Source organism: Bradyrhizobium sp. 61, from assembly GCF_023073075.1.
Classification (GTDB): Bacteria; Pseudomonadota; Alphaproteobacteria; order Rhizobiales; family Xanthobacteraceae; genus Bradyrhizobium; species Bradyrhizobium barranii.
On sequence record NZ_JADPIU010000011.1, the window covers coordinates 55,502 to 112,617 of the forward strand.

Consider the following 57,116-nt stretch of genomic DNA (forward strand, 5'->3'; position numbering starts at 1 on the left):
CCTCGGCAGGATCTGTTCTGCCAGCCAGCCCCGATCAGTACCGATGATCCAGATCGGGAGGGCCACCGCCGGCAACACCAGCAGCCAGCCATAAGCCGCCAGACGCCGCAACACCGCCTGCCCCGCAGGACTGGCGAAGATGCGGCGAATAGCAACCTGCCATGAGGCGCGTGGTCCAGCTGAGGTTCGCATTGCCGCGTCGGTCATGCGTCTGCTCCGCTCGGGAGCTCTTGCGCGACCGAACCGCCATCGCCATCGCCGAGCGTCCTCAAGATTTCGTTGCGGGTACGGACAAGGTCGTCACTGCTCCGGGATCTTGGCCGCGGGACCGTCACGTCGAAGATGCGTGCAACCCGGCCCGGGCGTGGCGCGAGCACGATGATGCGATCGCCGAGCAGCACGGCCTCGTCGACGTCATGGGTCACGAGGATCATGCTGATCTTCTCATGCGCCCAGATGCGCTGAAGCTCGATCTGGAGCCGCGCGCGCGTCAATGCGTCGAGCGCGCCGAAGGGCTCGTCGAGCAGCAGCAGCCGGGGACGGTTGACGAGACCACGGGCGATGGCCGCCCGTTGCGCCATGCCGCCGGAAAGCTGGTGTGGATAGGCCTCGGCGAAACCGTCGAGGCCGACCAGCGAGATGTGCGCCGCGATGGAGTCCTTCTTGGCACGCTCGCTAAGCGGCGCATTCTTGAGGCCGAGCGCGATATTCTGCGCAACCGTTGCCCAGGGAAAGAGCCGCGGCTCCTGGAAGACGATGCCGCGATCGAGGCTCGTCCCGGAAATCGCTTCGCCATCCTGACTGATGCTGCCCCGAAAATCGCGATCGAGACCGGCGACCAGCCGCAGCAGGGTCGATTTTCCGCATCCGCTCGGACCGAGCAGCACCACGAACTCGCCGGCTGCGACGTCGAGCGACACGTCCTTCAGCGCCTCGACCGTCACGCCGTTGACGACAAACGATTTCGAGACATTGCGAATGTCGAGACGCGCGCCGCTCCGATCGGTGCTCACCGATGGCGTCGTTTCCGCCTGCAATAACGCGGTCATTGCCCCGCCGTCAGCGGCTTGCCGCTCGCATCATATTCCTGCCAGTAGCCGACGAGCCCCTGCTCCTTGAGCGCCGCATTGAGAAACGACCGATCGAACCAGCCGTCGATGTCGACGTCCCGACGCAGGAGGCCGAATTCCTTGGCCTGCTTCGCCTGAACGCGATAGCTCTCGATAATCGAGGCATCGACGATCGGCGTATTGCGGTACTTCAGCTCCTGATTTGAGAAGTCGAAGCGATAGCCCGAGGCCGGAAAGCCAGTCCGCGCGGAGAACTCGAAGAAGGCTTCCCGATTGGCTTCGTCCGACGACCATCGCGCAGCCTTCACGATCGCAGAGACGATCTTCTGCGTGACGTCGGGATGCGCCTTGATGAAGGCGTCCTGCCCGATCAGCGTGGAATGGCGCTCATAGGCGGGGTTGTCGCCCTTGGTCGTGTAGATGATCTCGGCGATGTTCTTCTCGACGAGGCCTGCCAGCGGGAAATTGCCGAAGGCGGCATCGATGTCCTTGGAGGTCAGCGCCGCGTTGGTCGTGGCGGTATCCATGTTGATCACCTGCACGTCCTTCTCCTGAAGGCCGTTGCCGGCGAGCACCTTCACCGCGGCAAGGTGATTGTTGGTGCCTCGGAAGATCGAGACCTTTTTGCCACGCAAATCGGCGACCTTGCGGACCGGCGAACCCACGGGCACCGCGAGATAGATGGGCGCATGCGCACCCGAAGCCAGCAAGATTTTCGTCTTCAGGCCATTCGCACGGCCGATGATCTCCGGCAGATCGCCCTGGATCGCGAAATCGAGCTGATTATTGGCGAACGCCTCGTTGACCGCGGGTCCTGCTCCCTTGAAGAAATACCATTCGATCCTCACGTCCGGCCGGTCGCTGAGCTCCCGATCGAGATAGTGCTCGGAGTGCGCGACCCCGGCCGACGAACCGCCCGAGAATTGACGATTATCCGAGCCAACCGACGCAAAACCGATCCTGACCGTGATCGTGTCGGCTGCCCAACCTGGCGACGCCGCCGCGATCAGGAGTCCCGCTCCCGCCAGCAGGTGGCGGAGAAGCGCGCGTTTTCCGATCATGTCATTTCCTCGTGCATTTCGAATTATTCGGCGGCGACGGCCGCGGGGCGCCGCGCCGGCTGCGGGCGGCGCAAGCCGAGATGGTCGCGCAAGGTCGTTCCCTCGTACTCATCGCGGAACAGGCCGCGGCGGCGCAGCTCAGGGACGACCAGCCGGATAAAGTCGGTCAGACCGCCCGGCAGGGTCGGCGCCATGATGTTGAAGCCATCAGCGCCATAATTCTGGAAACGCTCCTCGAGCTGGTCCGCGATCTGAGTAGGCGTGCCGACGAGTTGCCAGTGTCCACGCGCCCCGGCGATCCGGAGATAGAGGTCGCGGACGGTCAATCCTTCCCGGCGTGCCAGCTCGAGCAGGAGCGCCTGCCTGCTCTTGCCGCCCTCGGTCTCCTTCAGCGCTGGAATGGGTCCGTTCGGATCGGCGTCGACGATCTCAGGCGCGCCGAGAAAGCCGGCGAGCAGATCGAGCCCCACCTGGGGCAGGATCAGCGACTGCAACTCGTCAAACTTCTCCTTCGCCTCGCTCTCGCTTTCCGCAACCACAGGAAAGATGCCGGGCAGGATTTTCAGCTCATCCGCATCGCGTCCGTATTTGGACAGCCTGCCCTTCACGTCAGAATAGAACGAGACGGCGTCTTCGAGCGTCTGCTGCGCGGTGAAGATGGCTTCCGCCGTTCGTGCCGCGAGCTCCTTGCCGGGGCCGCTTGAGCCTGCCTGCACCAGCACCGGCCGTCCCTGCGGCGACGGCGGGATGTTGAGGGGACCGCGCACCTTGAAATGACGGCCCAGATGGTTGAGGAGGTGCAGCTTCTCGGGATTAAAATAACGGCCGCTTGCGCGGTCGCGTTCAAAGGCATCGTGATCCCAGCTGTCCCACAGGCCGAGAACCACGTCGGCAAATTCTTCCGCCCGCGCGTAGCGCTCGGCGTGGGCGACGAGGCCGTCATGATTGAAGTTCAACGCGGCCGACGCTTCCGTCGACGTGACGAGATTCCAGCCGGATCGACCGCCGCTCAAACGATCGAGAGAGCCGAACTGCCGCGCCACGTTGAACGGCTCGCTGTAGCTTGTCGAGACCGTGGCAACCAGGCCAATCCGGGACGTGACAGCCGCGAGCGCCGACAGCAGCGTCAGCGGCTCGAACGGATAGACCCCGCTGTGGGCCTTGTGGCTGGACGCTTCGATGCGATCGACGCGCACGCCAACCATGTCCGCAAGGAAAATGGCATCGAACTTGGCCTCCTCCGCGATTCGGGCGAACTGCACGAAATCCGCCAGAGATTGGCTGTCGGACGCCTGCGGCGAACGCCACGCGGCGACGTGGTGACCGGTGAAAAGCAGAAAGGCGCCGAGAGACAGCTTCTCCTTGCGACGCGACATGCAGTGGTCCTCTGACTATCGATATTGCCAAGCGATCGTGGGCAGATATGACGATTGCTTTTCGCTTTGCGCAATCTCACAGATTTTCAATCTTGCAGCGTCCGACGCTACGTCTCTTCTTCAAGAGCCGCCGAACACGGAAGAATATGATTTTCGGGTCACGCCGACGGGTCGATCCAGAGATCGGCGAAGCTGCCGTTCAGTCCTTCCCCGCCAGGCGCGAAATTGCGGACCTTCTTGTTGGCGATGATCACGCCTCCGGCGGCGACAAGGTCGACAGAGGCAACCTCCTCATGGATCACCGACTGGAACCTCCACCAGATTTCGCGGCGCTTCCCGACGTCAGGCTCGATCGCCGCAGCCTCCAGCAGGCCATCGACCTCCGTGTTGTCGTAATGCGCGGCATTCGAGAACGGCAACCCGATCCGGAAGTTCTTCGACCAGTAGGCGCGCTGGATGCCGAGGCTCGGGTCAAAAGTGTTCGACAGGCTCTCAGCCGTCAGGTCGAATGCACGGTCGCGGTAGACGACGTTCAGATAGGTCGCGAGATCGTATCGTTGAATCTCGATGTCGAGACCGATCTGGCGCAGCGAATTGCGCAGAAAGTCCGAGAGAGTTGCGGGCAGGAACGGATTCTGCGTCAATCTCAGCTTGGCCCTGATGCCACCTGCGCCACGCTTGATGCCGGCCTCGTCCAGCAATTGCTCTGCCGTTTTCGGATCGAACGGCCACGCCTGGATCCTGGGATCGTAGAATTTTGGCAGCGCCGTGCTGACCGGCGACGGGGAAACGAGCGCGTAGCCAAAGAAGACGACGTTCACCAACGTCTTCAGATCAATTGCGTGAGCGATCGCCTTGCGCACGCGGCGATCCCGCAAGAGCTGCGTGTCATAATTGAAGAACAGCTGCTGCTGCGGGCCGGAATAGCCATAGGTGGCGGTGTCGACGACAAAACGCTTGTCAAGCTTGAACCGCTCGATGTCGCCATAAGGCACCGGCGTGGCTCCAATATCGACCTCTCCCGCCTCGAGAGCGGCCGCCCGCGCGGCTGGATCCAGGATGACCTTCAGCACCAAACGGTCAACATAGGGCTTGGGTGCATCCCAATAGTCGCGATTGCGAACGAACAAAAGATGGCTTCCGGGAACCCACTCGCGGAGGATGAACGGCCCGGTCCCGATCGTCTGTTCCAGGCGTGGCTGTTCGTCCGGCTTCAGCGCCGTATAGATGTGCTTCGGCACGATCGGAGATTCGGCACCGGCCAACGCTGTAACGAGAAATGGCGCCGGCTTTGACAGCACAATGACGGCGGTCAGCGGGTCGGGCGTTTCGACCGTCTCGACATTTGCGAACGTAATCCGGCCGCGGGGATGGGCGATCTTCAGGCGCTCGATCGAGAATGCGACGTCTGCCGAGGTGAACTCCTTGCCGTCGGACCATTTCACGCCGGGCCTGAGCTGGAACGTGTAGCGCTTACCGTCCTCACTGATGGTCCACGATGTCGCGAGCACCGGCCGCGGATTCAGGTCGTAGTCGTAGGCCAGCAGGCCCTCGTTGATCTTGGTGCCGATCGTCTGCCCGGTTCCAGACGATGTGTTGATCGCAATGATCGCCGACGGATCGGGATAATAGACCCAATTCAACGTGCCGCCTGAGACAGGGCGCGCCTCTCCGGCAACGGTCTTCGCAGACGGGAGCAGCACGATGGCGCTTGAGGCAAGCATGCCGCGATTGAACGTTCGACGATCGATCCCCATCACGTCACCCAGCCTCGTCAAATTCATCACAACTCGGCATTTGCCCGATGACTCGGCGCAATTCCCGACCGCTGCAATGTTAGGCATGGTTCGCAGAGAATTTGCTTTTGTAGTTTGAAGCGACAACGCGCGTTCGCTTGCACGGGCAGCCATGCGTACAGCAGCAAAATTTTCATTATCCAATCTGGCGCGTCGCGGGATTGATTGTCCGATCCTTCAGTGAACTATTGGCGCGAGGACATTCTCCAGTGACATGCAATCCGCAATGAACGAACCGACGCGTCGACAGATTACCAAGGCCCTCCTGCTTACATCCGGCGCCATCGCCGGTGGCCTTGCGCCGCGACCTATCCGTGCGGCCGAGGAGATCAAGCGCGGCGGCACATTGAATATCGTCATTCAGCCCGAGCCCCCGATTCTGGTCAGCCTCACGCACACAGCCGGGCCGACCACACGCGTCAGTCCGAAAGTCACGGAAGGACTGCTGACTTTCGATCTCGACTTCAATCCGCGGCCTCAGTTGGCGACCGCCTGGCAGATCAGGGAAGACGGACTACGCTATCGGTTCGAGTTGCGGCGTGGCGTGAAGTGGCATGACGGACGAGACTTCACCTCGGCCGACGTCGCCTATTCCATCGAGCTTCTCAAGCAGCATCATCCGCGCGGACGCGGCACTCTTTCTTCGGTGCGGGAGGTTCTCACACCAGATCCGCATATTGCGGAAATCGTGCTGGACAAGCCGGCCCCATACCTGCTCGCAGCGCTTACGGCCTCAGAGTCACCCATCGTTCCGCGGCATATCTACGAAGGCTCGGATCCGCTCGCCAATCCGAATGGTCGCGCCCCCATCGGCACCGGTCCCTTCGTCTTCAAGGAATGGAAGCAGGGCAGCCACATCCTGCTGGAGCGCAATCCGAACTATTGGGACCCCGGCAAGCCGTATCTCGATCGCGTGGTCATCCGCTTCATCGCCGACGCCAACGCCCGCGCCGTCGCGCTCGAAACCGGAGAAGTTCACTTTGCGCCCGACACCCCCGTGCCGCTCGGACAAATCGAGACGCTCAAGGCCAATCCCAACCTCGTGATCGAGACGCGCGGCTACGACTACCAGCCAATCGTCTACCGGCTCGAGTTCAACCTGGCCAATCCCTATTTCGCGAGGCCCGAGGTCCGTCGTGCCGTCGCGCACGCCATCGATCGCGAGGCGATCAACCGCGTGGTCTTCTACGGCTGGAGCCAGAATGCGCCTGCCGCGATCAGTCCCGCGCTGAAGCAGTTCTACAATCCGGACATTCCCCGGCACGATTTCGATCCGAAGAAGGCCGAAGCGATCCTCGACGCGGCCGGGCTGCCGCGCGGCCCGGACGGCACGCGCTTCAAAGTGTTCCACGACTACATGCCCTATAGCGAGACTTATCAGCAGCTTGGGGCTTACGCGCGCCAGGCGCTCGCCAACATCGGTATCGGCGTCACCCTGCGCGCGCAGGACGTGCCGACCTGGTTCAAGCGCACCTACACCAATCGCGACTTCGACTTCATGAGCAACGGCATGAGCCATTCCTTCGATCCAACCGTCGGAGTTCAGCGGCTCTATTGGTCGAAGAACTTCAAGCCCGGCGTTCCCTTCTCAAACGGCTCGGGTTACAGCAATCCGGAGGTCGATCGGCTGCTTGAGGCCGCGGCCGTCGAGAGCGATCCCGCCAAGCGGCGCGAGCTGTTCCGTGCCTTCCAGGTCATCATCGCCACCGACCTGCCCGACATCAACCTGGTGACGGGCGCCAACCTGACCATCGCCAGCCGCAAGCTGCGGAACCACACCGCGACCATCGACGGCCCCTCGGCCAACTTCGCCGACGTCTGGCTGGAAGCCTGATCAACATGCAAGGCATCGCCGAATGAGCTTCGATCTCGATACATCCAATCCGCATTTCGCCAAGGCCGTCGACCTGCGCGAGATCTTTACCAGGGACGCCGCGGAGCGCGACCGTGCCGGCGGAAAGCCGCTTGAGCAGCTGACTCAGCTCAAGGCCAGCGGGCTGCTCAATCTCCTGATTTCGCAAGAGTTCGGCGGCTCCGGCGAGCGCTGGTCCACGGCCCTCAAGATCGTCCGCGAATTCGCCAAGGTGGATGGCGCGCTCGGTCATCTCTATGGCTACCATTTCGGCTCGCAGCATGCGGCCCATCTGCGCGGTACCACGGAACAGGCCGCGGATATCTTCCGGCGGTCGGCGGCAGGCAACTGGTTCTGGGGCAACACCGCCAATAGTTTCTCGAAGAGCCTGTTCGGCCGCAAGGACAGCGAAGGATTTGTCCTCGACGGCTATCGTCCCTTCACCTCTGGCTCGCATATCGCGGACTATCTCCAGGTTGCCTGGGAAGACCACGAAACCAACGCGCGCAGCTTTGCCGTCATTCCGGCCAGCCGCGATGGCGTCCGGGCCGAAAACGACTGGGATGGGTTTGGGCAGCGGCAGACCGGCAGCGGCCGCGTGACATACACGAACGTGCGCGTCCATCGCAACGAGGTGCTGGAGCACAAGCCCGACGGCGGCCGTCCCTATCAGACCATCACGCCGTTCCTGCAACAATCCACGCTGCTCAATGTCTTCATCGGGAGTGCGCAGGGCGCGCTGATCACTGCCCGCGACTATACGCGGGACAAGTCCCGGCCGTGGATTCATTCGGGCGTCGAACTGCATACCGACGACCCCTGGATCAAACGCGTCTATGGGGAACTCTATACGCGCGTGAAGGCGGCCACGCTGCTCGCCGACGACGCGGCGGCGACACTCGACCGGGTATGGTCGCGCGGCCGAGACCTGACGGCACGGGAACGCGGCGAGGCGTCCGTGGTGATCGCCGGTGCCAACGCGCACGCCGGCGAGGTCGCGCTGGACGTCACTAGCCGCATTTTCGAGGTGATGGGAGCGCGCTCGGCGACGATCGCCAACGGCTATGACCGCTTCTGGCGCAACGTGCGTATCCACACGCTGCACAACCCGGCGGAATACAAGACGCGCAACGTCGGAAGCTGGTTTCTCACCGGCGCCCATCCCGATCCCTCCGCCTTCCAGTAACGACCATCCTTGCGAGACCCCGCCGTGCCCAAGCTCATCCAGGTCAATGGCTTTGCCATCTTCAGCCCAGTCCATCTCTCACCTGGGCTGTGGCGCCATCCGGACGACCGTTCGCTCGATTTCTCCACGCTCGACTACTGGACCGACGTGGCAAAAATCTTCGAGGCCGGCAAATTCGACTCCATCTTCATCGCGGACGGGATCGGGATCCACGACGTTTATGCCGGCACAGCAGACGCGGCGCTGAGCACCGGGGCGCAGATCCCGAAGCTCGATCCCATGCTGCTGGTCTCGGCGATGGCCCATGTCACCACGCATCTCGGATTGGGCGTCACGGCCCCCGTTTCATACGAGCCCCCCTTTACTCTGGCGCGCCGCTTCTCGACGCTGGATCATCTGACCAAGGGGCGCGTCGCCTGGAATATCGTCACAGGTTATTCCAACGCGGCATCACGCGCCGTCGGCCGCGACAGCATCATGGCCCATGACCCGCGATATGATCTTGCCGACGAATTCCTCGATGCCGTCTATGCACTCTGGGAAGGCAGCTGGGACGATGAAGCCGTTATCGTCGATCCGATCCGGGGCGTCATCGCGGACCCCTCGCATATCCGAAAAGTCCATCACCACGGCACCCATTTCAAGATCGATGCGATCCATCTGGTCCATCCCTCGCCCCAGCGGACGCCCTTCCTGTTCCAGGCTGGCGCCTCCAACCGCGGCAAGGATTTTGCGGCCCGACACGCAGAAGCAGTGTTTCTGGGCGAGCATTCGAAAGGCCCGACCGCAACGAATGTCGCGGAAACACGGGCCCGCGCACGCGCGTTTGGCCGCGATGGCCGCGACATCCGCTTCTACGCACTCATGACGGTCATCGTCGGCGAGACCCGTGCCGAGGCCGAGGCCAAGTACCGCGACTACCAGCGCTATATCGACCCCAAGGGCTCGCTCGCCCTGCTGTCCGGCTGGACCGGGATCGACCTGTCCGGCTACAGCCTGGACGATCCGTTCCCGACGGTGAAGAAGGACAATTCGGTCACATCGATGATCGACTCGTTCTCGCGGACGGAGCGCCCCTGGACGATCCGCGAGATCATAGAACACAACGGCATCGGTGGCCGCGGACCCGTGATTGTCGGATCGCCCACCGAGGTCGCCGATCAGCTTCAGGCTTGGGTCGCCGAAACCGACATCGATGGCTTCAATCTCAGCTACGCCGTGACACCCGGTGGTTACCAGGATTTCGCCGAGCTCGTCGTGCCGGAACTGCAACGGCGTGGCGTCTACAAGACCGAATATGCGACGGGCACCCTGCGCGAGAAGATTTTTGGCCCCGGTCAGGCGCGTCTGCCGTCGTCGCATCCGGCAGCGCGTTTTCGTCATCACGCTGCCGCCGAAGCGCAGCGCGAAACCACGTCCGCTTGAGCGTCATGCGCCCGCTTTCAACCGCCCTGCAACTTCGGCACGGTATGGCGCAGTCCGGCCTGCTCCATCAGGGGCAGCACGCGACGGCCGAAGAAGTCCAGGTCGGGCTTGAAGTCGAAGAAGCTCAACTGAAGTCCGTCGACACCCGCCTTCTTGAGCTGCACGAATTGCTCCACGACCTGCTCCGGCGTGCCGATCACCTCGATGTTGCCGCCGACGGCGCGCCGCTTCTGCGCATCGACGCCAACCCGCCCCTTCCAGGCGTGTGCATCGCTGGCAAAATTCTGCATGCTGGCTTTGGGATCGATATGGGCGGCGATGGCGTCGTGATACTGCCAGGTCTCCCGCTCGGTCTCCCGGCAAATGACCATGGGGTTCAGCAGGGTCCGAACCTCACGGCCGACGTCGATGGCCGACTGTTTGACGCGCTGCGTATGCGCCGGGAGCGCCTCGATCGCGCTTTCGAAGGACGAACCCGCCGGGCTGGTGATGAAAACGATATCGGAATAGCGACCCGCGAAAGCAATTCCAGCATCGGATCCGGTTGCGTTGACCAGGATCGGCCGACCGAACCGGGGCTTGGGCGTCACGAACGCGTTGCTCAGCTTCCAGGACGACTGGCCGGAGAACGAGAAATTCTCCTCATCGCCCCACAGCCGTTGGAGCACTTCCAGGAATTCGGAGGCGAGTTCATAGCGCCGGTCGTGCTCGATCTGGTTCCAGCCGAACGCTTCGTGCTCGACGGCGCGATGACCGGTCACGACGTTGATGCCCCAACGGCCGCCCGAAATGTGGTCCAGCGTCGCGCCGTACTTGGCGAGGTGCAGCGGATGGATCGGGCCATAGAGCACGTGGATCGTCGAGATCAGCATGATCCGGGATGTCACGGCAGCAAGCGACGCCGTAGTGACGAAAGAATCGAGCGCCTGGCCCGTGAAGACGCCGCCATACCCGCCCTTCGGCAGCCATTGCGACAGGGCAAAGACGAGATCGAAGCCCAGAGCTTCAGCGACGAGCGTCAGATCGCGATTGTAGTCGAACGTCCAGGTGGTCGTACGCGGCAGCGTCGAGGCGCTCCAGCCACCCGCCTGTATGGGAAGAAACAGGCCAAGCAGCAGCGGCTGCTTCAGCGATTTCGCCAGAGGGCTCTCGGGATACTGCGCGGGGCTCGGGAAGACCGGCCAGCCAACGATTTCGCCCGGCTTGTGCACTATCGTCATGATCATGTCCGTCGTGATGATGCGCGCAATCTGCTGGCAGTTCACAGTGCTCATGCTGTTGCACGCGAATGCATCGACGTTGCTGATGCATTTTGCCATTGTCAACCGAGCGACGTCGACCACACAGACTCGTCCGCGCACCCGCGCAACACCAAATTCAAAAGCATTTTGTCGACGAACCGCGGAAGTTAGAAGAATCATGTCGAGCATTGCGCGCATCGCAAAGACTTTTCGTCGTACGCTGTGGCAGGCGGTCCCAACCGTGATCGGGATCATCATCATCAATTTTTTTCTGCTTCAGCTCGCTCCCGGTGACGCCGCAGACGTTCTGGCCGGAGAGTCGGGGTCCGCGACGATGGAAACGGTGGCTGCCTTGCGGGCACGCTTCGGCCTCGATCAGCCCGTGCTGATACAACTCGTGGCCTATCTGGATAATCTCGCTCACTTCAGCCTTGGCTATTCGCCACGCTACAACCTGCCTGTCGCCGACATCATCGGCCAGCGCCTGCCCGGCACGGTCGTCCTGATGGCAACCGCGCTCGTCATCGCGCTCGCCGGCGGCATCGCGCTCGGCATCGTGATGGCGACCTTCGCCGGACGATGGCCGGACCGGGTGATTTCGATCGTCGTCACGCTGTTCTATTCGATTCCCGGCTTCTGGATCGGTCTGATGCTGATCCTGCTGTTCTCGGTCAAGCTTGGATGGTTGCCGAGCGGAGGCTCCACGACGATCGGCACAAGCATCAGCGGGTTTGGTTTCGTCATCGACCGGGCGCGCTACATGGTTTTGCCCGCATTGTCGCTCTCGCTGTTCTACATCGCGATCTATTCGAGGCTGGCGCGCGCCGCCATGCTCGAGGCCCAGGCGCAGGACTATGTGCGTACGGCTGCGGCCAAGGGCCTGTCGCCGCTCGCAATCACGGTGCGTCACGTGCTGCGCAACGCGCTGCTGCCCGTCACCACAGTGGCCGGCATGCATTTTGGCGGCCTGCTCGGCGGCGCCGTGGTGGTCGAGACAGTCTATAGCTGGCCGGGACTTGGCCGCCTCGCCTTCGAGGCCGTCATGAGCCGCGATTTCAGCGTCCTGCTCGGAATTCTCCTCCTGTCATCCCTGCTCGTGATCGTCGCCAACATGACGGTCGATCTCGTCCAGGCCTGGCTCGACCCTCGCATCGAGACCCGCTGATCATGACTGACACCATTCTTCAATCGACCGCATCGACCCAGCGACCCGTCGCCGGAGCGCCAGTTCCCGTGCCTGATGATACCGACTGGCCCAATATCCATGCACCTGACACGCATGTCGTTGCCGCCGATCTGGAACGTGCGCGACCTCACTTGGTCCGCCGTCTCAGGCAAAACCCGTCCGCCGTCGCCGGCGGCCTGCTCCTGCTGTCCATCGTTGTCGCAGCGGCCCTGGCGCCCGTACTCTATCCAGAGGATCCTCTCGGAATGGTGGCGCGGCCACTGCTCTGGCCGGGACAGGATCTGGCATACCCGCTTGGAACGGACTCGCTCGGTCGCGACGTAGCTGCCGGCCTGATGCATGGTGCGCGTGTTTCGCTGCTGATCGGATTTGTCGCCACCACGATCGGGCTCACTGCCGGTATCCTCATCGGCGCGACTGCGGGATATCGTGGCGGACGCGTCGACGACATTCTCGTCCGAATCATCGAGCTGTTCCAGACGGTACCGAGCTTCATCCTACTCGTCGTCCTCGTAGCGATCGCCCAGCCGTCCATCGTCACGGTGACCTGGGCCATCGGGCTGGTCACATGGCCTACGATCGCCCGCCTCGTCCGCGCCGAGTTCAGGGTGCTTCGCGAGAAAGAATTCGTCATGGCGGCACGAAGCCTCGGTTTCGGCCACGCGCGTATCGTTATCCGTGAGATACTGCCCAACGCCCTGCCCGCGATCATCGTCACGGCGTCGGTCATGGTGGCGTCCGCGATCCTGATGGAGGCGGCGCTGTCGTTCCTGGGCCTGGGCGATCCCAACGTCGTGAGCTGGGGCAGCATGATCGGCTCCGGGCGCGAACTGATCAGGACTGCGTGGTATCTCACCGCACTTCCCGGTGTCGTTATTGTCCTCACGGTGCTGTCGCTGAACCTGATCGGCGACGGCCTGACCGACGTGCTTAACCCTCGATTCAGCCGGGAGCGCTGACGTGACGGCTCTGCTCGAAGTCCAAGACCTCACCATCGGCTTTCCGAATGCCACCCCGGTGCGGCACCTGAGTTTCAGTGTTGCGCCCGCGGAGACCCTCGCCGTCGTCGGAGAATCCGGCTCCGGCAAGTCGCTGACCGCGCTGGCGTTGTTGCGGTTGCTGCCCAAGGCGGCTCGCGTCACGACTGGCAGCATTCGGCTTGGCGGCGAGGAGCTGCTCGCCCTTTCCGAGGTCGAGATGCGGCGAAGGCGCGGGCGCGACATCGCGATGATCTTTCAGGAACCGATGACGTCGCTCAATCCCGTGCTCACGATCGGGCGACAGATCACTGAAGTGCTTCATCTGCACCGCGGCCTGAGCAAGGCGCAGGCGCGTCGAGAAGCTGCCGCACTGCTCGACCTCGTCCGCATCCCCAATCCGGAAGCCTGCCTCGAAGACTATCCGCACCGGCTCTCGGGTGGGATGCGTCAACGCGTCATGATTGCCATCGCGGTGGCCTGCCGTCCGAAGATCCTGATCGCCGACGAGCCGACGACCGCACTGGATGTGACCATTCAGGCGCAGGTGCTCGAATTGCTCGATCGGCTGCGGCGGGAGCTCTCGCTGTCGCTCTTGCTCATCACCCACGACCTTGGCCTGGTGGGCCAATGGGCCGATCGCGTCGTCGTCATGTATGCCGGCCGGAAGGTCGAGGAAGCAGCGCCGGGCGCGCTGTTCGACCAGCCGCTGCATCCCTATACGCGCGGGCTGCTGGCTGCTTCGCCGCGCCTGCACGACAGGCTGCACTATCGAAACGCCAGACTGTCCGAGATTCCCGGTAGTATCACCTCTGCCGCCGCCGAGGCGGGCTGTCCGTTCGCTCCGCGTTGCCCGGAACGGTTCGCGCCCTGCCGAGCCGAGTTCCCGCCCGAACGGGAGACCCAGTCGGGGCGACGTGTCGCTTGTCACGCAGAACTCACCCAATCCTCACACGGTGCGATCCATGACGCTGCTGTCGGTCTCTGAACTCAGGACGACCTACCGATCGGGATCGGTGCCGGTCCACGCTGTCGACGGAGTGTCGCTCGATATCGCGCCAGGCGAGACCGTAGGTCTGGTCGGCGAATCCGGCTGCGGCAAATCTACCCTGGGCAAGACCATTTTGCGGCTGGTCGAACCATCCGCAGGTCGTATCACGTTCGACGGAACCGATCTCACCACACTGCCGGAGCAGGAGCTGCGGGCCTACCGCCGCAGGCTCCAGATGGTGTTTCAGGATCCGTTCGCATCGCTCAATCCGCGACAGACGATCGGAGATATCCTCGGCGCACCGCTGGACGTCCATCGTGTCGGCTCGCGGAGCGAGCGGCGGCAGCGGGTTGGCGAGATCCTTTCGCAGGTGGGCCTGCCGGAGGACGCGGTATCGCGGTATCCTCACGAATTCTCGGGTGGTCAACGCCAGCGGATCGGCATTGCGCGAGCGCTTATCCTGGGACCGGATCTCATCATCTGCGACGAACCGGTGTCCGCGCTCGATCTATCCGTGCAGGCTCAGGTCCTGAATCTGCTGGCCGACATCAAGCGCAGGCTGAATCTGTCGTTGCTGTTCATATCGCACGACCTTTCGGTGGTGCGATATCTGTCGGATCGGATTCTGGTGATGTATCTCGGCCGGATCGTGGAAAGCGGCAGCCACGAGCAGATCTGGAACAATCCGCTGCACCCCTATACCCGCGCCCTGATCGACGCTGTACCGGACCCGGCACGCAGACGGTATGCGGCGCCCTTGCCGGGCGACCTGCCGGATCCCCGCAGCGCGGGCAGGGGCTGCCGGTTTCAGCCGCGTTGTCCGCTGGCGACGGAGCTGTGCGCGCAGCAGGATCCCGAATTGCGCAACAGCCTGTCAGGCCAGAGCGTGGCTTGTCATCACGCCGACCTGCTGGCGAGCTAAGGCCGGATCAGGTCCGCAGCCATACGCCGGCGAAGTTGCCCTGCGGCCCGGCGCTATCGACGGTGTGACCGACGACGCGCTTGTTGTAGACGGTTACCGGCTTGCTCAGCATCAACGGAAGGATCGGAAGTTCATCGGCCACGATCTCCTGGAAGCGGTCGATCGACGCCTTACGCGTCACCGTATCGGCCTCGACTGCGATCTCGGCAAACAGCCTGTCGATTTCCGGATTGGCATAGTGGCTTGCATTGGTGAAGGCGACGCCCTTCCGATAATTGTCGCTGGTATAGAAGCGTTGCAGACCGACGGTTGGATCGAACATGTTCGTGAAAGGATGGAACGTGAAGTCGTAGTCGCGGTCGCTATAGACGCGCTTGAGATAGCTCGGAAAGTCCTGCCCGCGGACGGTCACGTCGATGCCGACCGCAGCCAATGCGCTCTTGAGGACCTCGCCGCTGCGCTTGAAATTCTCGCCGAAGGGCTGGAAGTCGTGCGTCAGAGCAAAGCGCCATCGTCCCTTCAGCGGGAATCCGGCCTCGTCGAGCAGTCGCGCCGCCGCCTTGGGATCATAGGCATAGGTGGGGACTTTGGAATTGTAGAACCGCTTCAAGGTTGGGCTGACAATACTGACCGTTCGCTCCCCGAGGCCGTACCAAGCCACGTTCAGGATGACCGCCGGATCGACCGCATGGGCGATCGCCTTGCGCACCTTGGTGTTGCTGAGAATCGGATGATCGAGATTGAACTCGAGGCCGTAGAGCGTCGGTGAGTATTCGTAGCCGCGCGTTTCGAGGCCGAGATACGGAATCTTCTGGAAGCGTTCGAGATCCAGCGGCGAAACCGGGGTCGATCCGCCGAGATCGAGCTCACTGGTCTCGAAGGCCACAGCGCGAGCCGCGCCATCCGGGATGACGCGGACAAACAACGCTTCGAGATAGGGTTTTGGGCTGTCCCAGTAGTTCGGGTTGCGGACATAGCTGACGTAATTGCCAAGCACCCATTCCTTGAACAGGAACGGACCCGTGCCGATCGGCGCGCGGTTGTTTGGATTTTGCAGCGGATCGCCCTTGCCCTCATAGACGTGCCGCGGAACGACCGGGGACTCCCCCGCCGCGAGGGCATAAAGTAGATAAGGCGCCGGTTTGGAGAGTTTCAGGACGACGGTGTGCTCGTCCACGGCCGTCGCCTCGAGAAGATTTGCGAACGTCGTGCGCCCACGCGGATGCGCCGACTTCAACAGACGGACCGAATAAACCACGTCCGCTGCGGTGAACGGCTGCCCGTCGTGCCATTTCACATTCCGACGCAACTCAAATCAATATTGCAGGCCATCCTCGCTGACGCTCCAGGCCGTTGCGAGCTGAGGCTTCGGATTGAGATCGAAGTCGTAGGTCAAAAGACCTTCGACGACCTTGGTGCTCGCCTGGATTGCCGGCCCTTCTGTCGTGTTGAAACAAACAAGGGTGGTCGGCTCCGGGTGAATGACGAAGGAGAGCCGCCCTCCAGGACGCGGAGCCTCCTCCTGGGCTCGCGTGGCCGTCGAGACCGCAAGCGCAGCTGCAGTTGTCGCAACGAAGCTTCGCCGGGACATCAGTGTCATGAGCTACTCCTAAAACCCGCGACTGACGAAGGATCCATGGCTTCCCGCAGCCTGGCATGGACCGCTTTTGTGCCGCGTTGACTCCGCCAAATTGGCTGTCGCGTGAGACGCACGGCCCAGACCGCCACCCGGGTGCGCTCACGCGACAGCCGTTCCGATCGACAGACCGCCCCGCAATGGGTCCGTCGGCTCAGAACTCTCCCCCCGCCCCGGGAGCACCGAGACCCTGCTTGTCCTTTGGCAATTCGGCAACCAACGCTTCCGTCGTCACGATGAGCGAGGCGATGGAAGCTGCGTCCTGCAAGGCCGTCCTGACGACTTTCGCGGGGTCGACGATACCCGCATTGATCAGGTCGACATATTGTTCGGTCTGCGCATCGAAGCCGTATGTCGGCGACTTGTTCTCGAGGATCTTGCCGACCACGATGGACCCTTCGACACCGGCATTTTCAGCGATCTGCCGGATCGGGGCCTCCAGAGCCTTGAGCACGATGTTGATACCCGCCTGTACGTCCGGGTTCGCGTGAGTTAACCGACCGATCGCGGTCTTTGCGCGCAGCAACGCGACACCGCCGCCGGGAACAATGCCTTCTGCGATGGCGGCACGGGTCGCATTCAACGCATCGTCGACGCGGTCTTTCCGTTCCTTGACCTCGACCTCGGTAGCACCGCCGACCCGTATGACCGCGACCCCTCCAGAGAGCTTCGCCAGCCGCTCCTGGAGCTTCTCGCGATCATAGTCCGACGTCGTGTCCTCGACCTGGGCCCTGATCTGCGCGATCCGGGCATCGATCTCCTTGCGCTTGCCCGCACCGCCCACGACCGTCGTGTTCTCCTTGTCGATCCGGACCCTCTTGGCCCGCCCCAGCTGGGACAGGGTGACATTTTCAAGCTTGATGCCGAGATCTTCCGAGATCGTCTGGCCGCCCGTCAAAATCGCGATGTCTTCGAGTTGAGCCTTACGCCGATCACCGAAGCCCGGCGCCTTGACCGCCGCGATCTTCAGGCCGCCGCGAAGCCTGTTAACGACCAGCGTGGCGAGCGCCTCGCCCTCCACGTCTTCCGCGATAATCAGCAGTGCTTTGCCGGACTGCGCAACCGCCTCCAAGACCGGCAACAAAGGATGAAGCGAGTTGAGCTTCGCTTCGTGGATCAGAATATATGGGTCCTCGAACTCGACGAGCAGCTTCTCGGAGTTCGTGACGAAATAGGGCGACAGATAGCCACGGTCGAACTGAAGCCCCTCGACGACGTCGAGCTCGGTATCCAGGCTCTTCGCCTCCTCGACCGTGATGACACCATCGTTGCCGACCTTCTTCACCGCGTTCGCAATGATCTTCCCAATTTCAACGTCACCGTTGGCCGAAATCGTACCGACCTGGGCGACCTCTTCAGAGGACTGAACCTTCCGCGCGCGTTTCTCGATATCCTTGATGGCCTCTGCGACGGCGAGGTCGATACCACGCTTCAGATCGAGCGGATTGAGGCTGGCCGCGACCGCCTTGGCACCTTCCCGGACGATGGCTTGGGCCAGCACAGTCGCAGTCGTCGTCCCATCTCCCGCAAGGTCGTTGGTCTTCGACGCCACCTCCCGGAGGAGCTGCGCGCCGAGGTTCTCATACTTGTCTTCGAGCTCGATCTCCTTGGCAACCGTGACGCCATCCTTCGTGATCCGTGGCGCGCCAAACGACTTCTCGATGACGACGTTGCGGCCCTTCGGTCCCAGCGTCACCTTGACGGCGTTCGCAAGCACGTCCACGCCGCGCAGCAAGCGTTCACGGGCGTCGGCGGAGAACTTCACTTCTTTTGCAGCCATAGCGATGATCCTTCAGACAAAAGTGCTCCGCCTCGCGCTTCCGCGCGAGCTCCAGCACGTTGAACAATATGATTTGGTCGACAAGCTAGGCGATCACGCCCAGGATGTCGGATTCCTTGGCGATCAACAGATCCTCGCCATTGATCTTCACTTCGGTTCCGGACCACTTCCCGAAAAGGACGCGATCGCCCTTCTTGACGTCGAGCGGGAGGAGTTTTCCGGTCTCGTCGCGGGCGCCGCTGCCGACGGCCACGACCTCGCCCTCCTGCGGCTTCTCCTTGGCCGTGTCGGGAATGATGATCCCGCCCTTCGTCTTGCTGCTCTCTTCGATACGGCGGATCACCACGCGATCATGCAATGGACGAAAACTCATCGGGACTTACCTCGAAAGCTTCTTGCGTTGACTCTTGCGCACCGACGGCTTCGCTTCTCTACGCGGCCGAAGGTAACTGCAAAAAACTATGGCCGCGACTACATCGTGTCCATGGCAAATTGAGCTGCGAAAATAGACGATTCCTGCAAACCAAAAGCGGCCTAAAAAACGTTTCGATCGGCCGTGCGGCTTCAATGATGGACATAGGGAAAGGTGTAGCGATCGGCCAGATAGCGAAGTATTCGCTCCGACGAATCGATGAAGCGCCAGCCGTTGGCCACGTCCGCGTCCTCGGGCACGGGATGGCTCTGATCGAACACCAGAACCGGCAGCGACTGATGCTGCTCGCCGAGAACCTCGACGATCGCGTCCCTGGGCCGCGGGAACGGAAGACGGTGCACCTCGACCTGCGTGGCCAGTCCGGGGAATGACGCCAGCAGGCCTTCGATCGCATTGCAGTGCGGGCACACGAAGAACCGGCCCGGCTGTGCCGGGTCCTCAAATCCCGGCTTCAAGAGGAAGATGCGATCGCCACTCATCAGCGTTCTCCAACTTAGTCAGGGCGCTCCGTGCTCACCCGATCCATATGAACGAGGCGCAGATCTTGCCGTATCGAGCTAAGGGGCTCCGACGCGGTATTGACCCGGCGGCGGTGTTCCATTGACGGCAAAGTCGCCGACAATGCGGTCGCGATAGACGCGGGGATTATGCGTCACGATGGTCCTGGCATTCCGCCAGTACCGGTCGAGCCCCAGATTTTTTGCGGTCGAAGAGGCCCCGAGCGCGTCGAAGATAATCGTCGTTGCCTCCAGAACGAGATCCGAGACGACGGTCACGGTCTGATCGAGCTCGATCTCGGCGATCGCGATCGCGGCGGCTGTACGATCGGGGTCACCAGCCAGTTGCGCCTCATGGGCCCGTTGCAGCGCCTCGGCAACCTTGAGAACGATTGCACCCGCAGCATAGGCGTTTCCGCGCACCCGCCCGATCACCTGGAGAATTTGTGGGTCGGCCGCGGCGCTACTTGCGTTTCCATGGCTGAAGACCCGCGTTCGCTTCCTCACCAAGGTCGCCACGTCGTTGGCGGCCGCTCGGGCGATGCCGGCGAGCGTGGCAAGATGCACAAGTTGATAGAATGGATTGGAATATTTGAAGCGTTCGGCAACCTGGACGACCCGATTGCCTTCAATCGGAACATCGGTAAACAGAGCCGTTCCGCTTGCGGTCAAAGCCTGCCCGAAGCCGTCCCAGTCATCGAGAACCTCGACACCCGGCGAATGGCGCGAGACGACCACACTGACCGGATCCCCATTTTCATGCTGGGCCGCTACATTGATCCAGTCGGCAAAGAGCGTACCGGTCGTGTAGTACTTCTTGCCATTCAGAACCAATAGACCGCCCTTGCTCGACACTGTGGTCGAGAAGGCCTGCAGCTTGGCGTCCCCGATCTCGCTGTGCCCGTTCCCGAAGAACGTCTTCTCGCCGATCCGCCGCAACCAAAGCTCGCGTCGCTTGGGATCTGGCGAATTGACGATGTCCTCCGTAAAGCCGAAATGCGCCCGGACGGAGTTCGTAACGTTTGAATCGGCCTCCGACAATTCGATCAACAGATTGAATAACTCGGGAAGGCTCGCTCCGGCACCGCCGAAATCCCGGGGCACGCGAACGGCCGTGAAGCCCACCTCGCGTAACGCTTTGATCTCGTCGTAAGGCAGACGGCGTTCCGTGTCACGCTTGACCGCTCCCTCCCTGATCGACCTGAACAGCGGCCGGAACGGTGCAGCGAGTGTTTCGTAGCGCCCTGAAGGTCCGCCACCCCAGGCAAGATCAATCTGCGACATGATCACCCTTTCCGATTGTTCACCGCCGCGCTCGATAGTTTCTCGGCACGGCCTTCGTTTAATTCGCGATACAATGAAGAAGATCGCGCGAGACGATGCCTCTGGCAATTTCGGATATCTGTGTCGGGAGAGATGAAGCTTCCTGCCGGATCATCCGGTGACGGAAAGTTTCTACCGGGCGCCAGCGTGAAGATCTAGACGTCCCGCAACGCGGTTCAAACGCACGAGACGATTCGCGAGTCGATGCTGGCTGCCTCACCTAATCCTGCAATGGAAGACAGGGGGTCCGAAGCGAGCCCGGCCAGCAGAAGCCCTGCTCCCACCGCGCTATCGCAGACTGATCTCGTCGGCGAGCCTCAAATTCTACCTTCCATCCTCCATGAACATACATGGAGGGGACATTTTTCTCTCATTATGAGTACCGGAAATCGTTTCATTCTCAGCCGCGACAAACTACGCAATGGACCAAATGTGGCCAAAACCCGAAAAGAGAGGCCAATTTCCCCTCACGCTTCGGAAGGATGACGATGCGCGTCGTATCTACCCTATTGGCTGCCGTGACCGCGGCTTGTGTTGCGTTCGGGCCGTCCACCTCCGCCCAGGCGCAGCAGCCGCTGCGGGTCGGCTTCATCCCGGTGATGGGCGCGGCTCAGATCTTCGTCGCCGAGGGCGAAGGATGGATCAAGCAGGCCGGATTGACGCTCAACACCAGCACCTTTGAGTCCGGACCGAACATGATCCAGGCCTTGCAGTCCGGCACGCTCGACGTCTACGTCGCCGGCCTTGCACCGCTGCTGGTGGCCCGCTCGAAGGGAATCGACGTGCGCATCGTTGCCGCGACCGTCGTCGAGGAGATGGGATTTGCCACAAGCGCAGCCTTCTCCCCCCAGATCGAAGGCAAGGACGCCGCCGCGGCGTTCAAGGCCTTCCGCGAAAAGAACGGCCGTCCCGTCAAGCTGGCGACCCAGCCGATCGGTTCGGGCCCCAATACAGCCTTGCAGCATTGGCTGTGGGAAGTCGTGAAGGCAGACAAGGCCGACGTGCAGATCGTCGAGATGGGCATCGACGCGACCCAGCGCGCCATCGTCACCAACGCGGTCGAAGGCGGTTCGGTGCGCGAGCCCGCGCTCGCCATCATCCGCAAGCAGAACGCGGCCATCAAGCTGGTCGCAACGGGCAATGACATGTTCCCGAATTTCCCCGGCGTCGTCGTCGCGGTGATGGGCCCCTTCGCGGACAAGAATCCGCAGGCGGTGGACGGCCTCGTGCGTTCGGTCATCCGCGCCACCGCGCTGCTGAAGGAGCATCCCGAGAAAGCCGTGAAGCATGTCGGGGCGGCATTCGGCAACGGCCTCGTCCCCGATGACATTCTGCTGGAGGCGCTGAAGTCACCGCAGACGCAGTTCACTTCGGACCCGCGCCGCATCGAGGACTCGACCAAAAAGCTGCAGTACTACCAGGTCAAGATCGGCGCGCTGCAAAAGGCGGAATCGCTCGAGGGCCTGTTCGCCTTCGACGTCTACAACCGCGCTGCCGCCAACTAGCCGCGGCTTGCATTAGAGCACGAATACGCAGGTGACACGAACGCGATCACTGATCCTGGGAGCGCTGGGTTTCTTCGCTTTCCTCGCCTTGTGGGAAGCGCTGCCCGCGCTCCAGATCGTGCCGGCCTCGGTGCTGCCGCCGCCGAGCGCGTTGCCGCGCGCGTTCTGGCGCGAGTTCACCAGCGGCATCTGGTTCTCGAGCCTGCTCACCAGCCTTCGCAATTACCTGTCAGGGCTCCTGATCGGAAGCCTGCTGGGGATCGCACTCGGCGTTGCCACCGGCATGTCGGTCACGCTCGAATCCCTGCTCTCCTGGGTCGTGCGCATCCTGAGGCCAATCCCCGGTCTCGCCTGGGTGCCGTTCGCAATCCTCTGGTTCGGCATCGATCCGTCGGCCGCCATCTTCATCATCTCGACCGGCGTGTTCTGGATCTGCTATTTCGCAGCACTCGGCTCGGTACATGCCGTCGACCGTGACCTGATTGAAGTCGCAGACGCGTTCGGATTCCGCAGCGCGCGCCAGAAGCTGACCAAGGTCATCCTGCCGGCGGCGGCGCCTGGCATCCTGATCGGCGTGCGCACGGCGCTCGGCCAGGCCTGGATGGCGGTGGTGGCGTCCGAGATATTCGGCGTGCCCGGTCTCGGCCAACGCATGATGCAGGCGTCCAACCTGCTGGCGAGCGACATCGTTGTCGTTTACATGGCGACCATGGCTGCCCTCTATGGCCTGATCGACACATCCTTCGTGGCGCTTCAAGCCTGGGTGCTCCGATGGAAGCGATAATCTCGCTGCGCAGCATCGGGCTGACATTCGCGCGCGACGGCGAGCGAGCCGAAGTGCTTCGCGATCTCAGCCTCGACATCGCACCCGGCCGCTTCGTCGCCGTACTCGGTCCCTCCGGCGTCGGCAAATCCACCCTGCTGCGCGTGATCCCGGGTTTGCTTTCGCCGAATACCGGCGAAGTCATGGTGAACGCGCGCCCGGAGGATTTCAGGCTCCCGGTCGCGCTGGTGTTCCAGGATGCACGCCTGCTGCCGTGGCGCACGATCATTTCAAACGTTGGTTTCGGTCTCGAGCACGGCAAGGTCAGCGCCAAGGAACGCCACGAAATGGCGAGGACCGCGCTCGCGCTTGTCGGTCTGCCCGGTTTCGAGAAGAGGTACCCGCACGAAATGTCCGGTGGACAGCGTCAACGCGTGGCATTGGCCCGCGCGCTCGCGGTCGATCCCAACATCCTGCTGATGGACGAACCGTTCGCCGCTGTGGACGCCCTCACCCGCGAAGCATTGCAGGATGAGCTCGCACGCATTCACGCCGCGACCCACAAGACCATCATCTTCGTGACCCATTCGATCACCGAGGCGGTCTATCTCGCCGACGAAGTCGTTGCGATCACCGGCAAGCCCGGACGCCTTGCCGCTTCGATTTCGATCGACACGCCCCGGCCACGGCGCCGCGACGATCCAGCGAACCGCGAACTCATCACGCGCCTGCGTGGGATTCTCGGCGACGACGAGAGATAGCCGACCCCGGGTTTCGCACCCACCGGCGGCGCCTGTCGCGCGCGACCTCAATGCTCTGGCTGGGCAAGGAGCCCCGCGTCGGACGGCATACTCTGGATCAAGGTCCCCACCATTGAAATCGTCCTCGGCAAGATAACGAGATGGAATTTTCCACTGGCACGTGCCGCGGCATCAGTGCGATCCAACTAAACTGAACATGCACGCCGGGCTTCGATGTTCAATCCCGGGTCGAGCGTGATAGCCTTGGAATGTTCTCGCCTCCCGCTCCACCTGGAGTGAACATCCGTTACGCCGTCTCGCTACGACATTCCGATCAGGTGTCGGCGTTATCCTCCACGAAACAAGGGTTCTGTACATGACCGACGCTGTGCTGCAGTTCCCTGACACCAGCCGCCGCCTCGATACCGTCGATCGCAATATTCTGACGATACTCCAACAGGACGCTTCGTTGTCTGTTGCTGAGATCGGCGACCGGGTCGGCCTGTCGTCGACGCCCTCCTGGAAGCGCATCCAGCGGCTTGAAGCCGATGGCGTCATTACAAAGCGCGTCGCGCTGGTTGATCAGAACAAGATTGGCCTGGGCCTCTCGGTATTCGTATCGGTGGAGAGCTCCGATCACTCGGATGACTGGCTCAAACGTTTTGCCGATGCGGTCAGCGCGATGCCAGAAGTGATGGAATTCTATCGGATGGCCGGCGATGTCGACTATATGCTACGCGTCGTCATCCCCGACATGCAGAGCTACGACGTGTTCTACAAGAAGCTGGTCCACGCCGTACCGCTCAAGAACGTCACTTCGCGATTTGCGATGGAAAAGATCAAGTCGATCACAGCTCTGCCCATCCCGAATGCGACAGTCGAATGAGAATCCCACGCTTCGAGCGAGTTCGCCAGATGTCGAACCACCTCTGATCAATCCCCGAGCGGAAAAGGCTTTCTCGCGATTTCCGATGACGTGGAATGCAGGTCTTGCTGTTCTTTCCGATGATCCGACCACATTCCAGTGACGGAGATCAAAGACCTGCGCTGCGGCCTCACCATCGTCGGTGGGCGCACCTTCCACGACGACATGCCGACGCCTGGAGCCTAACGCCAGCCCTGACAATTACGGCCATGGGCCAGGATCATGTGCGCTATGCTCAAACGTCAATCTTGAAGCCGAGATCGATCTGCGACGCGGGATGGCCACCTCTCAATCCCCAATTCTCCGCCGGCACTTCGAATAGGATGATCTTGATCTCCGTCGCGGGCACGCCGAGCGCGGTCAGGTTCGCGACGATGGTCTCGTACAGCAGGCGTTTCGCTTCAATCGACCGCCCAGAGAACAACGCCACCTCGACGCGCACATAGTAGTCCGAACGGCCGGTCGGAATGATCCGGGCGCCGACGTCACAAATATCCAGAACGATATCGCGATCGTAATCGGGTATCCTGAGCGCCGAGAGAAGCGCCGATTGAACGCTCTCGATCACCTCTTGCTCCCGGTTTCGTGCCCAGAGGCCCGTCGTGATTCGTGTGCTTGGCATTGGGATACTCTCTAGACATTGAGGCCAACTGAACATATCGAGCGCAATGATTGCCCACGCACGCTCCCCTGTCACGTCTTTCGCCGCAACCTCGGCACTTAAGCAAGCCAGGGTTCACTTCCTCAGACCGTGATCTTAGAGCCGTCGAACCGGGTGAAGCTGAATCCGTCGAACGGCTCGGCAAACGTGGCCCTTTGCTCGCGCAGCAGGCTGATTGCGAGATTCTCTCCTTGTGGAAAGGATGCCGCGGCGTCGGAGCGCCAGTGGATGCCGCCCCAGGTCCGGCCACCGGAGTAGTTCAGCGCGAGCTTGTTCAATTCGCCCCCAACCGTGAGCGGCGGCCCCCTGTATGGAACCAGTCGCGCCGGATCCCTCGGATCGGGCTGAAGCGGGTTCGGAAACTCCCGGCTCTCGTCATAGAACGCCTTCAGCAAGGTCACGGTGACCGCCGCAATGATCGCGGCGCCTCCCGGATAGGACGAGTGAAGCGGCGCTCCCTCGGGGAAAATGTGACCAAGCAGGAACGTGCCATTCTTGTTGCGGCTTCGCTCCAGCGCTTGCGAGCCGAGCAAGCTTTCGTGAATCGGATAGTCGGTGACCTTGCTCGCGAGGCGGTGGTGCACCAGTCCGGAGAAGGCCTCGGGACGCACGATCCGCTGCTCGTACCATTTCTGGTAATAGTTGATCCGTATCGCGAGCGAAGAAGCCAGCGCAATGATCGATTGATAATAGGCCGCGCCAAATGTCCCTGACGCGCCGCCCTGGGTCTTCGAGCGCAGATACGGATCTGCTGAAGCTGTCGCTGGCTTGTTCGCCGGATAGATCCCGCCATAGGCCGGGTCGGCGGCAAACTCCGGCGCGCTCAAAAGTTGATTGGCGATGAAATTGAACGCCTGCGCCGTGTGCGCGTAAGCACCGAGATCGCGCCCGTTTGAGATGTAGCGCGCTGTCGGTTCGTAGGCAATGCGATCTCGCGGCGCATTGCCGTTCTGGACGTTCAGCCATTCGTCGTACTTCGTCAGGAAATTCGACGTCGGCGCATAGGCGCGGATTTTCGCGGAGAGGCTCTGATTGCCGAGCGGAACGTCCCGATACAGAAATTGCGAAACCAGCGGACCATCGATCACGCCTGGAGGCGTCACCCATCGCGGGGTCGCACCGCTCGGGTCGGCCGGATCGACATAGGTAACACTGCCGCGAAACAGCGTCTGGGGCGTGACGCGGCCGTTAGCTTTCGGTCCCTGGAAGGCCGCGACGCGGTTGAGCTCGTCAACCGCAGCATGGATATCGGGGTTGGAGGTCTCATCGTTGTACTCCGTGAACGGCACGTCCCTCAGCAGGGATTGCCAGTAGATCTCGACCGCATCAGCCGCCCGCGCGGGACTGGCGAGGGCCGGCGCCGCCGGCAATTGGAACTGCGACGCGTTGAGACCGTCAAGACTGACGGCCAGGGTGCCGACGGGATTGACGAGCTTGCGCGTTCCACCGAGCGGGATCTTCTCGAAGTCAGCAGGGCTACGCGTGGAAAACGCCACGTTCGCCAGACGCCATGCGTCGGCATTGACCTCACCGCGCTCGTCATGCGGCAGACCGCGGGTATCCGAGCCAATCGCATTGGTATAGCGCTGTTGATCGCCGTTGTGAGGATGCGGCGGAATCGGCGTGCTGGCGACATCGCGCGCGAGCTTTTGCCGCAACTCCACCGCGCGGCGGCGGAAGCCTTCGTCGTAACTGGTGGCAGACGCTTGCGACCGGTCGGAAGTACCAGCCGGCTTTTCCTTGGCAAGCGCAGGCCCCGCTACAGCAAGGGCTGCCGCAGCGGCGCTGGCGCCAATAAATTCGCGGCGCGTACCGTGTTGTGCACCGTCGCCGCTCTGCTTCCGTCGCGCGGCGCTGGTTGTGGGGACGTCGTCTCGTGAAACCCTGTCAGACATTTCCGGCTCCGCTTTCGCTTATGTGCTCCGCAAATGCGGCTCCACATGCACGCTAAGCGTAAAGGTGCGACGCAAAATCTGTCCATAATTTTTCCTCACTATAATTCGAGGTGAGGCGATGGCTCTATTTTGCAAATGCGATGTTGCGCGAAGAGTTTCACTCAACCGCCTCGAAACGAGCGTGTCAGGGATTGACGCAGATCAGCTGCTCGCCGCACCTGATACTTTTTCGCGTTCGAGATGAGCTGCATAACGCGACATCGCATAGCAGGCAGTGAAGTAGATCGCGCCCAGAGCCAGATAGGCTTCGGTGGAGAACAATCTCCATTCAGGATCGGCAAGGGCCGCCTTGGTCGCGGCGAACACATCGAGCAACCCGATCACCAGAACCAGCGACGTGTCCTTGAAGCCGCCGATGAAAGTATTGACCAGTGGTGCCGAACAGAGCCGAAAGACTTGTGGCCAGATCACCAATTGCTGCGTCCGCCAATAGCCGAGGCCGAGAGCGCGGGCGGCATCCAGTTCGCCTGTGGGGATCGCCTGAATGCCACCGCGAAAGACCTCTGCCAGATAGGCCGCCATCAACAGCGTGAGAGCCAGCAAGCACCGCGCGAGCTTTCCGCCCGGCGCTTCCCCGGGCACAAGCAGCGGCAGAATGACGGCAACCGCGAACAACAAGCTCACCAGCGGCAGGCTGCGCAGCATCTCGATCACCGCAACCGCAACATTTCGCACACCCGGTCGGTCCGATGTTCGCGCCAGGGCGAGCAGCATGCCGAGCGGCAAAGCAAGGGTGAACGACAGCACGGACAAGCCAATGGTTAGCGGCACCCCACCCCAATCCAGCGGACTGACAACCCGAAGACCGAAGACGCCGCCGCCCATGATCGCGATGGCGGCGAGCGTGCCGATGCCCCAGCCTGCCGCAATCAGCCGCCAATGCCGCCCCGTATCGAGCAAGCTCCACAGCGTCAATCCCAGGAAGATCATCGTCGCCACCACGGGTCGGGTGATCTCATTCGCCGGATAGGCGCCGAACATCATCAGCCGCCCTTTCTCCGCCAGCAGCGACCAGCACGCTCCATGCGCCGCGCGGCAGTCAGCAGGCGTCCCTGTCCACACCGCCTCGACGATGCCCCAACGCAGCAAAGGCCAGCTCGCGGCCAGCACAACTGCCAGCAGCATCGCGTCAAGCCAGGTGACATGCTGCACCTTGGTTGTCGCGCGGCCACTCTCCGCGCTCGCCGCCATGCCGCGTCCGGCCCAAAATACATTGTAGCGTTCGACGACAGCGCCGAGCGACAGATTGAGCACAAGGAACACGCTCAGGATGATCGCTGTCCCCTCGATCGCGCGACCGGTCTGATTGATCACCGTGTTGGCCACCGACACCAAATCGGGATAGCCGATGGCGACGGCCAGCGTGCTGTTCTTCGCAAGGATCAGCAATTGGGAGGCGGCAGCGGGCACTGCCAACCTCCGGGCCTGAGGCAGCACGACCAGAAAGACGCTCTTCAGACGGCCGAGCCCCAGTGCGCGCGCCGCTTCTCCCTGCCCGATCGGCACGGCCTGGATGCCGGCGCGCACGACTTCCGCGAGCGATGCGCCATGGAACAGCGCCAACCCGCCGATCAGCGCCAACAGCTCAGGTGAGAGCGTCCATCCGCCGATGAAGTTGAAACCTCGCAAGACCGGCCACTCGAGGAAGGGTGCGTGAGGCAAAACGGCCGGGATGGCCAGACCGCGGCTGCTGAGAAAGACCCCGGGCAGCAATTCCATTGCCTGGCGCGGTGCCGGCAGGTAGCGGATCAGCAGCCCGTACCACAGGAACAACTGGAGGATGACCGGGGTATTGCGCAACGGCTGGACATAGATCCCGGCCAGTCGCACGACCCGCGCGCTGGGACTCGCCCGCAGCAGGCCCACGACAACGCCGATGAACAACGCCAGGGGACTTGCGACCAGCACCACCAGCAGGGTGTTCGCCAATCCAGCCGCCAAGGTGACGAAGATCGGGTCGGAAGGCGCGACCGCAAACAGGGCCTCCGAGATCTGGAAGCCCGCCGGCCGCCACAGGAAGTCGAAGCCGGTCGCGATCCCCCGCACCGCCAGCGCCGCCGACAGGACGAACCAGCCTGCCGCCACGCCTAGACCGATCGCGATGACGACAATTGCACGGCCGGGGATGCTCGTCGTGGACCGGCCGCGTGCCATCGACGTCGTCGACATGTTTCCTATTGGAACGGCGGCGAATAAAGCAGGCCACCATCGCGCCATAGCGCGTTTTGGCCGCGGGCAAGACGCAGGGCGGTCTTGGGCCCAAGATTGCGCTCAAAAATCTCGCCGTAATTGCCGACGGCGGCGATCACCCGCGCCCCCCAGACATCCTCCAGCCCGAAGTTCTTGCCGATCCCGGGCGTCACCCCCAGCAGGCGCTGGATCGCGGGACTCTCGCTCTTCTTCTGCACCTCGACATTGGCGCTGGTGACGCCGAGTTCCTCCGCTTCGATCAGCAGATTGAGGGTCCAGCGCGCAATGGCAAACCAATTGGCGTCGTCGGCGCGCACCGCCGGCGACAGCGGGGACTTGGTGATGCGTTCGGGCAGGATCACGAAATCGTCGGGCGAAGACGCGCGCGCTGCCCGGCTGGCCGACAGGGTCGAGGCATCCGACAGATAGACGTCGCAGCGTCCCGCATAGAAGGCGCCTTCGAGCTCCGGCAGGCTTTCGATCACCACCGATTTGAAGGTCAGCTTGTTGGCGTGGAAATAGTCGACCAGATTTTGCTCATTCACCGTCCCCGGCTGAACGCAGACGGTCGCGCCATTGAGTTCGGTCGATTTGGTGACGCCGAGCTTCTTCGGCACCATGAAGGCCTGGCCGTCATAAAAGATCGTGCCGACAAACAGAATCCCGAGCGACGCATCGCGGCTGGAAGTCCAGGTGGTGTTGCGCGACAGCACGTCGACCTCACCCGCTTGCAAGACGGCAAAGCGTTGCTGCGAGCTCAAGGGAACGAACCGCACCTTTGACGCGTCACCCAGGACGGCGGCGGCCAATGCGCGGCAGTAATCCACATCGAGCCCACTCCACCGCCCCTGTCCATCCGGCAATGACAGGCCGGCCGATCCCTGTGAAACACCACAAGCCAGCTCGCCGCGGGTCTTGATACGATCGACGGTCGGACCAGCCGCAGCTTCGGTCACGATCGTAGCGGAAATCAGGATCGTCGCAGCTGCGACGATGCTCTTCAGTATCATCTTGGAATCCGAAAGTTGGAGAGAGACGTCGTGGAACTTGATTGATCTCTACGATGGGGAAGCAAGAGAGTGCTTTCAAAAAATGACGCAAACCCAGGAGGAAATTCTGCGCCAATGGCGGACGCAAAGCTTCATCCGCCACGGGCGTATACCAGATTTCCGAGGGACACCGCGTGGCCGATCAACAGCATCTCTCGTTCCACAAAATCAATGTTCTCCAATTTACCCCATCGAGGAGAAGACTCTTCGCTCACCACGCGGACAATGAAAACAGCATTCGTTTGACTAACAAAACGATTTCTCACCAGTATTGGTTGGCTGTGCCCTTTTCCGAGAGACCAGAGCGGCCATCGCCGGAACGAGGAGCGAGCATGTCGATCGTGCCATCATCTGCAAGACGATCCATGCTGATGCATCGGGCGCTCTCGACGTGGTTTCTCCTGCTGTCCGTCACGGTGTTGGCCTCAGGCACAGCTATGGGACAGACGACGCAGAAGGTGTCCTCAGGCACAAAGCTCGTCGTCGCCGACCAGAACGAGGGACTTCAAACGCTGATGCGTGCCTCCGGCGCGGCGGAGAAGCTTTCGGGCACAATCACCTATGCCAATTTCCTCGGCGGGCCGGCTATTCTCGAAGCATTCCGGGCCGGTGCGCTCGACCTTGCCACCGTCGGCAACACGCCTCCTATCCAGGCCCACGCCGCCGGCGAGCAGATTCCGATCGTCGCAGCCCGAACTTCTTCGGAAACGGACTACTTCTTTGCGGTGCGCCCGGGCTTGAAGATCGACACACTCGAGCAATTGCGCGGCAAGAGCATTGCGTATGGCGAAGGCACTGGACGCCAACCCTTCGTGCTCAATGCGTTGAAGCTTGCCGGCCTCACAAGGAAGGATGTCCACCTCGTGCCGCTGCGAGCATCCGACTTCCCCGATGCGATTCGGTCGGGCCAGGTCGACGTCGCCTCGCTGAACGAGCCGCACTTTTCGCGCTATCTCGCTGATTTTGCCGACCGTGGCGCCAGCTCGATTCCGAAGGCGCAGAACGACCGGCTGCCAAAGAGCCTGACTTACCTCTATGCCAGCAAGAAGGCGCTTGACGATCCCGCCAAGGCGGCGGCGATCCGCGAGTTCGTGGCCGCCTGGATCGAAGCGAACCGCTGGTCGAACAAGAATGTCGATGCTTGGGTCGACGCCTATTACGTCAAGAAGCAAAACCTGAAGCAGGCCGACGGGCGCAAGATCGTCGAGGCTGAAGGCATCCATGATTTTCCTTCACTCACAAGCCTGATCTCCAGGCAGCAGGCCCTGATCGACGTGATTTTCGAGGCTGGCGACCTGCCGAAGCGGCTCGACGCACGGGACGAGTTCGACCTGCGTTTCGACGACGTTGTCAGCAAGACGAATTGAATCATGACGGATCGAGCCGATGATCTGCGGCTGCCCGTCTACGTTTCAGGAGAGCCGCGAAGGGTGCGATCATCCGGCGCCAAAGGCGGCCGACTGCCCAGGCTTGCGCCAGCTCGGTTGCCGAATGCAGGCATTCTGTTCGGACCTGTGGTGCTGATCGTCCTGTGGGAACTCGCGTCAACAGGCGGCTGGATCTCACCAAAGTTCCTGGCGGCGCCGTCAACCGCCCTGCTCACCGGCTTCAAGCTATTGGTCTCCGGCACGCTCGTCGATCACTTTCTCGCCTCGGCCAGACGAGCCTATCTCGGGCTTGGCATCGGTGTGGCGGTCGGCCTCGCGCTGGCGCTTGCCGCCGGTCTCAGCCGTATCGGCGAGGCGTCGATCGACGGCCTCGTCCAGGTCAAGCGTGCCATTCCGACCCTGGCGCTGATCCCGTTGACGATCCTATGGCTCGGCATCGGCGAAACCATGAAGATCGCACTGATCGCATCGAGTGTGCTGATACCGGTCTACATCAACACGCATGCAGCGCTCAGGGGAATAGACGCACGCTACATCGAGTTGGCCCGCAGCGTGAGGCTGTCGCGTGCAGCGTTCCTGCGCGAAGTCGCGCTTCCAGGTGCGCTACCGGGATTCTTCACCGGGCTCAGGCTCGCCGTGACCACATGTTGGACTTCTCTCGTGGTGCTCGAACAGATCAACACCACGGAGGGCATCGGCTACCTGATGAATCGCGCCCGGGATTACGGCCAGACCGACATCATCGTCGTCGGCCTCGTGATCTATGCCGCGCTGGGCCTGGGCTCCGATTTCGCTGTTCGGCTCTGGGAGCGCAAGGCCCTGTCCTACCGCAAGGCGCTCGCATCATGAGCGCCTCGATCCATTCCCTCAAGCCCCCGCAAACAGATCCTCGTCCGGCCGTCAGCCTCAGTGGTGTGACCCGCCGTTTCGCCAACCGTACCGTCCTCGATGCCGTATCGCTCGATCTCGCGCCGGGTGAATTCGTGGCACTCATCGGCAAGAGCGGCTCGGGCAAGAGCACGTTGCTGCGCGCCATTGCCGGCCTTGACGACGACGTTGATGGTGAAGGCTCGATCTCGGTTCCTGACGATCGATCGGTCCTGTTTCAGGACTCGCGCCTGCTGCCATGGAAAACCGTACTCCAAAACGTCGTCTTTGGCTTCCGCGCGGCGGATGCCGACGAACGCGGGCGCAAGGCGCTGGCTGACGTCGGACTCGCCGGGCGCGAAGATTCCTGGCCGAACGCGCTCTCGGGCGGCGAGCAGCAGCGCGTGGCGCTGGCGCGCTCCCTGGTGCGCAGCCCGCATCTGTTGCTCGCCGATGAGCCCTTCGGCGCGCTCGACGCGCTGACACGCCTCAAGATGCACGAATTGCTGTTCCAGCTGATCCGGCAACAGCGGCCGACCGTGCTGCTCGTCACGCATGACGTCGACGAGGCGATCAAGCTCGCCGACCGTATCCTCGTCATGGAGAACGGTCGCATCGTCGTTGACGGACCTATCGCTCTTCCCCATCCGCGCACCAGGGATCATCGTTTCGACGATCTGCGCAACGGATTGCTCGCCGCACTCGGCGTTTTCGACACCGTCTGATCGTCATCGACAGGACAAACCTCATGGCTCGCGAACTGCATCTCAATCTCTTCATTCATGGCCGCGGACATCATGAGGCGGCCTGGCGCCACACGGACTCGGCGCGGCGGGCCCCCACCGATCTGGCCCACTACCGCAATCTCGCGCTGGCGGCGGAGGCGGCGAAGCTGGATTCGGTCTTTTTCGCCGATCATGTGGCGCTTGGAGCGGATATCGAACATGCCGTACGCGGCGAACTCGAGCCGCTGACGCTTCTTGGCGCCCTTGCCGCGCTCACGCAGCGGATCGGGCTGATCGCGACTGCATCGACGACCTACAGCGAGCCCTACAACCTCGCGCGGCAGTTCGCCTCGCTCGATCATCTCAGTGGCGGGCGTATCGGCTGGAACATTGTGACCTCCTGGGCGCCGGCCGCGGCAGCGAATTTCGGACAGGAACAGCAAGCCGGCATCGATCAGCGCTACGAGCGCGCCCATGAATTCGTCGAGGTGGTCTCAAAGCTGTGGGACAGTTGGGCGAAAGACGCCATCCGCGACGATCGCGAGGCCGGCGTCTATGCCCGCACCGACCGGATCCAGCGCGCCGAACATCGCGGCAAGAATTTCTCGGTTGCGGGGGCCCTCAACGTGCCGCGCTCGCCGCAGGGACGGCCGGTGTTCGTCCAGGCCGGCGCCTCCACGGATGGCCGCGCCTTCGCCGCGCGCTATGCAGAAGCCATCTTCACCGCGCACCTCCAGAAGGAGAGCGCCCTCGCGTTCTATTCCGATATCAAGACGCAGGCCCGCGCGCTGGGACGGCGACCGGACCAAATCGTCATCCTGCCTGGGATCAGCGCCGCGATCGGATCGACCGAGGCCGAGGCGCAGCGGGTATGGGAGGAGCTGAACGAGCTGGCGCATCCCAGCGTCGGGCTGTCTCGCTTGTCGAACCGGTTCGGCGGTCATGATTTTTCGCACCTGAAGCTCGATCAGGTGCTCTCTGCCGACGATTTCCCGGATCCGTCGCAGGTTGAGGCCTCGCGCAGCCGCGCGCAGCTGATCACGGCCTACGTTGCCCGCGAGCGGCCGACGCTGCGTCGCCTGCTGCATAGCCTTGCCGGCGCACGCGGTCATTTCACCGCGACGGGAACGCCCGAACAGATCGCCGACATCATCGAGGATTGGTTCGTGTCGGGCGCAGCTGACGGATTCAACGTCATGCCGCCGATCCTGCCGACACAGTTCGCCGTCTTCACCGAGCAAGTCGTGCCGCTGCTGCGCAAGCGCGGCCTGTTCCGAAGCGAGTATCGCGACGGCACGCTGCGCGACAGGCTTGGCCTTGATCCGGTGCCGAGTCGTTTCGATAGCCCAAAGCAGCAGCAGCGCTCGGCGTAAAAACTGGCGTCCGAACAAAATTGGCGAAAACAACCCCATGCACAGTAGCCGACGCTTGTCGGATCAATGACTTGCGCGAGCGGGAATTCGCGCGTGACATCGCACCGGGCAAAGCCGTTTGACACGTCGGGCAAAACACCGGCATGATGCCATTATCGGGACACAGCGGGCCACAACCAGCCGCTCCGCAAAATCGGTCGAAAGCGGCGCTATCTCGTGGTGGTGGGACACCCCCGCGAACTTCCCAAGAGACCATTCGCGTTCCATCGGTTCCGCTGAAGCATAAAGGCTGGCAGCGGGCGGCCAACTCTCCGGAGTAGTCTGGATGCCAATGACGCCTCACGACGACCTCCTGCTCTGGCATGCTCTTCATCGCCTCGAAGTGAAATACTGGTACGACGTCGACTTCAACGATGGGCGCACGGCCCATGACTTCTTCACGCCGGACGGCGTGAAGATCGTGGGCCACAACCGATTTGAAGGACGTGAGGAGATCCGGGCATTTTATGAGTGGCGCGCCAGCCAAATCGGCGAGAAGGCGGTGGATCGACTGGCGATCAGCGGTGTGAAGGCGGTGCGTCACCTGATCACCAATCTGCACGTCGCGTCGAGCAGCGAACGCTCCGCGACCGTGCTTGGCATCGTCGTCTTCTACGGCGGCCTGACTTATCCATCCACGCGCCAGTCAAATCCTCCCATGATGGTGGCAGACCTGATCAATGAGTGCGTGCTCGACGAAGACAATGCGTGGCGGTTCAAATCACACACGCTCCAGCCCGTATTCATGAGTGCCGCGGCCCCTCCATCGATGGAGATCGATCCCCTTTTCCTGAAGGACACGTGAGATCTCCCTGGGGTACGCCACCGCTCCTGAGCGATCGCGTAGAACGGGTCCCACACCACCCAAGCATCAATCGTACCGCCGTTGAAGGCGGCGGTCGCGTCCGCTGGCGCCAGATAGGTCGGCACGATGTCCAAGGCCGTCCAGCATCTCGATCGCGTCGATGGCCAGCATAGCCGCGTTGCCGGTGCGCGGCGTATCGGGCGACAGGAAGCGTGTCCTGCCGAAGCCGCGCGTGGTGAGCGCGATTGCGCGCAATCCCGCATCGTTCAAGCTCGGGATGATCGCATCCCAAGTGGATGAATCGTCGGGCCAGCCGTGAAGAAGCAAAACCACCGGGGCGTCCCGGAGGCCGTCGTCCCGGTAGGCGATCTCGAGCAAACTGGTTTGAATCGTCGGCATCGTTGCCGTCCCTTTGCTCACTTGCCGCCGGTGACGTCGAGAAACGTGCCGGTGACGAAGGAAGCCTCGGCGCTTGCGAGCCACAGGATTGCCCGCGCAACCTCTTCGGGTTGACCGCCTCTGCCCATGGGGATCGAGTCCTTGACGCGATCCACCCGTCCCGGCTCTCCACCGCTGGCGTGCATGTCCGTGTAGATGTGCCCGGGGCGAACGCAGTTGACGCGTATTCCGTCCCGGGCGACTTCTTTTGCGAAACCGGTCGTGAAGGTCTCGAGCGCGCCCTTCGATGCGGCGTAGTCGACATATTCGCCTGGGCTGCCGAGCCGCGCTGATGCCGAGGAGATGTTAATCACGACGCCGCCCCGCCCGTTGTGACGATGAGACATCCGTTTCAAAGCGTGCTGCGAACAGAGGATAGGCCCGATCGAGTTGACAGCGAAGATACGCTGCATTCGCTCGAAATCGAGATCCTCCAGCCGAGATTGCCGCGCCAGCATCGCCGCGTTGTTCACCAATACGTCGATCCGGCCGAACTCCTGGTCGATCGCTGCAAACAATTGAGCGACTTGCTCAGGATCTGCACTATCGGCGCGCACGGTCAAAGCCCTGCGCCCTGCCGCTTCGACATCAGCTGCCACCGCAAGGGCGGCAGGTTCGTTCGCGACGTAACTGATCGCGACGTTGTAGCCCTGTGCGGCTGCAAGCCGCGCAGTCGCCGCGCCGACGCCACGACTTCCGCCCGTGATCAGGATGAGTGGCGCCTGCGAGATGGTATTCATGTAACGAACCTGCTGTTTGACGAAGGAAACTCATCTACCGACATTGGCTTTTGGCAAAACCCGCAAGCAACGGCGAGCCATCCATGACGCGGGCGAAGGCGAGCAGCGTCATTCCTCTTATCCGGACGGATGCGACTTGGTAGCGACTTCGACCTCGCTCAGGTGCCTCGAGAGTGCGATCATGAACGGGCAGATCGCCATCGCCGTCATCGCGGTCGCGATTGTTGCTGCCGCGGGTCCGAACCCGTCGCCGAGGAAGCCATAGAGAACAGGGGCCCCGGCGCCCGCGCCGATGGTGCCGGTATAGAACAAGGCAAATGCACGCTCGGTGCGATGCGGCGAGGTCAATTCGGGAACGGTGCCATACAGCACCGACGATGTGCCGTTGAGCATCACTCCCAACGCCGGCAGAAGCACAATGGCCGGGACAAGCGGCAGAAACAGGACGCCGAAAATCAGAAGAGCAGTAGCAATCTCGGTGAAGAGGACGGTCTGTCGTGTGCCGACCCTTTCGCCGAGCCAGCCGCAAGCGTACTTACCAGCAGCCCCACCGATGAAGACAAGCGCCAGAGCAAGACCTCTGGTAGGAAGCGTTGCTCCTTTCCCAATCAGAAGAAACGGCAAGAAAGTGAGGAATCCCATTCTGACCGCGCTATCGAGCATCCCGATCGCCAGCAGCCAATAAAAGCCACCCCGACCTCGACCCGCTTGGCGGGACCGTTCCTTCGAATCTGCTTCATGCCGCTTGCCGACGGCCGGCATCCACACAGCCATTGCGATGGATACTGCGATGCCGACGGCGGCAAGAGCGAATACGGCGTGTCGCCAGGCGGTGCTGACGAGCAGCACGGACAACAGCGCCGGGATTGCCGCTTTTCCGAGATCGCCCGTGAAATTGTAAACACCAAGTGGCCCGCGCGCAGCGCGTCCATAGGTGCGTGAGATTGCTGCGGAGGCCAGCGGGTGTTGGGTGCTCGAACCTGCGCCTGCCAACGCCAGCGCAGAGCTCAACCCAATGATGCCGCCGGAGCCACCTGCAAGAGCGTAGCCCAATGCCGAGAGTGCCGTGCCACAACAGAGAATGAATTTGGCGTCGATCCGCTCCGCCAGATACCCTGACGGGATCTGTAGAAAAGCCATGACGCCGGAATACAGGCCCCGAAAGATCGCGAGTACGCTGTAGCTGAGCGCGAATTCAGTCTGCCAGATCGGCAGTAGCACGTAGATCGCGTCGGTGAAGCCGTCGTGCAGGGCGTGATTGAGGCCGGTCAGTGCAAGCGTTCGCGCGGCACGTGTCCGCTTCTCGAGAGCCGCCGAGGGGGGAGCAAGGTGGATCATCCGAAGCGCTCTGGACGATTGTAGAAAATCTAAAGCTTGGCATGCCAGAAGCAGGGGTGGCGTGCGTCGCATCATCAAAATCATTGTGAACCAGGCTTGCGGCTGACACAAATCAGTAATATTTGGACTATGGGTTAGAATTTCTATTCATGGCCAATTTTGTCCCGCGACGTAGTCTGCCGCCGCTGAATTCGGTCCGCGCCTTCGAAGCTGCCGCCCGTCTCGGCAGTCTGAAGGAAGCGGCTGCCGAGCTCAGCGTGACCCATGGTGCCGTCAGTCAACAGATCCGTCTCCTGGAAGACTGGTTGGGTGCACCGGCGCTTTTTCGGCGCTCGGTCCGTCGGGTCGTGCTGACGCCTGCCGGTGCGGCGCTGCTGGCTGAGTTCGGACCGGCGCTCGATCGTATTTCGGCTGCCGTGCAGCAGCATCGAACCAGACGACATGACACGCCATCCATTGCGCTGCATGTGAACGCACTCGCGACCTTCAGTTTGCGCTGGCTGTTGCCACGGATGGGCGCTTTTCGTAAGGAGCATCCCGACATCGAGGTGCGTTTGAGTACATCGAACGAGACGATCGACGAACTGGCGGAGTCATTCGACGTCGTGATCAGAGGTGGACCAGATACCTTTCCTGGCCACACCTCTCGTTTCCTCTTCGGTGAGAGGCGGCTGCCGGTATGCAGTCCGACTATCCTGGATCAGGCTCCTCTGACCGGCGTCCGTGATTTGTCTCGCCATACGCTCCTTCACACCACTTCGATGCCCCGATTGTGGCGCGATTGGTTGGCCGAAGCCGGAGAGCCTGCCCTTCGCCCCGAAGCGTCTTTAAGCTTCGATCATTTCTACCTGACTATACAGGCGGCGATCGACGGGCTCGGAGTGGCGATGGGCCCAACCGCGTTGGTCGCTAACGACCTCGCAGCCGGGCGATTGACAACGCCATTTCCGGACATCAGCCTGCCGGCGCGAAGTTACTTCGCCTATCTGCCGGAAGCGCGGCGGACCGATCCACATATCGCAGTGTTCTGCGATTGGCTCGAGCAGCAGGGGCGCGATCTCATCAGCAACTAGGCTCCGAAACCCTTCACAGTTGCGGAAGTGGGCCGCTTCGCTGTAGGTTCAAGCATCCAGATGGAACCGAGAAAGCAATTACTTTTCGAATTGGCAAATCGCCTTATCGCGACGTCGCCAGATCGGACGGTCCGCGTCGCTATCGACGGCGTCGACGGGGCCGGAAAGACCACATTCGCCGATGAACTCGGAAGCTTCGTCTTGGCTAAAGGGCGCCCTGTCATTCGAGCATCAGTAGACGGGTTTCACAATCCCAAGGCCGATAGATACCAGCGAGGGCGGCATTCACCGGAAGGTTTTTTTGAGGACTCCTATAACTACTCAGCGCTGAAGCGATACCTGCTGGACCCACTAAGCCCCGGGGGTTCCCGTCGCTACCGCCGGGCATTCTTCGATCATGTGAGCGATGACATTGTGCCTGCCAATGATCTGGAGGCACCTCCGTCTTCCATCTTGCTGTTAGACGGCATCTTTCTGCATCGGCCCGAACTTCTCGCCCATTGGGACGCTTCAATCTTCCTCCGAACAGACTTTGCTGTGTCCGTTGCGCGGTGTGCTGTGCGAGATGGCTCATCCCCCGACCCTGCCGCTCCGTCGAACCGACGCTATGTTGAGGGGCAGCAACTTTACTTTCGTAGCTGCCAGCCGGAAACGAAGGCCACGATCTTAATCGATTACAACGACCTTTCAGCTCCCTCGATCATCAACTAAGCGGTTCGGGCGCGCGAGCCCTTTTCACGTCCACAGCACTGCACGTTAGGAGCGGCGTACTTCAAAGTAGGTTTTCCCTCCACGATGAAAGCCGGCGCCCTCGTAGAATCGCAGCGTCGTCTCCCGCTTCGAACCTGTCGCCAAATGGACCTTGTAGCAATCGGCTCGCACTGCAATATCGAGCGCGTGAGCAAGAACCCGTCGGCCAAGTCCCAACTTACGATACTGAGCGTGAGTGACCACATTTTCAATCACCCCATATGATCTACCGCCCCGAGAAAGGTTAGGCACGATTGCGAGAGTGCATGAAGATACGAGCAATTCTGCTGTTTGGGCCACGATCACCGTCACGAAGTTAGATCCAAGCAAAGTCGTCCAAACGTGTTCAGCTTTGGCGGCCTTTAGCGGAGGCTCATTCGGATGGAGGTGTTGGTAAAGGTTCAACACCTTGGGAAGATCGTGTTGCGTGGCAGATCGAATGATGGCTTCGTTCATTCAGTAAATCCTGGGATCGATAAGGCCAGGGACTTTAAGGGGGTAGTGATCAGCCGGCCAGTGTTTGCTGTAAAAGTCGATATCGAATTTGAGGTGATGAATTGAACATTCAAATTGATAGCCTGATAGCAGGTGCCGACCGCGCCGTTGGCGTGGCTGTCATCATTGATGTTTTCCGCGCCTTCACGACGGCCGCAGTTGCGCTTGCAAATGGGGCAACGAAGATCGTCATGGTTCGTGATGTCGAGGAGGCTCTCCGGTTGCGTGCCGCAGGCGTCGGAGAACTCTGCATGGGCGAGGTCGGGGGGCGAGCACCACCCGGCTTTGATCTCGGCAACTCCCCATTCGAGGTATCAGAGGCAGACCTCGAAGGCCGAACCATTATTCAGCGTACCAGTGCCGGCACGCAGGGCATCGTGGCCGCCAAGCGGGCGACCCGCCTCTATGCCGGATCGTTACTCACCGCTGGAGCGACCACACGCGCCATTCTTAGACAAGCACCCCCAGATGTAACGCTGGTGGCGATGGGTCTCGATGGCGCTCGGCGCTCAGACGAGGATGAACTCTGCGCCATTCATCTGCGCAACCTGTTACAGGGCCGACTTGGCAGTCCGTCTGGAACGCGCGACGTCATCCTGGCAGGGCCGCAGATCCCCGCCTTCCACGATCCGGCCAAGCCCCATTTGCATCCCGCCGACCTCGATATCGCTCTCGAAATCGACCGCTATGATTTTGCGGTGCTCATTTCCCGTGAGGGCGGCCGATTGATCGCGCGGAAAGAGCTGGTCTGATGGTCGCGTTTTAACGACGTCACCTATGGGTCGAAAGCGCTAGTCGAAAAGGGCGCGGCGTCGAAGTCCTCTGACGCCTCTACAGCAGATCCTATGCTGCTTCGGACCGCCTCACTCCGCCGCCAGACGCGGCGTGAAGGCCCCGCGCCAGCGCGCGGCCGGATGGCGCTCGTCGAGCCGGTCGTGCCCGAACAGCTTCTTGCGCAAGCTGCCCTTTGCATATTCGCGCTTGGCGAGGCCCCTCCGCTGCAGCTCGGGAAGCAGATGCGCATTGAATTCCTGATAGGAGCCCGGGATGGTCCAGTTGATCAAATTGACGCCGTCTATACCGGCCTGCTGCCATTCGGTGAGCGCATCCGCGATCTGCTCCGGCGTTCCGACCAGCCGCGGGTGGCGCTGGGCGACGAGGCGGCCGAGATCACCGACGGTCGGCTCGCGGCCGGGCTCGCGCTTGCGCAGCCATTCGATGTGGCTGCGACCACCATTGGTCTCGATATCCCTCAGCAGCGTCTCCGGCGGATACGGCCGGCCGTCATCCTGGGACACGCCGAGATTGGAATGGGCGAGGAAGCCGTCGATGCTGACATAGCTGTCGAGCTCGGCCTCCTTGCGCTTCGCTTCCTCCTCGGTGCTACCGATCACGAAGGCAAAACCCTGGAAGAATTTGATGTCGTCGCGCCGCCGCCCGGCGCGTTCGGCAAGGTCGCGCGTCTCCGTGATCAGCTCGGCGGCGGTGCGCGGGTTCGGCGTCGAAATGAACTGCGCCTCGGCGTTGCGCGCTGCGAAGGCCCGGCCGGCCGTTGACGATCCCGCCTGGAACAGCAGCGGCGTGCGCTGGGGCGATGGCGACGGCAGATGCGGCCCATCCACGCGGTAGCGCTTACCGACATGGTTGATCCGGTGGATCAGTCGGGCATCGGAGAAGATGCCGCGCGTGCGATCCTTCAGCAGCGCGCCGTCGTCCCACGAGCCTTCCCACAGCTTGAACACGACCTCGAGATATTCGTCCGCCCACTCATAACGCTCGTCATGCGCGGTCAGCCGGTCGAGCCCGAAATTGCGGGCGGCGCTCTCCTGGGTCGAGGTGACGATGTTCCAGGCCACGCGGCCCTTGCTGATATGGTCGAGTGTCGAGGCGCGACGCGCGAATTCGAACGGGTGGGCCTGCAGGACCGAACTCGTAAAGGCGAGACCGAGATGCTCTGTATTGACGGCGAGCGCGGAGAGCAGCACCGACGGATCATTGGTCGGGATCTGGAGGCCTTCGCGCGCATTCACCGTGTAGTCGCCGCCGACCGGTCCGTAGACCCCAACGACGTCGGCGAAGAAGATCGCGTCGAAGAGCCCGGCCTCCAGCGTTTTGGCCAGATCGATCCAGACGTTGACGTCCTCGAAGTCCGCCTGCCGCGCGTCGGGATGGCGCCACAGCCCGTGCTGGATATGCGAGACGGTGTTCATGACAAAGGCATTGAAATGCAGCGCACTCATGCGTGGGTCTCCTCGACGCGGCCAGACGGACGCCTGTCCGCCCCGCCGCGCACAAGACGTGGGACGGCGGCGACCAGACGTTTGGTGTATTCGGCGCGCGGATTGAGGAATATCTCATCCGCCTCGCCGCTTTCGACGACGCGGCCCTGGTTCATCACGAGCACCCGGTCGCTGATGTGGTGCACGACGCCGAGGTCATGCGAAATGAAGAGATAGCTGACGCCGAGCGTCGCCTTGAGATCGCCGAGCAGATCAAGCACCTGCGCCTGGATCGACACGTCGAGTGCGGATACCGGTTCGTCGCAGACGATCACGCGCGGCCGCGGCGCCACGGCGCGCGCGATCGCCAGCCGTTGGCGCTGCCCGCCGGACAGTTCGAGCGGCCGGCGGTGCGCGAGCGAAGCCGGAAAGCCCACCAGCGCGAACAGCTCGGCAATCCGGCCGCGCCGGTCGGGCTCGTCATCGGGCAGTGCGTCGTCCACGATCTGCGCCACCGTCCAGCGCGGGTCGAACGAGCTCAGCGGATCCTGGTAGACGATCGAGATAGCGCGCCGGTTGCCGCGGCGCTTGGTCTCCGGCAATGCACTCCAACTCTCTCCGAGCAATTCGACTACGCCTTCGTCCGGCGCCTCCAGCGCCATGGCAAGACGCGCCACGGTCGATTTGCCGGAACCGGATTCGCCGACAATTCCAAGCGTCTCGCCGCGGCGCAGTTCGAACGAGACGTCATCGACAGCGGTATGCTGGGTACCGTCCGGTCCCCTGAAGCGCTTCACCAGACCATCGGCCCGCAGCAGGACGTCAGGTGCCTGTCCGCCAGCGGAACGTTGCGCCTCGTGATCCACCTGGCTTGGATTGAATCGCGGCGTGGATGACGGCGCGAGCCGGCTGCCGCGTGAATGGGCCGACGGAATGGCGTCGATCAGCCGGCGCGTATAGTCGTGGCGCGGATCCCCGAAGATCTGCGCCGCGGGTCCGCGTTCGACCACTTCGCCGTCGCGCATGACCAGCACTTCGTCCGCCATGCGGGACACCACGGCGAGGTCATGGCTGATCAGGATCAGCGCCTTGCCGCGCGCGCGTGTCTCCTCGAGCAGCGCCAGCACTTGCGCCTGGATGGTCACGTCGAGCGCGGTGGTCGGCTCGTCGGCAATCAGGAGCCGCGGATCGAGCGAGAGCGCGGACGCGATCAGCGCGCGCTGGCGCTGGCCGCCGGAGAGCTGCTGCGGCAATTGGCGCGCTTTCAACTCCGGATCCGGTACGCCGACGAGCTTGAGCAGGTCGACGACGCGGCGCTCGCGCTCAGTGCGCGAACGCAGCTCGCCATGCAGGCGCAGGCCTTCGGCGATCTCCGCGCCGACCGGACGCAGCGGATCAAGCGACACCAGCGCATCCTGGAGCACGAAGCCGATGTCCTTTCCCCTGAAAGCCCGCCACGCCCGATTGCTCAGATTGTTGAGTTCGCGACCGGCGAAGGCCAGGCGATCTGCGTGAACTATGCCGCCGAGGCCTGGCAGGCCGACCAGGCTGCGCGCGGTCACACTCTTCCCCGAGCCGGACTCGCCGACGATGGCGAGACAACGCCCCTGCTCGAGCTTGAACGAGACTCCCTTTACGGCATCCACCTGGTGCGGCCCGCGACCGAACGACACTTTGAGGTTCTCGACCTCCAGCAGCGGGACGGCGGCTGAACCAACGGAACCATCGGCGGCGACGAATGCGGCCGGCGCGGGGATGATCGTCACAGCGCCCTCGCCCGTCCTTCGAGGCGTTGCTGCAAATAGCGGCCGATCGCCGTAACGGCCAGAGCAAAGACGATGATCGCGAGCCCCGGCATCACCTCGAGCCACCACGCACGCGTCACATATTGACGGCCCCCGTCGAGCAGCGCGCCCCATTCCGGCGATGGCGGCGCAACGCCGAGCCCGAGAAACGCCAGGCTCGAAGCCCATACGATCGACTGCCCCAGCCCAAGCGTGATCATCGCAACCAGCGGCCGCATAGCGTTCGGAAAGATATGGCGGCGCACGATACGCCAGTAGGAGTGGCCGAGCGCACGCGCCGCTTCGACGTAGCCTGCGTGCTTCACGGTCAGGAACTGGCCGCGGATCATCCGTGCATAGCCCGGCGCGGTGCCTACGCCGACGGCGATGATGAGTGTCGTCGTCGTCGCCTCGAACACCGTGATCAGCAGCAGGCCGAGAAACAGATTGGGAAAGGCGAACAGCACTTCGAGGAAGCGGCTGATCGTGCCGTCCACGGCACCACCGGCGAGTCCTGCCGAGACGCCGAAGATCAAGGCGAGCGTCATGCTCAGCGTCGTGGCGCCGACGCCGATCGCAAGCGACTGGCGTGTGCCTTCGATCACGCGCGAATAGAGATCGCGGCCGGACTGGTCGGTGCCAAACAGATGCGCGAACGACGGCGACTGGAGCGTGGCGTTGAGATCGGTGCGGAACGGCGCATGGGTCTGAAGCAGCGTCGGCGCCAGCGCTGCAAGGACATAAAGAAGGATGATCGCGGCCGCCAGATAGACGCTGCTGGGCACACTGCGGGCGAGCACGGTGACATTGGCAACGCCACGCCATAGCTGGGACGGCAGGAATGCGCGGTCGGAAATGAAGTCACTTGTGCTGGTCATGTCACTTCAGCCGCGGATCGATGATGGGATAAGCGAGATCGACGAGCTGATTGGCGATGATGTACATGCCGGCCGACGCGACGATGATCCCGGTGACGAGCGGGACATCCCGGGCGGAGGTCGCCGTCACCAGCAGTCCACCGAGACCCGGCCTCGCAAACACAGTCTCGATCACGGCCGCGCCCGAAAACAGTGCGCCGAGCGCCCACCCGGACAATGTGATGCCCGGCAGCACCGCATGGCGCAGCACGTGAAACAATCTGACGCTGAGATCGCTCATGCCGCGCATTCTCGCCGAGGTCACGAAGGGTTGGTCGAGAACGCGCGAAAACTCCTCGCGGATGATCTGGCCGATGAAGCCCGAGAGCGGGATCGCGAGCGCAAGCGCCGGCAGCACGAGGCCAATCGGTCCGGTGCCGCTCTCAACCGGCAGCCACCGCAGCTTCAGGGCAAACACCACCAGCAGGATCGTGCCGATCCAATACGGAGGCGACACGGCGGCCGCAATCTGAAAGGACGCGACTGCGCGCGAGAACGGGTCGCGCCGGCCGGCGGTCGGTACCGTCAAAAGGATTGCGATGATCCAGGCCAAGGCAAGTGCCGACAGCGTGAGTTCGATCGTCGGCGGGACCTGCTCGATGATGATGGACAGCACCGGCCGGTGCGCCTGATAGGATTCGCCGAGATCGCCACGCGCCAGGCCGCCGAGATAGCGCAGATATTGCACGGCTACCGGCGCATCGAAGCCGTATTTCGCATTGACCTTCGCGAGCTCGGCCGCGGTCGGTTGGGTGAAAGTCCCCGCCGCGACGTTGAGCATGAGCTCGGCACGGTCACCGGGCAGCAGCGCCTGAATACAGAACGTGAAGCTCGCCACCGCCCAGAATACGGCGATCGCCCCCACCAAGCGGCGCGCCACGCGGCCGGGCCTGCTCCCCCAGGCACTGGCGGCGCTTGCCGGGCGTTCGTGAATGCTCGCGCTCATTTCTCGAAATACGCGTCGTGAAACACCGGCTCGCTGACAGGGCTCGAGATCCAGACATCCCTGAGCTTGCGCTGGCTCGCGATCGACACGGTCAGCGGAAACAATCCCACCACCGCAGCATTGTCGACGATGATACGTTGAGCAGCCTCGTAGAGCGGAAGGCGCGCCTTGTCGTCAAAGGTCCGGTCCGCCTGCTCGACCAGATTCCAGAGCTCCGGCGGCTGGAAACGCGAGGCATTGTTGGCGTTGACGACCCCGTTCTGATCCGGTCGCCAGGAGATTTTCAGGATCTCGGCCGAAGATGCCACCCAATAGGCCGGCTGCGCTTCGTAGTCGTCGATTCCGCGCCCTTTGCCGGCGAACCAATCCGCCTGCGGGATCGGCTTCAGCACAACGTCGAAACCGGCGGCGCGCGCCTGGTCCTGCAATATCTGGAGCACCACGATGCCGTCGCTCGAGATCAGCGAGCCGCCGGCATAGAGCAACCGCACCGTCAGCCGCTTGCCGTCTTTGGTGCGGATGCCGTCGCGGGTCCGGTCCGTCCAGCCGGCTTCGTCGAGCAGGCGGTTGGCGGCATCGGGATCATAGGCGTAGGAGCCGGCAAGTTCCTTGAGATGTTCCGGCGTGCTGATGCTAAGCGCGCCGTTGCCGTTGAACGGGATCGAGCCGTGAAAGGCCACCTCGACCGCCTTGCCACGCTCGGACACCTCCGCGAAGGCGCGCCGCACCCGGACATCGTCGAACGGCGGACGGGCTGTGTTGAGCTGGAGCCGCGTCGGCGTTCCGCCGGTGATGTCCTGGATGACGGTGAAGCGCTTCTGCGCCTCCGCCCAATCCACCGCCGGAACATCGTAGATCGCGTCGGACTCCCCGTTCGCCAGCGAGCCGTAGCGCACGGTGTTGTCCTTCAGGAATTTCCAGACGATACCGTCAACATAGGCCGGCCCCTGGTGCTTCGCCGTGGCCGGCGCGGAATTGTAGTTCGGATTGCGCTTGAGGATCACGTTCTGGCCGCGGTTCCAGGCCTCGACGTAAAAGGGCCCCGAGCCGACCGGCTTTTCGCACAAGGCTTGCGGTCCAAGTTCAAGCGCGGTGGGCGACAGGATGCCGAAGAAGTAGGTCGACAGCACGGTCAGAAACGGCTGATACGGCCGGCTCAGCTCGATCTTCAGGGTCAGAGGCTCCGGCGCGGTGACGCTGCGGATATATTCGCCGATATAGAGCTTTCCATTGCGATTGACCTTGTCGGGATCGTTCGACAGCCAGCGGTCGAAATTGGTGACGATCGCCTTGGCATCGAGGACAGTGCCGTCGTGGAAGGTCACGCCAGGCTTGATCTTGAAGACGTAGGTGAGATTGTCCTCCGAGATCGTCCAATCCGTCGCGAGCCACGGCACGATGCGACCATCATGCGCGCGCGCCACCAGATTGTCGGCATATTGGCGCTGGATGTAGCCGGCCTGCACCCAGCCGGCATAAAGGCAACCCGGCTCCTGATAATGACCGTAGCGGATGATGCCGCCGCGCTTGTTGTCCTCCGCCGCATGCGCAGGAGCAATTGCCCGGCAGAGGCCCGCGGCAAAGACCATGCCGAGCGCGGCGACGCGCATGCGCCGCGTCCGCTCGCCAATCGACAATGCGGAAACATAAGCGAACGACTTCATCCAACAGGACTCCAGAAAACAGGGAATTGACAAACGCACGACTGCGCCCGCAGGCGCGCCGGCTTCTCTCAGGGCCGCCGCCTAGAACACGCCATCATATTCCAGCGTGACGCGATGAATACGGCGGGGAGCCTTGCCATAGTCGCGAAGCGCGTAGTGCTGGACCTGCCTGTTGTCCCAGATCGCGACGTCACCCTCCTGCCACTCGAAACGGGCCTGGATTTCAGGCGTCTTGATCAGGTCGTAGAGGTAGTTCAGCAGGCTCTGGCTCGCGGTCTTGGACACTCCGAGCAGATGGCTGGTGTGCGCCTCGTTGACGAAGATGAGTTTGCGGCCGGTTTCCGGATGCGTCTTGACGACGGGGACTTCGATCGGCGGAAACCTCGAATTGGCCTCGTGGACTCGCGCCAACCCCTCCTCGGCCGTCTCCCGATGTCCCGCCGCATAGCCCGAGAGGAGATCCGACAGCGCGGCCTTCTTCGGCGAAGCCACGAAAGTGTTGACCGCAGTCAGCTTCTCGAAATAGCGGGCGAGATCGGGATCGAGCAGATCATAGGCCGCCGACGACGAGGCCCAGATCGTGTCCCCGGCGCTGCCGGCTGGAACCTGCTTGATGTGCAACACCGTCGCCTTGGGCGGCTCGCGCTGCCAGGAGACGTCAACGTGCCAATTGTCGGTGCCGCCCGACTTCGTGTGCTCATCGTGCGCAATGACCTCGATCTCGGGAAACGCGCTCACCGACGGGAGGTAGATGTTCTTGCGGATCGGCTTGCCGAAGATGCTCGCGAGCTCGACATGCTGGGCATCGTTCAATGCCTGATTGCGGATGAAGATAACGCCGTGCTCGACCAGTGCACGATTCAGATCCTGCCTGTTACGATCGCTGAGCGGTGTCGTCAGATCGACATTCTCGATCACCGCACCGATCAGCGGCTTGTAGCGGCGAATGGAGAGATTCTGATGTGGCTCTGTCGTCTCTGCAACAGGCTTCTCCAACACAATGGCCATCCCGCGGTCCTCCCATAAATCTGCAACGAGCGCGAAATCGTCGAGCCGCATAGACATCAAGTCAAGCTCGCCCGGAAAATAAGTAAACTCTCGTCGCGCAGCGTCGATCAGCATCGGATCCATATTTTCGTGACGAAGGACGCGAACAATTTGTCCTACACTCTGATCCGCCAAGGGACATGAGATCGCGACAAAGTCGCCGTCGTTCCGATGCTCCGCCGCTCCGGACAGGAGAAGTGATGTGCCCCCTCCGCAGCTTGCATCGCTCAACGCGACGTGAAACTAAGGGGGCCTTCCTTCGCTCGCGTCAGGTCCCATGCAATCACTGTCCAAAGCAGATCGTTCGGCATTCCGCAGAGTCCGCTTCGTTCTGACCGACATGGACGAGACGCTCACTTTCGGTGGACGTCTTGGGGCACAGACCTATTTGGCACTCGAGCGGCTGCAACAGGCTGGAGTGAGGGTCATTCCGGTGACTGCCGCCCCCGCCGGCTGGTGCGATCAGATGGCACGGATGTGGCCCGTCGACGGCGTCATTGGCGAGAATGGAGGATTCTTCTTCCGGCGCCGCGATCATGACGAAGGACTGGAGCGCAGCTTCTGGCATCCGGTGGAGCATCTGCAATCAGTCGCGGATCGGCTCGCCGAAATCGGTACGCAAGTTCGCGCGGCCGTTTCCGGCGCAACCCTTGCAGAAGACCAGCCGTTTCGCCTGACAAGTGTAGCATTCGTCCAGCCCGACAGATCGACCACACGCGAGGCCATCGTTGCCGCATTGCGCGATGGCGGCGCCAACGTCACCGTGAACAATCTCTGGGTGCTCGGCTGGCTCGGAGGTTACGATAAGCTCTTGATGACCAAACGCGTTTTTGCTGACGTCTACGGCATCGATATCGCCCGTGAACGCGACGACGTTCTCTATATCGGGGACTCTACCAACGATGCACCGATGTTCGACTTCTTCCGCCATACTGTGGGCGTCAGCACCGTGGTGCGCTACCTCAAGGACATTCCTATGCCTCCAGCCTGGATTACAGAGGGGCCAGGCGGTGCCGGCTTTATCGAAGCGGCCAACGCGGTGATTGCATCGCGAAACGGCCTATAGATCTGCAAAGGCAAGAGCCGGCATCCGTCGATGCGCTATGCGATCGATGGCGTCAGCGTAGGACGTCACTTTTGCATCAATCTAGGGCAGAACACTGGCGCGCGCATGTTGTCCAGCACGGCATTCTTCCGGGTCGCGACTGTTTCGAATTTTTGCCTACCGCATGTTCAAAATAGAAAATTGACCCTCAGGATGAACACGCAATAGCGTGCATTGGATAATGCTCGTCTCTCCCGGAAGATTTCGACCTTCATGATTCATGCCTCTCTCCATCGCGCGACCCCTACCACGATCGATTGGCTTTCGGTCGCCGAACAGGTGGCACGTCGCCTTCGTGAGACGGCGGTCGCACGCGAGCAAGCTGCTGCGTCCCCACGGGCTGAGCTGTCCTGGCTGCGGGACGCCGGCCTTTTGACATTGCTAAACCCGGTCGAGGCTGGAGGCGGCGGCGCCACATTCGCGGATGCCTTTCGGGTGGTGCGAGTGTTTGCTCGCGCCGATACTTCAATCGCGCAGATTTTGAGCTATCACTATCTTCTCTCGCATAGCGCGTTCTGGCGTTCCGGCGCGGAGCAACGCAATCGGCTGGTCCGGCAGTCGGTCGCGCAACAATGGTTCTGGGGCGGAGCGTCGAATCCCCGCGACGCGCTCACGGTCCTCACCGCTGACGGCGATGGATTCCGCCTCAATGGCCGTAAGACCTTTGCGTCGAACGCATCGTTGGCCGACCGGATCACGCTGCGCGCGGCATTCGGCGAGGCGATCGTCTTGATCGCCCTCCCCGGCCAAAGCGAAGGAACCGTGCACGGCAACGACTGGGACGCGTTCGGTCAGAGATTGACCGAAAGCGGCAGCATCGAATTCCACAATGTGCGCGTCGATCGCGACGACATTCTGGGCACGTTCCCGCCAAAGCCGGACGAGCCGTTGCCCGCGCTGGTCAATTTGGTGGTTCCGATCCATCAATTGTTGTTCGTGAATTTTTATCTGGGGACCGCCGAAGGCGCGCTCACGGAGGCTGCAGAGTACGTGCGTAGGCAGGGCAAGCCGTGGCAGACGTCCGGCGTCGAGCGTGCCAGCGACGATCCCTACGTCCTCGAACTCTACGGCAATCTGCAATCCGACGTCCGCGCGAGCATCGCGCTGGCGGAACAGGCGGCCGCCGAAATCGAGAGCGCTCTTTTACGCGGCGCCTCTCTGACGTCGGAGCAGCGCTCGGCAGCAGCTGCCGTGGTCTATGCCGCCAAGGTCAACAGCACGCGTGTCGCACTCGACGTCACCTCGCGCGTCTTCGAGCTGATGGGTGCACGATCGACTTCGGCCCGATTCGGCTTCGATCGCTTCTGGCGCAATGTTCGAACCCACACGCTGCACGATCCCGTCGCCTACAAGGCGCGAGAGGTCGGCAACTTCGCGATCAACGGGACGATCACCCCGGACCCGCTCTACACGTGAAAAGGCACCTCCGGGAGGCGCAATTGCATCATCGCCTGCGTGCTGTCGACGACAAATCCGCTACGATCCACGCCATCTGGCGATCCCTGCAGATTGAAGCGGCCGAACTGGCTCGCACCGAGCACGCACTCTCGGTCCTCGTAGACAAGCATGTCTGCGCACATGCCCGTTTCGAAGACGCTTTGACGGCCTGCATCGTCGGCAGCCTCGCCGATCCGCCTTTGCCGCCATCCTTTCTGTCGACCACAATTGCGCAGATAGTCGAGGACGACGACGATATCGCGCTGGCGGCTGCGCTCGATCTCGCCGCCATTGTCGAGCGCGACCCGGCTGCAGACGGCGTGTTGAGACCATTTCTGTTCTACCCCGGATTTCGCGCTCTGCAGACCTACCGCGCGGCACATCATCTCTGGGCCCACGGCAAGCGCGACATGGCGTTGCTATTCCAGAGCATCGCATCAAGACGATTTTCGATCGATATTCATCCGGCGGCCTCGATCGGAACCGGCATCTTCATCGACCATGGCTTCGGCGTGGTGATCGGAGAAACGGCCGTGCTCGAGAACAACATCTCGATGCTCCACGAGGTCACGATCGGCGGCACCGGCAAGCGCGCAGGCCGGCGACACGCGCATATCCGCGAGGGCGTGCTCCTGGCCGCCGGCGCGACCATTCTCGGCGACATCGAAGTCGGTGCCGCTGCGAAGGTGGGGGCCGGAAGCCTGGTAATCAATTCGGTCGCGGCGCGGTCCACGGTTGTCGGCGTCCCCTCGATCGCGGTCGGAACGGCCAGCGAAGATATTCCGGCCTTCGCGATGGACCAGGGCTTGCCGGGCTGAACGGCGAGGCTGTCAGTCTGGCCTGAGCGGCACCAAGCGGTTATGGTTTCGAGCGTCTCGTCACGCCGAAGAGCAGCACTCCGTGCATGTCGTCTGAAAGGAAAGTCCGCGCCGCCATGACCGTTCAACCGCTCGCGACGATTAAGAGCTACCACGCCCATGTCTATTTCGACGGCCCCGAGCAGCGTCACGCCGCCGAGATCCTGCGCGAGCAGATTGCCCAGCGCTTGCCGGTTCTGCTCGGGCGCTGGCATGATCGGCTGGTCGGACCGCATACCAGACCAATGTATCAGGTAGCGTTCGCGGTCGCTGAATTTCCGCGATTTGTGCCCTGGCTCATGATCAACCGGCGCGGCCTGGCCGTGCTCATCCATCCCGACACGGGACATCCGCGATCCGACCACGTGACCCATGCGATGTGGCTGGGCGAGATACTCGCGCTCAACGCTGAACCTCTATCAGAGCGGGCCGAGCCGGTGTCCGAGATTACCCCGAACACGCAGCCGACCATGGCTCCTTGATGACCGTGGCCACGAGCAAGCCCGACGCCTCAACGCGGAGCGATGCGGGGTGGGCGTTCCATCGACTAGCGCGTGGCTGCAGCCGAGACCGGCGACTGCTCGCTCTCCCACGGGAACGAAATGACGTTGCCATAATATGTCTTGAGGATCTGCTTGACTTCGGGTGTCGTCTGATAGATCTGGATGAACTGCGCGATCCGCGGATCCTTGACGCGGTCGGGACGGGCGACGAAACGCAGCGCATAGAGATCGTTCGGCTTCTCCAGGACAATCGGGGTGTTGGGATCTAGACCGCCCAGCTTGGCGAAGGCGGGATAGGTCACGGCTGCGTCGACGTCGTCCAATGCGCGGGAGATCTGCGGACCATCCACCTGAACGATTTTCAGCTTCCTGGGATTCTCCACGATGTCTGCGATCGTGGCACGGTAGCCGACCTCCGGCTTGAGCTTGAGCTGACCGGCCTCCTGCAACAGCGACAAGGCCCGGCCCGTATTGATGACGTCGTTGGCGATAGCGATCGTCGCATTGTCCTTCAACTCGGCGAGACTCTTGATCTTCTTGGAATAGATGCCGTTCGTCGTGGAATAGCCGAGACCGACCGCGACGATCTTGTAGCCTGCCTTCTGGATCGAATCTTCGAGAAACGGCTGATGCTGAAAGTAATTCAGATCGAGATCGCCGTGGGAGACGGCGATGTTGGGCGTGGACCAGTCGCTGAACTCGACGATCTTGACGTCGAGCCCCTGCTCCTTCGCCTTGGCGACGACGATGTCGAGCGCTCCGTTCGTCGGCATTGTCGCGACCCCGACCGAAAGCGACGCTGCAAGGACCCCGGTCGCGGTGCATCCGAGGATTGCGCACGCGAGCATCAATTTACGGGCGAGAGCGCGAGCATTGGGAACGAAGATCGACGAATTCATGATTGAGCCTGCCGTGTATTTCTTGAAGAGAGACGGCGATCATGCGGATGAATTCGTCTCTGCACAATGAAACGGTAAACCAAAGTTCGACGCGCCCGCGAAAGAAGCCCTCGCCTGCAAATGTCTGGGCAGCGGCATCCTTTCGTTCTATTTCGTTCTGCTAGATCTGGTGAGCGTCCCGGCTCGTTGGTCGCTGGACCCCGTTCAAATGCCGCGTGTCACGCTGAGACTCATCGTATCAATTTCGAGTTGCCGTCTCGGAAGACTTCAGCCTTTCGGGCGGCGCACGTGGCGTATGATGGTCATGCCAGCCAGGCCGATCAGCAACACGCCCACCTGGAACAAGCCAATCACTGCCGTCTTCGGGCTGATTTCCAGGCGAATGTCTTCCCATATGCGAATGGCGATGGTGGTGCCGCGCGGCGTGCTCAGGAACAGGCTGATGATGAGGTCGTCAAAGCCGGCAAGGAAGGCAAAAAGAAACGCGCCGGCAAAAGACGCCGCCAGGATCGGCACGGTGATCGTCGCAAGGGCGGTCAGCGGCGATGCTCCCAGGTTCACCGCCGCACGTTCCAGGTTGGTGTCGAACCGACCCAACGCCGATACGAGGATGATCACCACGTAGGGCAGGCCGATCACCGTGTACGCCAGCCAGAAGCTGGCGGCCCGGCCGTTCATGCCGATAGCGACCGCGGCGAAGAAGAACCCGAGACCGATGATGATATGCGGCAAAATCATCGGCGACACTGCGAGCAGCCACAGCAGCCGCCGCCCCCGGAAACGGCCTCGGGTCAACGCAAGCGCATAGGGCGTGCCGATAGCGAGGCAGGTCAACGCCGCCGCTCCCGCAACGCGCAGGCTGAACCACAGGGAATCGAGCCATTGCCCGTCGTGGACAAAGGCCTGCACCCAACGCCAGGAATAGCCGGGCGGAGGGAATGTGAGATAAGGGGCATTACTGAAGGCGATCAAGAGCACGACGACCATCGGCGCCAGCAGAAAGACAAGCAAAGCGATCGCTGCAACCGGCAGAAACCGCGCCAGTACCCATGCCCCGGCCTCCGCGAGCTCAATCAAGAGCCTCGGTGCGGACAATCCCAAGCCTATTCCCGCACGACGGTGCTGTGAGTTGCCCGACGCATTCTCCTCGGGCAACGGCACGATCTGCCGGCGAAAGACGACCAGGCCACTTCCAACCAGAAGCAACAGCAACCACGCCAAGGCGGCGGCAACATCGAACTCCGCCAACGACGAGACGCGGACCTCGATGGCCTGAGCCATGAGGTAATTCCCGGGCGCGCCGAGCAATGCAGGCGTGATGTAGAAGCCGACCGCGCTGAGAAACACCAGCGCAGCACCCGCGACAACGCCCGGTATCGACAATGGAAGGAACACGGTGACGAACACGCTGACGGCTCCGCCGCCCAGGCTTTGCGCCGCCAGAAGCAGCGACGGTGCGATTTGCCGCATGCCCGCATAGATCGGGAGCACGGCCAACGGCAGCAGAATATGCACCATGCCAATGATGCTGCCCGTGCTGCTGAACACCAGCGGCAGCGGAGTCTCTATCAGCCCCAGCGCCAGCAATGTGTGATTGATCAGCCCGTCACCGCCCAGGATGACGATCCAGGCATAGGAGCGGATCAGCACGCTGGTCAGATAGGGCACCATCACCAGCGCCATGACCGACCTTGCCCAGCTACGCGCCCGCGTGGCGGCCCAGTGGGCCAGCAGATAGCCTGCCACCACGCAGATCGCCGTGACGATGCCGGCGATCGACAAGGTCCGCAGCAATATCCGGAGGAACGTGAGAGAGGATAGGACCTCGACATAGGCACCCAGACTCAGATGCCCGGCTCTGTGCAGGCTGGTCCAGGCGATGGCGGCCATCGGCGCCAGGTAGCCGATGGCGAGAACGACCAACACCGGTAGCAGGAGGCCGAGCCTCCGTGTCGCGATGCCTGCCATCACGCAGCCTTCAGCGCGTAGCCACCCAGCGTTCCCATTCGGCGACGGCGCGGCGCAACCCGGTCTGTCCCGTGCCGTCCGTGGCGTTCCAGAACGTATAGTCCTGCACGATCTGTTTGCCCTTCACCGCCGGCGCGGTCGGCAGCAATTTCGCGCGCTCCGCCGGAATATGGTTAAACGCCAGCGAATTTGTCGGTCCGTAGGTGATCAGCTCTGAAAACCGTGCCTGCGGTTCGGGACGGCTCATAAAGGCGATGTACTTCTGCGCATTCTCCACATTGGCCGTGCCTTTCGGGATCGCCCAGGCGGACCATTGCAAGATGCCCTGGTTCCAGCTCTTGCCGATGCTGGCCCCCTGATCATTCGCGCCATCGATCCGCCCGTTCCACGCGCTGCCGAGGCTGGCTTGCTTGTCCACCTGCAACTGCACGGACTCCGCGCCGTTACTCCAAAATTTCACCACGTCAGCGCGCAACCGATCGAGGCTCTTGAGCGCTCGCGGCCAATCGATGGGATAGAGACTCTCAGGCGGTACACCATCGGCCAGCAGTGCGATCTCGTAGGTGGCGCCATCTGCGGCATTCGTCCCGGCCGCCAGCGTGCGCTTGCCCGGGAACGTGCGCACATCCCAGATGTCGGCCCAGCTCTGCGGCGCCTGCGCAGCGTGACGCTTCTCGTCATAGGCGATCAGCATCGAATAGAGCATGGCCGGCGCATAGGTACGGCTCGCGGCCACCACATCGAAACCGGCACGATCCTTCTCCGACCAGAGCGCGTAGTCCAGCGGCAGCAGCAGCCCGTCCTGATCGAAGGCCCCCAATGCGCCGCCGGAGATGTTGGTGACATCATGCTTTGGCGCTCCGGCCAAAATCGCGGCGCGCTGAACGCCGGCGTTCACGCCAGGCTGGTGAATCACCTTGATGCCGGTTTCGGCTTCGAACGGTTCGGAAAATGCCTTGCGCTGGGCCGCTCCCATGCTGCCACCGCCGTCGTACACGACGACGGAACCGCTTCCTCGCAGACTGGTCTGCGCAATCGCGGGGCGAGCGAGACCGCTCGCGGCGAGAGCCGTGGCGGCGAGCAGGTGGCGGCGCGTCAAATCAATCGTCATTGTTTGTGTTCCTGAGGATGGAGGGATGAGAGCGGGCATCGAAGAGGCGAACCATGCCCGGGTGAAAACGCAGGCGCGCTATCTCGCC

Annotated in this window: 52 protein-coding genes and 2 pseudogenes (2 of these 54 running past the window's edge); 23 read left to right on the plus strand and 31 right to left on the minus strand. The window is 62.3% G+C overall.

The genetic code is table 11. From position 1 onward, the window contains the following. The 5 genes from IVB46_RS05195 to IVB46_RS05215 all read right to left on the minus strand — a co-directional run. A protein-coding gene (locus IVB46_RS05195) for an ABC transporter permease (protein WP_247302800.1) crosses the window boundary here: on the minus strand, positions 1–207 show its start. The gene continues 654 nt to the left of window position 1, outside the view; 207 of the gene's 861 nt are visible here — the first part of the coding sequence; its start codon is at positions 205–207; its stop codon lies off the left edge, out of view. After that, positions 204–1,049 (minus strand): ABC transporter ATP-binding protein, encoded by an 846-nt coding sequence (locus IVB46_RS05200; protein ID WP_247342214.1) that lies wholly within the window; start codon positions 1,047–1,049, stop codon positions 204–206. The genes IVB46_RS05195 and IVB46_RS05200 overlap by 4 nt, the downstream gene beginning before the upstream one ends. Continuing rightward, the gene (locus IVB46_RS05205) at positions 1,046–2,131 is read right to left on the minus strand and encodes an ABC transporter substrate-binding protein (RefSeq protein ID WP_247342217.1); all 1,086 of its coding nucleotides are present in this window, start codon (positions 2,129–2,131) and stop codon (positions 1,046–1,048) included. The genes IVB46_RS05200 and IVB46_RS05205 overlap by 4 nt, the downstream gene beginning before the upstream one ends. Positions 2,132–2,154: 23 nt before the next feature. After that, on the minus strand, positions 2,155–3,507 hold the full coding sequence (locus IVB46_RS05210) for an LLM class flavin-dependent oxidoreductase (RefSeq protein WP_247302807.1): 1,353 nt from the start codon (positions 3,505–3,507) through the stop codon (positions 2,155–2,157). Positions 3,508–3,665: 158 nt separating this feature from the next. Further along, positions 3,666–5,264 (minus strand): ABC transporter substrate-binding protein, encoded by a 1,599-nt coding sequence (locus tag IVB46_RS05215; RefSeq protein ID WP_247303096.1) that lies wholly within the window; start codon positions 5,262–5,264, stop codon positions 3,666–3,668. Positions 5,265–5,529: 265 nt separating this feature from the next. On the opposite strand from IVB46_RS05215, the gene IVB46_RS05220 reads away from it, so the two are divergent. The 3 genes from IVB46_RS05220 to IVB46_RS05230 are packed head-to-tail and all read left to right on the plus strand — an operon-like array spanning position 5,530 to position 9,766. Then, positions 5,530–7,137 carry an ABC transporter substrate-binding protein gene (locus tag IVB46_RS05220; protein WP_247302808.1) on the plus strand — a complete coding sequence of 536 codons (1,608 nt, stop codon included), beginning with the start codon at positions 5,530–5,532 and terminating at the stop codon, positions 7,135–7,137. Between the two features lie 22 nt (positions 7,138–7,159). Further along, positions 7,160–8,341, plus strand: coding sequence for an acyl-CoA dehydrogenase family protein (locus IVB46_RS05225; protein ID WP_247302810.1), 1,182 nt, complete (start codon positions 7,160–7,162; stop codon positions 8,339–8,341). Positions 8,342–8,365: 24 nt separating this feature from the next. Next, complete coding sequence (locus IVB46_RS05230) at positions 8,366–9,766, plus strand: LLM class flavin-dependent oxidoreductase (RefSeq protein ID WP_247302812.1); 1,401 nt, start codon at positions 8,366–8,368, stop codon at positions 9,764–9,766. A 17-nt stretch (positions 9,767–9,783) separates the two neighbouring features. On the opposite strand, the gene IVB46_RS05235 is transcribed toward IVB46_RS05230, so the two are convergent. Then, the gene (locus IVB46_RS05235; RefSeq protein ID WP_247303097.1) at positions 9,784–10,986 is read right to left on the minus strand and encodes an LLM class flavin-dependent oxidoreductase; all 1,203 of its coding nucleotides are present in this window, start codon (positions 10,984–10,986) and stop codon (positions 9,784–9,786) included. A 199-nt stretch (positions 10,987–11,185) separates the two neighbouring features. Here IVB46_RS05235 and IVB46_RS05240 point away from each other — a divergent pair, with 199 nt between their 5' ends. Genes IVB46_RS05240 through IVB46_RS05255 form a run of 4 tightly spaced genes read left to right on the plus strand, consistent with a single transcriptional unit; the run spans position 11,186 to position 15,083 of the window. Continuing rightward, complete coding sequence (locus tag IVB46_RS05240; RefSeq protein WP_247302814.1) at positions 11,186–12,172, plus strand: ABC transporter permease; 987 nt, start codon at positions 11,186–11,188, stop codon at positions 12,170–12,172. Positions 12,173–12,174: 2 nt separating this feature from the next. Then, complete coding sequence (locus tag IVB46_RS05245; RefSeq protein WP_247302816.1) at positions 12,175–13,152, plus strand: ABC transporter permease; 978 nt, start codon at positions 12,175–12,177, stop codon at positions 13,150–13,152. A gap of 1 nt (position 13,153) precedes the next feature. Then, positions 13,154–14,158 carry an ABC transporter ATP-binding protein gene (locus IVB46_RS05250; protein WP_247302818.1) on the plus strand — a complete coding sequence of 335 codons (1,005 nt, stop codon included), beginning with the start codon at positions 13,154–13,156 and terminating at the stop codon, positions 14,156–14,158. Continuing rightward, entirely contained in the window at positions 14,136–15,083 is a 948-nt protein-coding gene (locus IVB46_RS05255; RefSeq protein ID WP_247302820.1) for an oligopeptide/dipeptide ABC transporter ATP-binding protein, read from the plus strand. Before IVB46_RS05250 ends, IVB46_RS05255 begins: the two co-directional genes overlap by 23 nt. Positions 15,084–15,090: 7 nt before the next feature. Here IVB46_RS05255 and IVB46_RS05260 read toward each other — a convergent pair whose 3' ends face one another. From IVB46_RS05260 to IVB46_RS05285, 6 genes are all read right to left on the minus strand, one after another. Beyond that, entirely contained in the window at positions 15,091–16,392 is a 1,302-nt protein-coding gene (locus tag IVB46_RS05260) for an ABC transporter substrate-binding protein (RefSeq protein ID WP_249807223.1), read from the minus strand. Positions 16,393–16,398: 6 nt separating this feature from the next. Beyond that, positions 16,399–16,683, minus strand: coding sequence for a hypothetical protein (locus IVB46_RS05265; RefSeq protein ID WP_247302823.1), 285 nt, complete (start codon positions 16,681–16,683; stop codon positions 16,399–16,401). A gap of 190 nt (positions 16,684–16,873) precedes the next feature. Continuing rightward, positions 16,874–18,499, minus strand: a complete 1,626-nt coding sequence (groL, locus tag IVB46_RS05270; protein WP_247302825.1) for a chaperonin GroEL — start codon at positions 18,497–18,499, stop codon at positions 16,874–16,876. A gap of 85 nt (positions 18,500–18,584) precedes the next feature. Next, complete coding sequence (gene groES / locus IVB46_RS05275; protein ID WP_247302827.1) at positions 18,585–18,872, minus strand: co-chaperone GroES; 288 nt, start codon at positions 18,870–18,872, stop codon at positions 18,585–18,587. Positions 18,873–19,063: 191 nt separating this feature from the next. Then, on the minus strand, positions 19,064–19,411 hold the full coding sequence (locus IVB46_RS05280; RefSeq protein WP_247302829.1) for a DUF3088 domain-containing protein: 348 nt from the start codon (positions 19,409–19,411) through the stop codon (positions 19,064–19,066). A gap of 78 nt (positions 19,412–19,489) precedes the next feature. Then, positions 19,490–20,713 (minus strand): acyl-CoA dehydrogenase family protein, encoded by a 1,224-nt coding sequence (locus IVB46_RS05285; protein WP_247302830.1) that lies wholly within the window; start codon positions 20,711–20,713, stop codon positions 19,490–19,492. Positions 20,714–21,240: 527 nt separating this feature from the next. Between IVB46_RS05285 and IVB46_RS05290 the strand changes: the two genes are divergently transcribed. The 4 genes from IVB46_RS05290 (at position 21,241) to IVB46_RS05305 (ending at position 24,646) form a co-directional block, all read left to right on the plus strand. Then, complete coding sequence (locus tag IVB46_RS05290; protein WP_247302833.1) at positions 21,241–22,257, plus strand: ABC transporter substrate-binding protein; 1,017 nt, start codon at positions 21,241–21,243, stop codon at positions 22,255–22,257. Between the two features lie 31 nt (positions 22,258–22,288). After that, a complete protein-coding gene (locus tag IVB46_RS05295) occupies positions 22,289–23,041 on the plus strand; it encodes an ABC transporter permease (protein ID WP_247302835.1) in 753 nt (250 codons plus the stop codon). Next, a complete protein-coding gene (locus IVB46_RS05300; RefSeq protein ID WP_247302837.1) occupies positions 23,029–23,781 on the plus strand; it encodes an ABC transporter ATP-binding protein in 753 nt (250 codons plus the stop codon). Before IVB46_RS05295 ends, IVB46_RS05300 begins: the two co-directional genes overlap by 13 nt. A gap of 355 nt (positions 23,782–24,136) precedes the next feature. After that, positions 24,137–24,646: an Lrp/AsnC family transcriptional regulator gene (locus tag IVB46_RS05305; RefSeq protein WP_247302839.1), complete on the plus strand. Its 510-nt coding sequence runs from the start codon at positions 24,137–24,139 to the stop codon at positions 24,644–24,646. Between the two features lie 274 nt (positions 24,647–24,920). Here the strand turns inward: IVB46_RS05305 and IVB46_RS05310 are convergent, their stop codons facing one another. The 4 genes from IVB46_RS05310 to IVB46_RS05325 all read right to left on the minus strand — a co-directional run bounded on the left by IVB46_RS05310 (position 24,921) and on the right by IVB46_RS05325 (position 30,501). Next, positions 24,921–25,253 carry a tautomerase family protein gene (locus tag IVB46_RS05310; protein ID WP_247302841.1) on the minus strand — a complete coding sequence of 111 codons (333 nt, stop codon included), beginning with the start codon at positions 25,251–25,253 and terminating at the stop codon, positions 24,921–24,923. Between the two features lie 176 nt (positions 25,254–25,429). Next, on the minus strand, positions 25,430–27,241 hold the full coding sequence (locus tag IVB46_RS05315) for a twin-arginine translocation pathway signal protein (protein WP_247302843.1): 1,812 nt from the start codon (positions 27,239–27,241) through the stop codon (positions 25,430–25,432). A gap of 201 nt (positions 27,242–27,442) precedes the next feature. Then, entirely contained in the window at positions 27,443–29,470 is a 2,028-nt protein-coding gene (locus tag IVB46_RS05320) for an ABC transporter permease subunit (RefSeq protein WP_247302845.1), read from the minus strand. Positions 29,471–29,475: 5 nt separating this feature from the next. Then, a complete protein-coding gene (locus IVB46_RS05325; RefSeq protein ID WP_247302847.1) occupies positions 29,476–30,501 on the minus strand; it encodes an amino acid ABC transporter substrate-binding protein in 1,026 nt (341 codons plus the stop codon). Positions 30,502–30,674: 173 nt separating this feature from the next. On the opposite strand from IVB46_RS05325, the gene IVB46_RS05330 reads away from it, so the two are divergent. The 5 genes from IVB46_RS05330 to IVB46_RS05350 all read left to right on the plus strand — a co-directional run bounded on the left by IVB46_RS05330 (position 30,675) and on the right by IVB46_RS05350 (position 35,737). Continuing rightward, on the plus strand, positions 30,675–31,907 hold the full coding sequence (locus IVB46_RS05330) for a PhnD/SsuA/transferrin family substrate-binding protein (protein WP_247302850.1): 1,233 nt from the start codon (positions 30,675–30,677) through the stop codon (positions 31,905–31,907). Between the two features lie 3 nt (positions 31,908–31,910). Then, complete coding sequence (locus IVB46_RS05335) at positions 31,911–32,777, plus strand: ABC transporter permease (protein WP_247302852.1); 867 nt, start codon at positions 31,911–31,913, stop codon at positions 32,775–32,777. Further along, entirely contained in the window at positions 32,774–33,520 is a 747-nt protein-coding gene (locus IVB46_RS05340) for an ABC transporter ATP-binding protein (RefSeq protein WP_247302854.1), read from the plus strand. Before IVB46_RS05335 ends, IVB46_RS05340 begins: the two co-directional genes overlap by 4 nt. A 23-nt stretch (positions 33,521–33,543) precedes the next feature. Further along, on the plus strand, positions 33,544–34,893 hold the full coding sequence (locus IVB46_RS05345) for an LLM class flavin-dependent oxidoreductase (RefSeq protein ID WP_247302856.1): 1,350 nt from the start codon (positions 33,544–33,546) through the stop codon (positions 34,891–34,893). A 325-nt stretch (positions 34,894–35,218) separates the two neighbouring features. Further along, complete coding sequence (locus tag IVB46_RS05350) at positions 35,219–35,737, plus strand: nuclear transport factor 2 family protein (protein ID WP_247302858.1); 519 nt, start codon at positions 35,219–35,221, stop codon at positions 35,735–35,737. Positions 35,738–35,760: 23 nt separating this feature from the next. Here IVB46_RS05350 and IVB46_RS05355 read toward each other — a convergent pair. The 4 genes and pseudogenes from IVB46_RS05355 to IVB46_RS05365 all read right to left on the minus strand — a co-directional run. Beyond that, positions 35,761–35,868: pseudogene (locus tag IVB46_RS05355) on the minus strand (sulfonate ABC transporter substrate-binding protein); the annotation flags it as partial. A gap of 76 nt (positions 35,869–35,944) precedes the next feature. Next, positions 35,945–36,136, minus strand: a pseudogene (locus IVB46_RS45050) (alpha/beta fold hydrolase); the annotation flags it as partial. 17 nt (positions 36,137–36,153) lie between these two features. Next, a complete protein-coding gene (locus IVB46_RS05360; RefSeq protein ID WP_247302860.1) occupies positions 36,154–36,915 on the minus strand; it encodes a glucose 1-dehydrogenase in 762 nt (253 codons plus the stop codon). Positions 36,916–37,032: 117 nt separating this feature from the next. Beyond that, a complete protein-coding gene (locus IVB46_RS05365; protein WP_247302862.1) occupies positions 37,033–38,253 on the minus strand; it encodes an MFS transporter in 1,221 nt (406 codons plus the stop codon). Positions 38,254–38,402: 149 nt separating this feature from the next. On the opposite strand from IVB46_RS05365, the gene gcvA reads away from it, so the two are divergent. Both gcvA and IVB46_RS05375 read left to right on the plus strand, forming a co-directional pair. Further along, entirely contained in the window at positions 38,403–39,326 is a 924-nt protein-coding gene (gene gcvA / locus IVB46_RS05370) for a transcriptional regulator GcvA (protein ID WP_247302864.1), read from the plus strand. Positions 39,327–39,386: 60 nt separating this feature from the next. Then, on the plus strand, positions 39,387–40,037 hold the full coding sequence (locus IVB46_RS05375) for a uridine kinase (protein ID WP_247302867.1): 651 nt from the start codon (positions 39,387–39,389) through the stop codon (positions 40,035–40,037). 45 nt (positions 40,038–40,082) lie between these two features. Here the strand turns inward: IVB46_RS05375 and IVB46_RS05380 are convergent, their stop codons facing one another. Next, complete coding sequence (locus IVB46_RS05380; protein WP_247302869.1) at positions 40,083–40,532, minus strand: GNAT family N-acetyltransferase; 450 nt, start codon at positions 40,530–40,532, stop codon at positions 40,083–40,085. Positions 40,533–40,633: 101 nt separating this feature from the next. Here IVB46_RS05380 and IVB46_RS05385 point away from each other — a divergent pair, with 101 nt between their 5' ends. Next, positions 40,634–41,323 carry a 2-phosphosulfolactate phosphatase gene (locus IVB46_RS05385; RefSeq protein ID WP_247302872.1) on the plus strand — a complete coding sequence of 230 codons (690 nt, stop codon included), beginning with the start codon at positions 40,634–40,636 and terminating at the stop codon, positions 41,321–41,323. A gap of 111 nt (positions 41,324–41,434) precedes the next feature. Here IVB46_RS05385 and IVB46_RS05390 read toward each other — a convergent pair whose 3' ends face one another. From IVB46_RS05390 to IVB46_RS05415, 6 genes are all read right to left on the minus strand, one after another. Next, the gene (locus IVB46_RS05390; RefSeq protein ID WP_247302874.1) at positions 41,435–42,811 is read right to left on the minus strand and encodes an NtaA/DmoA family FMN-dependent monooxygenase; all 1,377 of its coding nucleotides are present in this window, start codon (positions 42,809–42,811) and stop codon (positions 41,435–41,437) included. After that, entirely contained in the window at positions 42,808–44,664 is a 1,857-nt protein-coding gene (locus IVB46_RS05395; RefSeq protein WP_247303101.1) for an ABC transporter ATP-binding protein, read from the minus strand. The genes IVB46_RS05390 and IVB46_RS05395 overlap by 4 nt, the downstream gene beginning before the upstream one ends. Further along, positions 44,553–45,452 carry an ABC transporter permease gene (locus IVB46_RS05400; RefSeq protein WP_247302876.1) on the minus strand — a complete coding sequence of 300 codons (900 nt, stop codon included), beginning with the start codon at positions 45,450–45,452 and terminating at the stop codon, positions 44,553–44,555. Before IVB46_RS05400 ends, IVB46_RS05395 begins: the two co-directional genes overlap by 112 nt. A 1-nt stretch (position 45,453) precedes the next feature. Beyond that, positions 45,454–46,371, minus strand: coding sequence for an ABC transporter permease (locus IVB46_RS05405; RefSeq protein WP_247302878.1), 918 nt, complete (start codon positions 46,369–46,371; stop codon positions 45,454–45,456). Between the two features lie 62 nt (positions 46,372–46,433). After that, complete coding sequence (locus IVB46_RS05410) at positions 46,434–48,101, minus strand: ABC transporter substrate-binding protein (protein ID WP_247302880.1); 1,668 nt, start codon at positions 48,099–48,101, stop codon at positions 46,434–46,436. A gap of 81 nt (positions 48,102–48,182) precedes the next feature. Then, entirely contained in the window at positions 48,183–49,109 is a 927-nt protein-coding gene (locus IVB46_RS05415; RefSeq protein WP_247342223.1) for a TauD/TfdA family dioxygenase, read from the minus strand. 316 nt (positions 49,110–49,425) lie between these two features. Between IVB46_RS05415 and IVB46_RS05420 the strand changes: the two genes are divergently transcribed. The 4 genes from IVB46_RS05420 (at position 49,426) to IVB46_RS05435 (ending at position 53,029) form a co-directional block, all read left to right on the plus strand. Continuing rightward, on the plus strand, positions 49,426–50,214 hold the full coding sequence (locus IVB46_RS05420; RefSeq protein ID WP_247302885.1) for an HAD-IIB family hydrolase: 789 nt from the start codon (positions 49,426–49,428) through the stop codon (positions 50,212–50,214). A gap of 252 nt (positions 50,215–50,466) precedes the next feature. Next, on the plus strand, positions 50,467–51,669 hold the full coding sequence (locus tag IVB46_RS05425) for an acyl-CoA dehydrogenase family protein (RefSeq protein WP_247302886.1): 1,203 nt from the start codon (positions 50,467–50,469) through the stop codon (positions 51,667–51,669). Positions 51,670–51,692: 23 nt separating this feature from the next. Further along, positions 51,693–52,508, plus strand: coding sequence for a serine O-acetyltransferase EpsC (gene epsC / locus IVB46_RS05430; RefSeq protein WP_247302887.1), 816 nt, complete (start codon positions 51,693–51,695; stop codon positions 52,506–52,508). Positions 52,509–52,624: 116 nt separating this feature from the next. Further along, positions 52,625–53,029 carry a DOPA 4,5-dioxygenase family protein gene (locus IVB46_RS05435; RefSeq protein WP_247302890.1) on the plus strand — a complete coding sequence of 135 codons (405 nt, stop codon included), beginning with the start codon at positions 52,625–52,627 and terminating at the stop codon, positions 53,027–53,029. Positions 53,030–53,094: 65 nt separating this feature from the next. On the opposite strand, the gene IVB46_RS05440 is transcribed toward IVB46_RS05435, so the two are convergent. From IVB46_RS05440 to IVB46_RS05455, 4 genes are all read right to left on the minus strand, one after another. Then, entirely contained in the window at positions 53,095–53,949 is an 855-nt protein-coding gene (locus IVB46_RS05440) for a MetQ/NlpA family ABC transporter substrate-binding protein (protein WP_346016113.1), read from the minus strand. A gap of 267 nt (positions 53,950–54,216) precedes the next feature. After that, positions 54,217–55,917, minus strand: coding sequence for an ABC transporter permease subunit (locus IVB46_RS05445; RefSeq protein WP_247302893.1), 1,701 nt, complete (start codon positions 55,915–55,917; stop codon positions 54,217–54,219). A 10-nt stretch (positions 55,918–55,927) separates the two neighbouring features. After that, positions 55,928–57,028 carry a polyamine ABC transporter substrate-binding protein gene (locus IVB46_RS05450; protein ID WP_247302895.1) on the minus strand — a complete coding sequence of 367 codons (1,101 nt, stop codon included), beginning with the start codon at positions 57,026–57,028 and terminating at the stop codon, positions 55,928–55,930. After that, positions 57,018–57,116 carry the 3' portion of an ABC transporter ATP-binding protein gene (locus tag IVB46_RS05455; RefSeq protein WP_247302897.1) on the minus strand. Its footprint extends 963 nt past the window's final position, so 99 of the gene's 1,062 nt are visible here — the last part of the coding sequence; the start codon falls outside the window, past its right edge; it ends in the stop codon at positions 57,018–57,020. The genes IVB46_RS05450 and IVB46_RS05455 overlap by 11 nt, the downstream gene beginning before the upstream one ends.

What these genes read in the sequence shown, in the direction of transcription:
- IVB46_RS05200 (WP_247342214.1), bottom strand. Translation starts at nt 1,049, where the DNA reads ATGACCGCGTTATTGCAGGCGGAAACGACGCCATCGGTGAGCACCGAT.
- IVB46_RS05205 (WP_247342217.1), bottom strand. Translation starts at nt 2,131, where the DNA reads ATGATCGGAAAACGCGCGCTTCTCCGCCACCTGCTGGCGGGAGCGGGA.
- IVB46_RS05210 (WP_247302807.1), bottom strand. Translation starts at nt 3,507, where the DNA reads ATGTCGCGTCGCAAGGAGAAGCTGTCTCTCGGCGCCTTTCTGCTTTTC.
- IVB46_RS05215 (WP_247303096.1), bottom strand. Translation starts at nt 5,264, where the DNA reads ATGGGGATCGATCGTCGAACGTTCAATCGCGGCATGCTTGCCTCAAGC.
- IVB46_RS05220 (WP_247302808.1), top strand. Translation starts at nt 5,530, where the DNA reads ATGAACGAACCGACGCGTCGACAGATTACCAAGGCCCTCCTGCTTACA.
- IVB46_RS05225 (WP_247302810.1), top strand. Translation starts at nt 7,160, where the DNA reads ATGAGCTTCGATCTCGATACATCCAATCCGCATTTCGCCAAGGCCGTC.
- IVB46_RS05235 (WP_247303097.1), bottom strand. Translation starts at nt 10,986, where the DNA reads ATGACGATAGTGCACAAGCCGGGCGAAATCGTTGGCTGGCCGGTCTTC.
- IVB46_RS05240 (WP_247302814.1), top strand. Translation starts at nt 11,186, where the DNA reads ATGTCGAGCATTGCGCGCATCGCAAAGACTTTTCGTCGTACGCTGTGG.
- IVB46_RS05245 (WP_247302816.1), top strand. Translation starts at nt 12,175, where the DNA reads ATGACTGACACCATTCTTCAATCGACCGCATCGACCCAGCGACCCGTC.
- IVB46_RS05255 (WP_247302820.1), top strand. Translation starts at nt 14,136, where the DNA reads ATGACGCTGCTGTCGGTCTCTGAACTCAGGACGACCTACCGATCGGGA.
- IVB46_RS05265 (WP_247302823.1), bottom strand. Translation starts at nt 16,683, where the DNA reads ATGACACTGATGTCCCGGCGAAGCTTCGTTGCGACAACTGCAGCTGCG.
- groL (WP_247302825.1), bottom strand. Translation starts at nt 18,499, where the DNA reads ATGGCTGCAAAAGAAGTGAAGTTCTCCGCCGACGCCCGTGAACGCTTG.
- groES (WP_247302827.1), bottom strand. Translation starts at nt 18,872, where the DNA reads ATGAGTTTTCGTCCATTGCATGATCGCGTGGTGATCCGCCGTATCGAA.
- IVB46_RS05280 (WP_247302829.1), bottom strand. Translation starts at nt 19,411, where the DNA reads ATGAGTGGCGATCGCATCTTCCTCTTGAAGCCGGGATTTGAGGACCCG.
- IVB46_RS05285 (WP_247302830.1), bottom strand. Translation starts at nt 20,713, where the DNA reads ATGTCGCAGATTGATCTTGCCTGGGGTGGCGGACCTTCAGGGCGCTAC.
- IVB46_RS05290 (WP_247302833.1), top strand. Translation starts at nt 21,241, where the DNA reads ATGCGCGTCGTATCTACCCTATTGGCTGCCGTGACCGCGGCTTGTGTT.
- IVB46_RS05300 (WP_247302837.1), top strand. Translation starts at nt 23,029, where the DNA reads ATGGAAGCGATAATCTCGCTGCGCAGCATCGGGCTGACATTCGCGCGC.
- IVB46_RS05305 (WP_247302839.1), top strand. Translation starts at nt 24,137, where the DNA reads ATGACCGACGCTGTGCTGCAGTTCCCTGACACCAGCCGCCGCCTCGAT.
- IVB46_RS05315 (WP_247302843.1), bottom strand. Translation starts at nt 27,241, where the DNA reads ATGTCTGACAGGGTTTCACGAGACGACGTCCCCACAACCAGCGCCGCG.
- IVB46_RS05320 (WP_247302845.1), bottom strand. Translation starts at nt 29,470, where the DNA reads ATGTCGACGACGTCGATGGCACGCGGCCGGTCCACGACGAGCATCCCC.
- IVB46_RS05325 (WP_247302847.1), bottom strand. Translation starts at nt 30,501, where the DNA reads ATGATACTGAAGAGCATCGTCGCAGCTGCGACGATCCTGATTTCCGCT.
- IVB46_RS05335 (WP_247302852.1), top strand. Translation starts at nt 31,911, where the DNA reads ATGACGGATCGAGCCGATGATCTGCGGCTGCCCGTCTACGTTTCAGGA.
- IVB46_RS05340 (WP_247302854.1), top strand. Translation starts at nt 32,774, where the DNA reads ATGAGCGCCTCGATCCATTCCCTCAAGCCCCCGCAAACAGATCCTCGT.
- IVB46_RS05345 (WP_247302856.1), top strand. Translation starts at nt 33,544, where the DNA reads ATGGCTCGCGAACTGCATCTCAATCTCTTCATTCATGGCCGCGGACAT.
- IVB46_RS05350 (WP_247302858.1), top strand. Translation starts at nt 35,219, where the DNA reads ATGCCAATGACGCCTCACGACGACCTCCTGCTCTGGCATGCTCTTCAT.
- IVB46_RS05360 (WP_247302860.1), bottom strand. Translation starts at nt 36,915, where the DNA reads ATGAATACCATCTCGCAGGCGCCACTCATCCTGATCACGGGCGGAAGT.
- IVB46_RS05365 (WP_247302862.1), bottom strand. Translation starts at nt 38,253, where the DNA reads ATGATCCACCTTGCTCCCCCCTCGGCGGCTCTCGAGAAGCGGACACGT.
- gcvA (WP_247302864.1), top strand. Translation starts at nt 38,403, where the DNA reads ATGGCCAATTTTGTCCCGCGACGTAGTCTGCCGCCGCTGAATTCGGTC.
- IVB46_RS05375 (WP_247302867.1), top strand. Translation starts at nt 39,387, where the DNA reads ATGGAACCGAGAAAGCAATTACTTTTCGAATTGGCAAATCGCCTTATC.
- IVB46_RS05380 (WP_247302869.1), bottom strand. Translation starts at nt 40,532, where the DNA reads ATGAACGAAGCCATCATTCGATCTGCCACGCAACACGATCTTCCCAAG.
- IVB46_RS05390 (WP_247302874.1), bottom strand. Translation starts at nt 42,811, where the DNA reads ATGAGTGCGCTGCATTTCAATGCCTTTGTCATGAACACCGTCTCGCAT.
- IVB46_RS05400 (WP_247302876.1), bottom strand. Translation starts at nt 45,452, where the DNA reads ATGACCAGCACAAGTGACTTCATTTCCGACCGCGCATTCCTGCCGTCC.
- IVB46_RS05410 (WP_247302880.1), bottom strand. Translation starts at nt 48,101, where the DNA reads ATGAAGTCGTTCGCTTATGTTTCCGCATTGTCGATTGGCGAGCGGACG.
- IVB46_RS05415 (WP_247342223.1), bottom strand. Translation starts at nt 49,109, where the DNA reads ATGGCCATTGTGTTGGAGAAGCCTGTTGCAGAGACGACAGAGCCACAT.
- IVB46_RS05420 (WP_247302885.1), top strand. Translation starts at nt 49,426, where the DNA reads ATGCAATCACTGTCCAAAGCAGATCGTTCGGCATTCCGCAGAGTCCGC.
- IVB46_RS05425 (WP_247302886.1), top strand. Translation starts at nt 50,467, where the DNA reads ATGATTCATGCCTCTCTCCATCGCGCGACCCCTACCACGATCGATTGG.
- IVB46_RS05435 (WP_247302890.1), top strand. Translation starts at nt 52,625, where the DNA reads ATGACCGTTCAACCGCTCGCGACGATTAAGAGCTACCACGCCCATGTC.
- IVB46_RS05440 (WP_346016113.1), bottom strand. Translation starts at nt 53,949, where the DNA reads ATGAATTCGTCGATCTTCGTTCCCAATGCTCGCGCTCTCGCCCGTAAA.
- IVB46_RS05445 (WP_247302893.1), bottom strand. Translation starts at nt 55,917, where the DNA reads ATGGCAGGCATCGCGACACGGAGGCTCGGCCTCCTGCTACCGGTGTTG.
- IVB46_RS05450 (WP_247302895.1), bottom strand. Translation starts at nt 57,028, where the DNA reads ATGACGATTGATTTGACGCGCCGCCACCTGCTCGCCGCCACGGCTCTC.